We start from the raw sequence: 48,060 nt of genomic DNA on the forward strand, positions 1-48,060 counted from the left end.
GATTGGCTCCGCCTTCAACCGTAATGGCCCCGCTACTAACACATCCATTGGCATCCTTAACAAATAGGAGGTAGGTGCCGCCAGACAAATTCCCATAGACCGTTTTTCCATCCGTAAAATCAGAGTCATTGTTAGAGTTTAATGCGGTGCTGTAAGGTGCGGTTCCTCCATTAATATTCACCGATATAGTTCCGTCCATACCTCCAACGCAAACTTCGGGAGTGGTGGTCAGTTCCATTTCCAGAACGGGAGGCTCTACAATGTTGAATTCTATCAACTCAAAGCAACCATTGCTATCCTGAACAATTACCCTATAATCGCCAGGGGCAAGTTCATCAAAGGTATTATTATCATCAAACTGATTTAAATTGGGGGAAATGGCGTATTGATAAATACCCGTTCCTCCCTCCACATCAAGGACAATGCTACCATTATCCTCTCCGGCACACTGAACGTCCATAATAGTTGGAATGACCATTAGCGCTTCAGGTTCCGAAATCCTTATTTCTTCCGACGTTTCCTGACAGTCCTCACTAAGGACACTTACATAATAAGTTCCCTGTGGAAGATTGTCGAACAGTCCTGTTGCCTGGTATGGTCGTATTTCATTGATCAATCCAGAATCCGAGAATAAACCATATTGATAATTGCCCAGCCCACCATCTGCCTTGGCAACGATCAAGGCTGAACTTTCTCCACTACAGTTTATTACAGCAGCGGATGTATCCACAGTAAGCGACAGAGTTTCTATTGGATTAATAGTTATCTCATTGGAAATAATAGAAGTACAATTAAAACGATCCCGTACATAATATTGGTACTTCCCATCAACAACATTTTGAAATACCTGTGTGTTGGAACCATTGAGTTCATTCATGGCGTTAAAGACAATTCCATCCGTGCTCCATGTATAAGGGCCGGTACCTCCGCTTGCCGTTAGTTCCAATTCAGCTCCATTGCCACAACTTAAAGTAGCAGTAGTCAACAACATACCATTAGTTTCCTCGGGTTCTACGATTTCTATAATGGATGACTCAAACGTACAGCCCATAGCGTCCAATACAGTAATGCTATAATAACCTGCTCCTAAATTTATAAAGCTAGGTGACGTTTGAGTGGCGGTACTTTGCACCAAAGCAGTACCTGCGGCATCCTTATAGGTATTTAATTTATACCTGTAGTTGGAAGTTACGTTTCTAGGGTTTAAACTAAAGGACAATGAAGCATCCTTATCCCCAGAACACACTAAGCCGGTTATGGTTGTAGTTCCTGAAATAGGGTCTGGCAATAATAGTTCAAATACGTTCACAAACGGATTTGAACAACCTAAGGCGTCTTCCACCGTTACGGTATATTGACCAGCTGTCAATCCTTGGAAAAGATTGGAATTAACACTGTATGCCGTAGTGGACACTCCTGTTGCATTGTTGACAATAGTAATGTTGTAGGGTGCCAATCCTCCAGTGGGCTTAATACTTGCTGAGCCTTGATCATTACTGCAACCAACATCTTCCAAACCAATTGGGTCCAGATCCAAGGCTGCCTGTGGGGTAGCTATAGTAAATATTCTATTTTGACTACAATTAGGGATATCATCCTGTACCACCTCAACTCTATAGTTCCCCGCTGGTACATTGATAGCTGGGGTAGGTCCAAAGTCTGGAGAAGTACCATTTACAACAGCCGCACCATCATCTGCTATATCTACCGTACCTTTAGTCTCATATATATAGTAAGTGAAACCGCCGGAATAATTGGCATCGCTCATGGTAAGTCTAATTTGGCCATCACCACCAAAGCAGACCACATCGGTTAATTTTTCAACGGTAACGCTAAAAGTATTCGGTTCTTTTACGATATGGGTTACCGTAATTTCACAACCTGTCACCACATTTTCTACTAAAATAGTATGTGTCCCAGCCTGTAGATCAGGAAATAGGTTTGATGCTTGTGGAGTACCCGCTGGCAATAGGGTAAACATATAATCACCAGGGTTGGTTGCATAACTGGATAAACTTCCAGTAACATCTATACTAATGTCTTCACCTGCATTGGCGCAACTTATAGGGTCCAGTACATTTATCGCAGCTGAAACCAGCTTATCGTAAGGGGGAACGTTCACCGTTACTTCCGCATTACAGCCTTTATCATCAAAAACCCTTACAATAACATCCCCACCTGCATAATCCGTAAAGGTATAAGTAGCTCCCGTACCATTTTGAAGCATGTTGCCAGTAGCAACATCCTCAAACTCAAATCGCACAAAATTGTTGGTGCCACCAGTAATGCTGGCCATATTGATTACTATACTTGCATTATTGGTGGTATTATTGCTGGTACAGCCAAATGGATTTACCAATGGTGGATCAAAGGTAATACTGTTTGGTTCACCTACTACAATAGTGCTCCTAGTGGTAACACAACCGTTAGGCGCTGTAGCGGTTATTTCATAAATATCGGCCGGAAGATTTTCAAAGGTACGGGTCAATGGATTATAGCTACCGTTATTAGGCGCTAAACTATATGTTAACGGATTGTTCCCATTATTAACTTCTGATATAACTATAGTACCATCTGCCGCATTATTACAACTCACATCCGTTGGGGTTGCAGTAAAACTGGGCTGAACAGCAGGAGGTACCTCCACAGTAAATACCCTAGAACATTCGGGGCTAGAAGTATCGTTATCAAATACAGTAATGGTATAGGTATCTGCTACATTTACCAATTCTGTTACGGGTGAAGTGAATGCCTGTCTAGCGACAACGGTACCCGATGTATTGGTTATTTGATAATCATAATTGCCGGAACCGGTGGTTGCTTTAATTAATATTTCTGCTTCCTCACCAACACCACACCCTAGACTTTTTTCCAAAGTAGCTGTAGCTTGCAACGATGGATAAACATCCACAAGAGCTGAAGCGATACAACCATTACCATCTTTAATAAATACCGAGTAATTGCCTGCCGTAACATTTTTAAATACACCAGCATTATCCAAATAGGTAGTACCGCCATCAATGGAATATAATATGGTAGCAGAACTACTGGATGCGCTAATGGTTAATGTTGGAGTTGTACTACAATTATCCACAACTGTAGAAAATGTAGGGTTTGCCGGTAGGGTCATTGTTATGGAGCCCAATGGATAAGCACAACCATATTGATCAGTAATCTCTACATAATAATCACCGGAAGGTGAGTTGGCAGGTATTTCTACTGGGTTATCCGTTGTACCTGTAACAATTTCATTTGCCGAATCATCTGTAACTCTAAAGGTATAGGTGCCACCGCCACCGTTGATACCGTTTATAGCTATTAGGCCTGGGTTGGCACATGACATATCCTCTAGCTTATTCAAGGTTGCCGTAATAGGATCCAACTCCTCCAAAATAAGGTTTTCCGAGGCAGAGATACATGTATCTGTAACACCGTTTACTTCTGTTACAACAATATAATATTCGTCTGCCGGTAAATTATCTATAATGATTTCCGAATCATAGTCAATAATTTCTCCAGCAAGACCAGAATTAATTCCATTATCACTGGAACGAACAATAGTGCCGCTTAAATTATACAATTCCCACCGCATGTCATCCTCGGTAGGTGCCTGGTTGTCCGTTAGCGTATAAATTAATTTACCATTGTCCATTGAAGAACATGAAGGTTTGTAAGAAACTGTTATATCAATTGGATTAGGTTTTAAGGTTGCTACGTTTTTATCACTTTGCCTAATACATCCGTTATCATCCCTTACGTAGAACACATAAGTCCTTCCCGGTATTAATCCGGTGAACACTTCCGGATCCGCCAATCCTTTAGCTGCTGTCCAACCGTTTTCCGGCGCCAAAGCATTAAAGTTTGCAGGGTCATCGGTATAGGTATATTGATATGGGGCCGAACCTAAATTACCTTGAACCGAAACTTCCAGTTCATTACAGTTTTTAATTACCGTAGAAACGGTGATGTTCAGGTCATCCAGTGGGTAACTTATAATATATTTGGATAAATCTACCCTACATAAGGTATTGCCCGAACCATCTACCGTTCTTATTGATGGTTCAACCGCATTACCAGAAGTTAGGGTATAAGTAGGTGTATCAAAAGTATCCGAGGTTTGCCAAGATGCACCACCATCATGGCTAAATTCCAAGGTTCCGTTTAACGTTAAAGGGTAATTAACAAATCTAAATCCAGTTGCCGGATTACAATCACCGGATAATAAAGATTCCAAATCGGCCGTAAGTTCATCAGGATTTGCTATAGTGATTGGTGTGGTTTCCACCGTACATCCTGAAGCATCCGTAACATTAATGGTATAGTTTCCGGCCGCCAAATTATAGAAAGTTTTGGTAGTATTTGTAACCTTGGCAGTGGTTTCACTGGAAGCGCCTGCATTGTCCAAATCTATAATTTCATAAGTGTAGGGGGCAATTCCGGAGGTAACCGAAATAGCTATGTTCCCAGGCCCATCATGACAATTTGGATCTGTCGGGGTTGCCGTATACGTTAAAGGTGTAGGAGGATTAACGGTAACCGTTTCCATATAAACACAATGAGGGTCCAATGCACCATTATCCCAAACATAAACATCGTAGGTACCGGCATCAGCCGTGGCTACCGTTAATGCATTGCTTCCACTAAAATCTGTTGCTGTAACACCTGTTCCGGTAGGTACAAAGGCATATGCCAAATTGCCATCGCCGCCAGTTGCATTAACTGTGATACTGCCATCTGCACAAGAACTAACATTTACTACATCTACAGTTGCAGTTAAATTGGGTTGTATGTCAATGGTTTTTACGGTAGACACACAGCCATAAACATCTGTTACCTCTACATCATAACTTCCATTGGATAACCCAGAAAAAGTATACTTGGAAGATGTAGTTGGAGTAGGGGATATCCAAGCACCACTATTCAATCTAAACTTATAATCACCATTTCCTGAGGTAACTGAAACGGTTATGGCTGCATTATTTAAACCGTCATAACAAGCTGTTGGGTCAAGATCAAAATCTATATCTTGGTAGCGATCTACTGTTAGAGATGTAGCAGTAACCACCTCGCAACCTTTTGCATCTTTCACACGAACAAAATAATCACCTTCCGTAACATTTGTAAAACTAGGATTGGTCTGATATGCCCTGACAATCACACTACCTGCTTCTTCCAACTGATAGGTATAGCCTGGAGAGCCACCTGTGGCCGAAGCTTTTAAAGTTGCTCCGGTATTAATACAAGTATAATCTACGGTCTGGCTTAAAGAAGGAACAATTGATGATGGTTCATTTAATGTTGCATCAAAACTTGATGTACAACTTGTATCGCCAACCTTTCTGACCAAAACGTTATAGGTACCATCGGCCAGGGTTGCAGTAGTCGTAACAGGAGAAATTAAGGAGGTTGTCCAATTTACCCCACTATCCACAGAATATTCAAAACCTGTTAAGCTATCATAATTTGACACTTCAAAACGGATTGCACCATCACTACCGGCATTACAACTTGGATCTACAGTCCCCAATAGGTTTGCTTTAAATTCCTTGTTGTCTTCTAAAACTACTATTATGTCTGTTGTTTTTTCACATAACTCCGGTGTTTGGAAGGCTTGTATATCATCTATTACAAGATCGTTACCATAATCGCTGTTTAGGTTACTGCGCAGAACAATATCTACAGTAGTATTCACTCCCGGGTTAAAAGTAACCAATCGATTGTGCCAATCATCTGCACTGGTATTTTTAGGAATTTCTGCAGTGGCAATACTATTGATTACCGTTCCGGAAATATCTACCAATTCTATTAGTATTTCCGGATTATTTCCACTACCACTTGGTGTCAACAAATTGAATGCCCATAACGATATGGTTATATCACGGTTTGGTAAAACCTCAACCCCTCGTCTTGCCCAAAGAATGCCTTTGTCTCCTGCGGTGGTACTAACATCTATAGCTAAAAATCTTCCATCGACAAGTCCACTATGATCATTTGGGTTTCTTGATATTATTGGATTGGTAATGAAATTGGTAACCGTATATTCCCCGTTCACAAGAATGCCGGCAGGACCAAGGTTACAGCTTGTTGTACTTCCATCTTGAGGTTCATAACAATAACCTGGTCCAATTTCACCGATCTGCGTACTTGTACCAGCTCCGAAATTTTCTTCAAAAAGAGTACTTTGGCCCGGCAACAAAGAGCCCGCATAGCCCACTGTAATTGTTTGTGTACCATTGGATACACCAGTAAATACATTATTGTCCGCAGGTGTATTATCGGTACCGTTTAATTTATAGGTATATGTAAAGTCCGTAGTATTGGATGTATTTATAGTTATTGTCCCAGTCCCATCACAAGTATAATCCACGGCGCTTGTAAAACTTGGATCAGCGGTTGCTGCTGGTACGGATAAATTCATATTATATGAACAGCCCAACGCATCCTTTACGACCAATTGATAGTCTCCAGGGGCAAGATTCATGTTGTCCACACCACTAAAATTACTACCACCATCAAAACTAAAGGTATACGGTAGCTGTCCTCCATTTGGATTCAATATTTTAACCAAAGCACCTGCAGGATTACAAGAAGCATTTTCCTCTATAGTGGCAGATGCGGTTAACCTAAAGGGTTGGTCTATTTCATATTCCAAGGTCTCAATACAGCCTATACCGCCATTGTTACTGGAATCCATAACGGTTATGGTATATAACCCGGCCGAAAGGTTATAAAATGAATTTCCAGTTTGGTAAGTGGTACCACCATCCAAACTATAGCGGTAAGGAGCAGTACCTCCAGTAACGGTAACGTTGAGCGTTGAGGTTGAAGAATCTGCACACACAATTTCAGAATGTGAAGCCGACAAGGATGGTGTCCCTAAATCTTCAATTTTAACTACATTGGAAATAGCATAGCATCCATTACCATCAAAAACAATAAACTCGTATTCACCTGCTTCACTACTGGTACGAAATAAAAAACTTGTAGTAGATTGAAGTGCTGAGGAAGGTACATCGGACGTATTTGTATAATAGTCTGCCCCATTTTTACTCCAAATAGCCATTTTGTAATCTGGACTAGGACTTCCTCCACTTGGTGTTAATGTAGCCATACCTGAAGTACAACTTATATTTTGTGAAGTAACACCGGTTAATTTCAATTCAGGGGTTTCGCCAACCGTTATTTGTTGTGAATCATAACATCCATCCTGGGTACGGGTAACTACTATATAATCCTCGGGATTTATGTTTGAGAAGGTATGGGTGTTATCATTAACACTAGGAATGGAACTCACTAAAGAGCCCAGTCCACCATTACTGCCATCGTCCAAACGGAGTTCATAAGAGTAATTCGGCAAGGCATTTAGGACTTGGACCCCAATGGTTCCCAAATCATTACAGTCTGCCGGGGTGGTACTAAGGTTAACGCTGAAGTCACGTTCCTGAATACCAATATCTTCTGTTTCAAAAATACAACTGCCTTCTATTGGGGTATTGTCACTTGGGTCCAACTGTGTAATTTGCACCTTATAGGTACCACTTGTTGCAATGTTAAAGTTGGGACCATTGTTATCCGAAAAAGGAATAATAATGTTATCTGTAGCGCTATCCACCAATTGAAATCCATAACCGGAAGCTACATTGGTCATTCTAATGTTTCCAGGGGTAGTACAAAGAATATCGGAAGCATTATAGTTCAGATCTATATTGTTTTTAAAGACATTGAAATAGAAGCGGCTAAAACAACCGTATTGGTAATTGATGACCACTCTATATTCCCCGCTTTCCGTAAGAGTAAAATTATCTTGCTCCACCAATGTATTCCAGGTACATGTACCATTCTTGTTGGCGCAATCGTCACCGGTATCATCACAGCTGGTTTCGTCCAATTTCTGCCAAACAATACTTTCGGCATCGGTTATACCCAATTGGATAAGTGCCTCATCATTAGCCCCACATAAAAAAATCTTAGGTAGTATACTACCATCAATAGAGCAGGTAACGATTTCCCCCTGCATATCATTATCGGGGTTGTTATCGGCATTTACTTGATTAAAATAATTTACGATAGGATTGGTCTGTGTAGAGCCAAATCGTTCTACAATAATCCTTTCATCCCTATCGGGACAGCTGCCTCCGGAAGACTTCTCCACTATATATTCTCCAACAAGCGTTACCCGAAGAGTGCTCGGATCATTGTCAGGATCATTATCGTTCAATACGGTGTCGCCCGAATCAACCTGCCCATTCTTGTTATTGTCCAATACCCAGTTATAGGCGGAAAATCCTTGACCGGCCCGTAAAACTACATTCTCTCCACATAGTTGTACAGTCCTTGCCTCGCTACAATTGGCCAGGGCATTAAATATAGAATTACTGGCAACTTCTTGGGTACTTGGACAGCCGGAAATGGAAATGGAGCCGTTCTCGTCTGTAAAAACCTGTGTATTTGTTGCTCCCTGATAGGTTGAATAAGCACTGTTTTCCAGTAAGGAAGAACAAGCATCAAGATACTCTGAACAGTTTGAATCGGTAGTGAAGCCAATTCTAATACTATATTCGGGATCACCAACTTCAACCAAATTATTAGGTATGCTAAAGTTTAGAATATTACCTATGGCATCATGGGTATAGGTTACTCCGGGAGCATCCGATATATCTACATTGTCGAAAGTGACATTTTTAGGCAAAACATCCCTAATGGTATAGTTTACCGCATTATCATCACCTGTATTTTGAAATCTAAGCACATATTCCAGGGATTCCCCTAGAGCTATTTCTTGTCCATTGATGTCCGTTCCGCCCAAATTCTCAGTGGTATTACCCAAAAGAATTTCAGGGGCCACAGTTTTTATATAGGAAGCAGCGTCAACCGTGCCATCTATTGGGTCAACAACTGGGGTTCCCGTCCCATATTCTCCACCATCACCACCATCGGCATTTTGGTCCCTATAATATTCATTGGCATCACTACAACCATCACCATCACTATCCAAATCTAAATTATCAGGGAATCCGTCATTGTCATTATCACTACATGATTGAACGGAGACTATATTAATTTGTATGTCATCTATAAAATTCCCAACAGATAAATTGCCGTTAGCCGTAGAAACCGCCTCAAATACAAACACGGTATTGGTCTGATTATTGGGTACGGTATAGCTGCCCGAATAGTAGCCCCATGCAGTAGTACCATCACTCATAGTTTGTTGTACGGCGGCAGTTGCAAGGTCTGCTCCGATCCTTACCTGCATAACATCAACCCCTGCACGCCCCCTATGCCTTATGGACCAATTCATTACGGTACCTGGAGTTAAACATAGGTTTTGGTACAAGGCAGAATTTTGGGTAGCATTGAGTTCTACAAATTGTTTGCCGTCAAATGCAGGAACACCAAGGAACCCACTGGACCAAATTTCTATTCGCCCATCAGTTGAGGTGGTAGACCAGCCTTCAACACTATTTTCATTAAGTTGTCTATAGGAAGAGTTTGGAATTACGGGATTTTCAAAACTATCGTTCAGGATGGGTTCAAAACAAATCGTGGTAGCACATTCAACTTCATCGTAAATACCATCATTGTCATCATCCAAATCGGTAATATCCCTTACCCCATCCTTGTCAAAATCATTATGAACTGTTATACGTGCAGAGGGGATATCCTCTGTAATATTATTATCTATTTGGTCCTGAGTATTTGTTGCCGTATTGACCAGGTTTATCAAGGGTTCTATTCCAACAATTTCATCCGCTCTAACCTGTATTTCAAGAACAGCAGTTGCTCCTCCGTTAAGAGTACCAATGTCCCAGGTATTTCCGGCCCATGTTCCTGTAGTGGTATAACTTGATTCAAATGTAAGCCCTGAAGGTATATTGTCCGTGATTTTCAGATTGGTTAAGGGATTGGAACTATTATTCTTAACTTTAATAGAAAAGGTTGCAGTCTCGCCCTCCAATATTTCGGCCTTGTCCACTGTTTTGGACAAAGCAACATCTTCCTCACAATAGAATGCTGTAATGGGCTGGGAATCATAGGTACAGGGCCCTTTTGTTCCCCTGCAATAATAATCTCCAGCTTTGGACGGCCTAAAAGTGGACTCATTGGCACCAACTACCAGAACACCATCCTCGAACCACTGATAAGCGTCAAAATTCCCGGTAGCTTCTAGAATATCCGCATTGGGCAAACATCCATCACCCCCAACAATTTCCAAGGTTACAACCGGAACAGTATCAAAACCTGAAAAATAACCGGCAACACCTCTAGCACCATTATATCCAAAAAATCCGATCGCCATGGGCCCCGTAGATTGAACACTTACATCACCATTTAGATTAGGTATAAAAAAGGTCTTCCAATCCGATGATCCCGCAACCGGAACCGAAGGAGGCAAAGTAACGGTACCATTGCTATCACTGACTACTATATTTGAATCCGGTGTATTTACAGCTGCAACAATGGTTACCCCTCCGGTGACCAGTGATCCTGCCATATTTCGGATATCCGGAATATTATCCATCACGTCCGGTAACAAACAGTTAACAGGAGCCACGAAGTTAAGACCTTGGGTGTAAACCGCACTGGCACCAGCCAAACATTGATAGGCATAGGCATCCTTGGAGGTTTTCACCAACATGTTGGCACCAACGGTGTTAGAGGAATAGTAGCTGCTCGGTATCTCAAAATATTCTCCATTATTTATAGTGGCAACAGGAGTAGCAGAACCATTGACAAAAATTTGCGTATTATCGGCCGTACCTATTATAATGGGAAATTCCGTTGAGCCATTCGCATTTCCGTTACCCCTTACAAATACATATTCCTTGCCCAATCGGTTTTCCGGTACGGGCTGATCAATACCGGCATCACGGTTGGATGAATTTTCTTCCCTGCCAAAATTCATTGAACCATTACTGATTACAATGTCCTTATCGGAAACTATTGAAGCTCCGATCCATCCATCACGATGGGCTGCTGTTGGTGCGGTACCAATATAAGTTTCAAAAACAAAAGATTCATTTTTGTCCAGGGTAATTTGGTAGGTATCTGCAGTAATCCCGGCCCTATTATTGCCAACCCGAAACTCGCAACCTGGATCATATCCAAAAAGATTTACGATAGTATTGTCCTCGGTTGCCATGATTCCCAAGGTATTTGATTTCGACACTTCGGACCCTAGGTTGGGAACCCCGCCCCACTTAAATCTTGTTCCCATTGCAACCCTTCCTTTGGAAGTCAGGGATGTTGCCTGTGAAGTGGAATAGCCACGATAATTCACATAAAATTTGTTCCCACTGGGAGATTCAAACCTGAGTCCACTATTGGTCAGGACCACACCAGTGTTTGAATTATCTACCAATGTAATATTGTTGTCCCCGTTTGATAAAGTATAAACCGCCGAATTTGTATTGGAAATAGAAAATGTAGCAATAGGTGTTGTATTGGTACCTCTATAGGCATTTACTGTAAATGCGGTTGGTTCCGGTGTAGAAAGGTAAACCGCCTGTTGCTGAACTGCCTGGTTATTTTTGCCTTGTTTTAAGGGAGGTAGATAATGAAGATCACTTAACTGACCTTTTACGGATATTATAAAGCCAAAGAAAAAAATGAATAAAAGTAAATTTCTGGTCATTCGGTGTGCTATTATTTTGGTTCTGACAATTTATACCTGAAATCAAAACAACAACAACACTATATATAAGCCAACAAAATGTTGTGAAACCGCTTGAATATGTTGGAAACATTGGTTATTATGTACATTTGGATTCTCCTAAATAAAGGATTTAAATGGCTTGCTTTTTCTGAAATTTTTATGGATTTTGAGATACTTGGAAAAGTTAAAATGGAGCTGTTTTGACATTTAGTACAGCCATTTTATTTTTTGGAAATTAAATAAAAATACAAGTATAGTGGGAGTTAACCGGATTTTACCTCTCGACTATTTTATTTTCAATTGCTTAATCGTATAAACATTTAAAATTTGTATGGAAATACCTATTGTTGCCAACCAGACTTGATAGGATATAGGAAAACTTAAAGAAAATTCTTTCTCTTCCTTTGTATTGTAATAAATGGAATGTTGTGGTTTACACTGAAAACCAAAATAAATGGATGATTCCAATGGTGTGGCCCCATGCTTGGGAGCCATGTCATAACCATTGCGTTCTGTGATACCGACGATAATTAATGTCGTACCTATAAAGCAATGATCCTAATTTAGCATATTATATTGTTCGGTTTAGAAGCCTTGGAATAGCATCTATATCGGCTGTTTACTACCTAACAAATTTTCATAAAATAGTATTAGCGGAAGGTCCGGAGACCTATCCGCTAATTACTATATATCAATGTTAGGACTTAATTATTTTCTCATAGGCCATCTGGTACAGATCTGTTAATTCCTTATCCGGATTCTTCAGACGAATCTTTTCCAAAAAGGCCAATAATTCTTCTCTTTTGTTGTGTTTGTGGGCATCAAAAAGGATATCCTCTATAGTATTGCTCATAATCTAGTTTTCTATTTCTTGAATTACTTTTAATGTTTTTAACATGGAATCGGGGGTAACTGAAATGGTATCTATACCTTCCTCTATCAGGAATTTCGAGAAATCTGGAAAATCCGATGGTCCCTGACCACAAATTCCCACTTTGGTTTTGTGTTTTTTGGCCGAGGATATCAAGGTTTTGATCATACTTTTTACAGCGCAATTGCGCTCGTCGTACAAATGGGCCACCAAGCTGGAATCCCTATCCAAGCCAAGAACCAATTGGGTAAGATCATTGGATCCGATGGAAAAACCATCTATCATTGGCGCAAACTCATCGGCCAAAATTACATTGGAAGGCAATTCTGCCATCAAATAAATTTCAAGACCCCTTTCACCTCTCTTAAGTCCGTTTTCCTCCATAATCTTCAATACTTTGACCAATTCTTGGGGAGTCCTACAAAATGGAATCATTATGGTTATGTTTTCCAGACCAAATTCATCCCTTACTTTTTTTAGGGCTTTACATTCCAGTACAAAAGCCTCCCTAAAAGTCTCGGAATAATAGCGTGAAGCTCCCCTCCAACCGATCATTGGGTTTTCTTCCCGGGGTTCAAAATAACTACCCCCCAATAGGTTGAAATACTCATTGGTCTTGAAATCGGATAATCTGGTAATCACTCTATTAGGATAAAACGCAGCCCCGATCTTGCCGATGCCCTGTGCCAATTTATTGATGAAAAAGGCTTCCTCGGATTCATATCCTTTGATCAATTCAGCTATGGACGCGGAAAGGGCCGGATCGTTCAAGGTCTTGTGCTTCAACAAAGCTAAGGGGTGCACCTTTATATAATTGTTTATGATAAATTCTTCCCTGGCCAATCCAACTCCGGCATTTGGAATTTTCCTATACTGAAAGGCCAGTTCCGGCGAACCAATATTCATCAGGACCGGGGTCTTGGTCTTTGGAAATTCTGTATATGCCGTTTCGTGGAGCTTGTATTTTATTTTCCCTTGGTACACCTTTCCTACATTACCTTCTGCACAGGACACGGTAATGTCCTGTCCATTTTCAAGTAGGGTAGTGGCATTGGCTGCACCCACTATGGCAGGGACACCAATTTCGCGCGCCACAATAGCGGCATGGCAGGTTCTACCTCCTTTTTCGGTAATAATGGCCGAGGCCTTTTTCATTAGTGGCTCCCAATCCGGATCGGTCATTTCGGTAACCAGCACATCGCCCTCCTTAAAATCTATTTCATCGGCACTGCCATCCCTTCCATCCAAGGTAAAAATTCTGTATACCTTGCCATTTCCTATCTTATCTCCCACGGCAACCCCTTCCAGAAGAAGTTTTTCCGCCAGTTGATCCTCGTCTTCAATTTCATATTCCTTTATACTCTCTGTCTGTTCCTGGGAATGGATGGTCTCTGGACGGGCCTGAACAATATACAATTCATTGGAAAGTCCATCAATGGCCCATTCTATATCCATTGGGCACCAGGAGCCTCTTACAGAACTGTAATAATTTTCAATTTTTTGTACCCATTGGGCAAGTTGTATTATTTGTGGATCCTTTAAACAAAAGGAATCTTGGATCTTTTGATCTACGGGAACCTGTTTTACCGTTTCAAACGGTTTGTTCCCATACACCATTTTATGTGTTTTCTTGCCTAATTTTTTATCGATAATGGCATTAAACCCTTGTTCCAATGTAGGTTTGAACACTATAAACTCATCCGGAGAAATCTCCCCGCCCACAACGAGTTCGCCCAACCCATATGCGCCGTTGATCAGTACCACATCTTTAAAGCCACTTTCCGTATCCAATGAAAACGCAACTCCGGAAGAACCCAGATCGGAACGAACCATTTTTTGCACACAAACCGATAGTTTAATGGTAAAATGATCAAAATTCCTGGAAGAGCGATAAGAAATGGCCCTATCCGTGTATAAGGAGGCAAAACAGCTTCTAATGGCCGTCAACAACATTTCCCCTCCGCGAATATTCAAATAAGTGGATTGCTGTCCTGCAAAGGAAGCGTCCGGCAGATCCTCGGCCGTTGCGGAAGAACGTACCGCAACATCTGTGGCGTCCTGACTATATTCTTCTGATAGGACATAATAGAATTCCAGTATTGCCTTTTCCACGGATACGGGAAATTTTCCGTTGGAAATCAATTTCCGAATATTGGAACCTGTTTTACGCAGTTGAATAATGTCGGTCGTGTCCAATCCCTCCAAGGCAGCACTAATCTTTTCCTTTAGATTGTTCTCGTCAATAAATGCATCATACGCATCTACCGTAACGGCAAAACCATTAGGAACTTTAATGTTTTGGGCAGTAAGGTTTTGGATCATTTCACCTAGGGAAGCGTTCTTGCCCCCAACTCTTGGTAAATCGTCCATTCCAACTTCACTTAATTTTTGGATGTACTCTTTTTTGTTTTTCATAGCACTAGGCTGGTTAGTGATTTTACGCAATCGTTTTCGTAGATTGCAAAAAAAAATTATTACACTACAAAATTTCATCAATTATTGCATGTGCACAACCAATATTAATTCAATTTATAATACTTTTTGTGCTTACATGCACTATTCTAGTGTATTATTGAAATTTTAGTACTAATACATGTTGTTAATGTAAGCGTTTTTTGACTTTAGCACTTATGGATACTCCAACAGAATAATCAGGATTCAGAACTTGTTGAATTGGTCATGAAATGCACCTAAAAAATCAATGATTATATCAAAAGTGGTATTGAGTTCTTTCTGGCTAAAACAACATTTTTTGGAAAGTATCTTTAAGCACTAAATATAATCGTCACTATATGACCTTTTTAATTTGAAAGAGATTAAGAATGCCTAAGCCAAGGAACCGCGTTTGGGGAATTTCAATCTGCCAGATCCTCAAATTATAGCAGCGAAGGCCACAAACAATTTCGATTAGACAGAAAAAGACAAAGTTCATTATTCGCTGAATATCTCAGTAATACAACTTAGAGAAGCATATGTGGGGTAGAGGCAAAGAAGTTGTGTTTTGCCAAAGGGAGAAAATATGGACATTAAAAGCCACTCAATTTTGTACTCCAAATAAAGAATGACGACATAAAAAAAAAGGCCGTCCTAAAATAACTTGGGACGGCCTTTGTTTTTAATTAAAGTCTGATCTTTTCAACTATTTCACACACTAAAGACTCACTTTTAATAGAATTTCATGTGTACCATTATTGGTATTGTTCAAGGATGAATTTAATGCGGCTTCATAGGCATACCCGATATGGAGACTATCTGTTGGGCTAAAAAGAACAAAGCCGGCAAAACCCTCATCCAACCTATAGGACGGACCGAACTCAAAGATATTGTTAAATTTAAGCGCCAAGGTTAAATCAACAGATAGTGGAGCACTTTCTATATGGCGGATCATCGTGGAAGGCTTAAAAAGCAGATTTCTAGCAATTTCAAAATCATAGGCCCCCATAAGGTACATATGCATTTTGTTCCTTCCCAATTTGGCCGTACCTTCATCTTCCTCCAATCGTTTTGGTTTTAGGATTTTGGGGGCGGAAAAGGCTAGCGAAAGTTTTCTACTCTTTACATAAATACCCGCACCCACATTGGGGGTAATTCCTCCGTCTATATCCATCAATGAAGGGTCCGAACCAATACCGAAGGTCGTAAGTCCATCTGTATTGGCATTATAAGAATTCCCGGATGCCTTTATTCCTAAGTAAATATTGGTGTAATCGTTCCATCTTACCAAATACGAGAAATCCACGGCAATAGAAGTCTGGGTCTCAATAAAGGTCTTGTCGTTGACAACACTGGCCCCTAATCCTACTTTCTTCCCCAAATGGGTACTAGCTATAAAACTTTGTGTCTCTGGTGCACCTTCGACTCCTGCCCATTGGCTTCTCACATTTGCCATAAATTCCGTTCTGTGCTCGGCACCGGCAAAGGCCGGATTCACTATGTTCATAGTATACCTATAAAAGGTATAATTTGGATCCTGTTGTGCGGTCATATTTCCTAGAACAAAAAAGAGGGCCAGAAAGGTATATATTTTGTTAAATCTCAGTTTCATTTTGTTTTTTAAAAAATTCATATTTAATTAATAGTTAATGAATAACCATCCATCTTTTGGAGCCTTTCCGTTTTTAAGGTCTATGGTAAAGTAATAGGACCCTGGAGGTAATTTTTCTGAACGGGATTTTGACCTTCCATCCCAATCGTTTTTATATCCTATTGCCTTGAACACTTCATGCCCATAGCGGTTATAAACAGTAACTATTGAATTTGGATAGTTGTTAATATCTTTTACGATCCAAGTATCATTAATATTGTCTCCATTTGGCGTGAAGGCCTGGGCAGCCTCAATTGGCCGCTCCCTTCCAATATTGGAATCCCTATCGTTTAAATCTTCATTGGCGCCTATTCCGTCTCCATCCGCATCAATGCTTTCGGTAGGATCGGTAGGGAATGCGTCCTCATCATTAGGAACTCCATCATTATCGCGGTCATTATCATTGGCATCGTTGATACCATCGCCATCGGTATCTATTCCGTTATCCGGAATTCCATCCCCATTTACATCAACATCCTCATCGTCCATTAGTCCATCACCATCATCATCACTGTCAGCATTATCTCCCGTACCATCACCATCGGTATCGGTATCCTCAGCCTCATCCAATGGGAAAGCGTCGTTTACATCTGGCGTTCCATCATTATCATCGTCCAAGTCGTCCACATCAGGAGTGCCATCGCCATCTGTATCCAATTGGTCACTGTTAGTTTCTTCAGTATCCGGAATACCATCACCATCGTCATCCGTATCGGCATTATCGCCTGTTCCGTCACCATCGGTATCGGTATCCTCGTTTTCATCCAATGGGAAGGCATCTTCCGTATCAGGAGTTCCGTCATTATCATCATCGGTGTCCGCATTATTACCTGTACCATCACCATCGGTATCGGTATCCTCGCTTTCATCCAATGGAAAGGCATCTTCCGCATCAGGAGTTCCGTCATTGTCATCATCGGTGTCCGCATTGTTCCCCGTACCATCACCATCGGTATCCGTATCCTCAGTCTCATCCAATGGAAAGGCATCTTCCGTATCTGGCGTTCCGTCATTATCATCATCGGTATCCTCATTATTGCCAGTTCCGTCACCATCGGTGTCGGTATCTTCGTCCTCATTCAATGGAAAGGCATCTTCCGTATCAGGAGTTCCGTCATTGTCATCATCGGTATCGGCATTATTACCAGTTCCATCACCATCGGTGTCGGTATCCTCATTTTCATCCAATGGGAAAGCGTCCTCTGTATCCAGCGTTCCGTCACCATCGTCATCGGTATCCGCATTGTTTCCGGTTCCGTCACCATCGGTATCGGTATCCTCATCCTCATCCAATGGGAAGGCATCTTCCGTATCGGGAGTCCCGTCATTGTCATCATCAGTATCACAAACATCTCCTTCTCCATCCGTATCATTATCGGCTTGATCAGTATTGGCGATTAATGGACAGTTATCCACATCGTCCAATATTCCATCCAAATCAGTATCACAATATTTACCACTGTCGGTAATGGTCCAACCATAGTCTGTTACCAAACTACTTTTGGCCGACTCACCGGCACAATATTGACTAGATCCTGCATCAAAAACAATAGTAGTTGGAATCTGAGTTTCACCTGAATCTAAGGTGCTCCAACCATTCAATAGTTTGTCATAGTTATCAATAGATAAACCTGCATCGGTAAACATATCATCCATCCGCGTCATACTACTGATATCCCAAGACCCTAAATCTTGGTCAAAAGAGGTGGCTGATCTAAACATCCCGGACATATGGGTTACATTGCCAACATTCCAAGCACTTAAGTCGCTGTTGAAAGCAGTTGCGCCGGCAAACATATCGCTCATTAAGGTTACATTACCTACATTCCAAGCGCTTATATCACCATCAAAGGCAGTGGCACCCTCGAACATAAATTCCATATTGGTCACATTGCCAACAGACCATGTATTTAGATCGCTATCAAAAGCTGAAGCTCCCGTAAACATTGCCTCCATAGTAATAACATTGGCTACATTCCAAGAGCCAATATTTTGATTGAATGCAGTAGCATTGGCAAACATACCTGCCATTAGCATTACATTGTCTACATTCCATGAACTAATATCTTGGTTAAAGGAAGTAGCTTGATAAAAAACTCCTACCATGTTGTTTACATTATCCACATTCCAAGAACCAATATCCTGATTGAATAAAGTGGCTCTCTCAAACATATAACTCAAATCTGTTACGGCAGATAGATTAGGTACATCTATTGCATAGCCCATTAGATTTGCACATCCTGAGAATGCCTTTTTCATAGATTCCCATTCAATGGCGCCCCATTGACGTATACCTACTATTTTTTCCTTGTCGTTATCGTGGCTATTATTAAAATAGATTGTTGGGAAATCACCTTTAATCTGTACAACGTAGGTTCCTGCAGAACCATAATCATGGGTAACAGTGCCAGTAAGATTAAACTCGTCAAAAATACCGTCTCCATTCCAATCTACATCATAGTTATATCCGGTACCTTTAGTAGGTATAGTTATTGAAGTGCTATTAGAAGCCCCATCATTATCGGTTTTCCAAATGGTTACAAAAGCATCATCATGTAAACCGTCATTGTTTACATCTTTATTTATTACGGTTACAACAGCGGTTTCTGAATTAGAATTACCATTGCTATCTGTAACGGTTAGTGTTACTGTATTTTCGCCTGTATCACTAGCAGTGAAATTTTGCTTGTCAAGGGTCATTGTATCAATACCGCAGTTATCGGTTGAGTTATTATTGATTTCTGCAGGGGTGATAGTTGCCTCGCCATTGTGATCTAGGGTAACAGTAATATTTTGGGTCACAGCAACAGGGTCAAAGGTATCTTCCACGGTAATAATTTGCGAATCGCTTACTTCATTTCCTTCTGCATCGGTGGCTGTCCAAACAATTGTATTCTCGCCTAGACCCAGCGTTGAACCGGCTAAGGAATTACTTCCCGTTTGGTACTCTTGAACATATTCATGAGCTCCAAAACTTATTAGGATATCATCCCATGAGGCTGCATTACCACCTGAGAAAACTACTCTATTAGATCCTGTAGTATCCGTAGAATTGAAATTGAATGAATACGAAACATCTGTAACCAAATTGGTCATTGTTACGTTCATAGTAGCACCATCATCTATAATTTCAAATCGAACTGGATCAGTGTAAAAGGCATTCCCTGGTCGGGGTTGCAAATCGTACCCAGTTGAGGTACCTGTTTGTCCATCATTAAAATTATGGATACGTAGATTTAAACCTTGTGGCTCTGCATTGAACTGTCCTGAGGGCTGTTCACCGGTACTCCTTGTTCCTATAAAAGCTATGGCCTCACCACTACCACTGGTAAAACTCAGCGTAGCCGAAACATGTAAAGGATTCGCTAGGGTAGGGGTAAATTCTACTACAGTCCTAAGGGTACCCCGACTACTGGTATCACTTTTATAAGCTCCGTCAACCACAGAACCTGTATTGGTACCTAGTTCAAAATTGTTGGCGTCCCAGCTACCCGAGTTAAAATCTTCCGAAACCAAATTAGGGTTTGGAGCTAATGCCTGAAGGGAATACGTTAACGAAGCCAAGCTACCACTGTTATCGGTGGCGGTGCTAGGGTCAAATTCAGTGCCATCTACGGTATATACACAATTGGTTTCACCGGTAGACCTGGTTGCATCACCGGTAAGTACTAGACTAGGGTCTATTTCATCAACATCTGTTACTTCAATGTCTATATTAATTTCAGCATCACCATTATTATCAGTAGCAATTACAGTAACCACATATATGTTATCGGCATCTGTATCTTGAGGATCTTCATAATCCGGGGCAGTTGCAAAGGTAAGTTCACCTGTTGCTGTATCAAGGTCGAAGTAATCATTATCACCAAGTTTTGGAAGGCTATAGGTAATACCAGAATCACTGGATCCACCATCGCCGTCGCTGGCATTAATATCAGTTACTATTGCTGTGCTATTTTCTTCAAACTGAACAGAATTTTGAATGGCATACTTGTGTACCTTATTCCCGTTATAACCTAAAACAAACACAAAATTCCCAGTACTATCGAAAACAATATCCATTGGTTGCCCATCTTGCGACCCAACCTTTAATTCCTGGTCATCACCGGTATATACAGCAGTATCAATATCGAAGGCTGCACTCAACTCATATTCTACTATCGCATCATCAGCATTTCCCAGTGAACTATCTCCGTTGCCGATAATGTACATTTTAGTTCCGTCGGCATTAAAGCTCATTCCTTGAGGATTAGAATGCTCTCCGCCAATATTGAAAGACTTATTTGCATAAACAGAGGTAGAAACATCATAGGCAATACTCAAATTATAATCAAAAACACTTTTAGTGGCTAAATCCAATACGAACATTTTGGTTCCAACGTCATTAAAACTAATGGCTTTGGAAAAACCGACTGTTGGCAAAAGATTAAAATCTGCACCACTTGTATGCGAAGAAGTTGAAACATCAAATGCGCTAGCTAAATCATATTCTACTACAAGGTCACTACTAGCTCCTGTAACAAACATTTTTGTACCACTTTGGTTGAAAACTACTTCGGCTGGATTGGCTTCTTCGTTACCAACATAAAATTCAGTAGAGAATACAGCGGTAGATGGGTTATAAGGCGTGGATAGGACATATTCATGAACCGTATCACTATTTCTACCAACCACATACATCTTGCTACCATCATTATTAAAGGCAATTCCATAGCCATTGGTTTCTTTAGCACCAAAATCATAGCTTTCACTTGTTAAATACGTTGCTGAAGAAACATCATAAGCATTTGACGGACTTGTAAATACCGGAAGATTATCTCCTTCGTCAGTTAAGATTACGGCTACTGTTTGATTATCTAGGGAATCATAAGTGTCATCTGAACCAGCATCGTTTACAGCGATGGTAATCGTAGCGGAATCATTTCCATTATCGGTATCATCAACTCCAGTTATTGTAATGGTTTGTGGAACATTCCAGTTTGCAGAAGTAAAGGTCAGTTGTGATGATGAGACTGTAGCCTCGGCGATAGCATCACTTGAAATATCGAATACGACTTCACTTACTGGCTCACTTCCAAGGACTATGGTAAAGGTCCCTGTTCCAGCATTCTCCGCAACGGTCAATGTCGTTTCACTTAGATTGTACCCTGAGGTATCGTCATTGGTTGCCGTTATATCCACAGTCTGATCGTCCAATGCGTCAAAGACATTGTCAGAACTATCATCATCCACAGAAATGGTAATGCTGGTAGTGTCATCACCATCGATATCGTCATTTACACCTGTTACAGTCACTGTCTGTGGCGTGTTCCAATTTTCGGTGGTGAAAGTCAAGGAAGCCTTATCTACTGTAGCCTCATCAGTATCATCACTGGTAATGTCCAAGACCACATCGCTTGTAGGTTCTGCATCCAATACCACGGTAAAAGTTCCCGTACCTCCATCTTCATCGATCGTCAACGTGGTCTTGTTCAAGGTAAAGCCAGCATCAACACTGGCATAGGTCATATACTGTGCATCAGTGGCATCCATAGCGACCCAATAGTTAGTTCCATCATCATTTAGATTGATAACCGTATCTTCTTTGGTAAATGTTTCGTCGGAAGAAAGGATTAAGGCTGGAATTCCTGAAGGAAAACTAATAGCTGCCTTTGGAATAGCTACATAGATAGTACCTACAACACCTGTTTCCTGTATTTTCCAAACGCGATCCGTTCTATTATTGGAACCATCGTCAAAATTGGAAGCAAACGAATTTAATGTTGCATCATTATGGGCCATAATTATAAAATTACCATCGCCCAAACTGTTACGACTACCATCACTATTGGCAGCTGTAAAATCTTGAATTGTAGCTAATATTGGACCCGCTGCATCATTCGCAGACCTTGATATTTTTTGATTTAAACCTGATGCATCATCACGACCAATACCAAAAATATCAGAAGTGTAGCCCACATTGTTCGTGGCGCTCCAAATTGCAGTACCATCTGAGGCCACATAATCCGTAGCTATTGCCTGGTCTAATGTGATACCATATTTTAGGGCCAAGTACGAGTGTACTTGATACGATTCATTCACGGACAACTCCCGATTAAATACCACTAATTCCGAAAGGCGGATATCCGAAAATAGGCCATTGGTCTCCCCGAGTACCATGTTAGCAGATGTAAACGTATATGCATCCCCATTTACTTGGCTTCCACCCTCCTTAAGAAATACATGAGATCCTGCATTTGCGCGCGAAACCATGCGCATGGTGGTCTCTCCGGCGATTGCCAAATTACCCAAGCTCCCAGCAGTACCGCATTGAGTAACCGCTATTTTCCCTGGGTCTCCACCAGCATTTTCTTGGTACCAGGCAAAACCATCGCCACAACCATCTGTGGCAATAATCGCAGATTTTGCCGGTACTGTGGGCATCTGCATGATACCAAATATGGTAAAAGCATTATCCCCATTAAGGCCAAGGTCATTATCGAAATTCATAATATCATCAGTACCGTCAAAATCGATACTAGTATTGAAGTTGGTAGCGTTTTCTGAAATCATAGGTTGTTTGCTCCCTGCAGCCTGCACCGCATTGTTGTCGTTGGGCGAATGGTCTGTCCATTCGCTCGCATTGGAACTTCCCACGAGGCCTTGGTCCGCCCTTAACCAAAGATTCAAATCTGCAAAAACTCCTCCTGGTGCTTCTTGAAACTTTGCCAAGGTAAATACCGTACCCTTCGCCGGGGGATTAGGAGTCGTTAATTCACCGTCGGCATTTAAAGATCCTACAATTTCCACATTTGAACTGAAATCTCCGTCCGTAGTGGCAATCACCGACCAAGATTCATCATACCCATCAAACTTAACACTAACGCTTTGCGCAAAGTTAGTGGCATCTATTTTCCATTCCCGTGCCAAACGTAGGTTAAAACCTGAAGCGGCATCTATTTCTGTGTTTTGTGCAGTTATGGCAGCCCCATTATGGGCTACCATTGCAAATTGTTTGTCATTACTGTGGTTCGTAGTACGACCTAAATCACCATTCACAGAAGTAAAATCTGCCTCTAGGGCAATTGTGAGTAATGCATCTTGGTTGACGGATTTTGACACCTTTTGATTTAAGCCACTATTATCGTCTCTACCGATACCAATTATGTTGTTTGTATATCCCGTATTTCCGGATGCATCCCAAATTACCGTGGCATCAGAAGCCAAATAATCCGTAGGGGTAGTCTGGTCCAATGTAATACCGTATTTTAATGCCAGATAGGATTCAATTTGTTGACGTTCCGTACCTGTAGGTAAAGCGCCACCGCCGTAAATAATGACCTCGGTAATATTTCCTTGAAAAGTGGAGGTGTTTGTAAGATGTCCCTTTCCCAACGCTGTTGTAGTTGCTCCATCATTGGCATTGGCATACGTAAAATTGCTAAATTGAGTCCCATCTACGCGGGAAAATGAACCATTGGCAACCCCGTGATTCAAGTCTGCGACCAAAATATGTGGCGCATCAGTTGATGCAGTCACTGAATGTGAGGTATTTTCTACTCCATCACCGGATATCCCTGTTGGCCCAACTTGGGTGTCGTAGAAATTATTATCGTTACCCAGTAAATTGTGGGCTGGTTCACCATCTAAATCATAAACGATATAAATTTGCTTGGGATCTAGCACATCTGGATTGATGTTTTGCATATTCTCCAAATGCCCATTATTAACGTTTACAAAATCTGCCGCAGGATTAAAGTTTATTCCATTGGAGAGGAATTGTGGACCCTGACCGGTTACAGCCTCGTTCATATCATAGCCTCCGCCAGACTGGTCTCCCCAAGTTGAAATTACTTGGCCATCTAACGTGGTATTAGTTCCTGTATCGGCTTTTAGCCACAGTGAAATGTTAGATGACACTCCTCCAGGGGATTGGGCATTTAGGAAGAATGTGCCACTTAGCAATAGTGTTAATAATGTAATTTTAAATAAACTGAACTTTGTGGGGGTTTTGGTAATTGCATTCATTGAATGGTAGATTGATATTTTAGAATTATGCGAATATCAAAATACCTGTAAGACAATTCGTATAAATGTTGTGAGATTCAAAATTATGTAGGTGAAATGAAGATTTAAGAAGTAAAGGTTAAATGAAGGGGTGTTATCAGTAACCAGATATCGAAATATTTTATTCCTGCCTTGTGAAGAACTATAGTTTTGGCATCGTCCAACGGGATCTGGTATACACCTTACCATGCCTATATAAATTTTCCATCACCTGTTGTGGTGCCCATAATTAGGAACTTAAAATAATTTTCGATAACATAGACAGAGCTGTCCTACTGAAAGTTTGGACGTCTTCATTGGCAGCATCAAATCTGAATAAGAAATACCTTACATATAAGTTGCTAAATTTTGAAATTTGCGAGTCCTCGGGAGATAACGAAGTAAGGGGGGTAAAAGTAAAAGGGAAGTCCGGTTTGGTTTGGGACGATATGAACGACTAGAAGGGACAAGGGAATAGGGCTGGTCTTATATATGGCATAAATACCAACCCAGAAAACTACCTATTTGCAAAAATTGTAGAAATCATTGGTCGTTATTTGAGGGAGGAAATGTTTTATAAAAAATTAAAAAAAGTTCATGAATAGTGCTAATTGCCATCCACATATAAAACACCCAACAGTATATCATCTCTAAAGTAGTATACTGTTGGGTGTTTTATGAATTTGCAACTCCGTATGTGACACTTTAATAAAATTCATGAACAAGACCACTGGCGCTACCAATAGCTAAAGTATGCTACCGACATCAAACGTTAGGAGAAATCTTTAAACGTTATAAAGCGCCTCCATCAATTCGTTTTTTTTGTTTCTGCTCAAAGGCACTTGTCTTCCATCCACTTCAATATTTTTACTATTGAACTTTTCAACTTTTTCCAGATTCACGATATAGGATTTGTGTATCCTTAAGAATTTATCCTCTGGCAATTGTTTTTCAAAAGATTTCATGGTAGAAAGAATAACGATATTGCCTTCATTCGTCACCAATTTAATATAGTCGCCAAGAGCTTCTACCCATTTTATGTCATTTAAAACAACTTTGCGCTTTTTTAGGTTGCTTTTTACGAAGATATACTCTTCTTCCGCGCTCACGTTTTGGTTTTGCTCATGTCTGGTTACAGCTCTTTTTATGGAAGCTTCAAAACGGGCCGAGGAAATGGGCTTATAAAGGTAATCCGTTACATCATAATCGAACGCCTTAAGGGCATAATCGGGTTTACCCGTAATCAAAATTACTTGTGGTGGATTTTCCAAGGATTCCAAAAGATCAAAACCGTTAATGATGGGCATTTCCACATCGAGAAAAATAAGGTCGATATCATTATTTTTGATCCCGTTATTGGCTTCAATGGCATTGCTGTATTGGGCTACCAATGCCAGGTTCGGATGCTTGTTTACTAGTTGGGCTACGGCCATGCGCTGCATAGACGAATCGTCTACAATAATGCTTCTTAATTTCATAATGTGTGTCTCGTGCGTTAAATCATGATGAAAATACTTAAATGGACTTCCAATGCCTCAAAAATGATGTGAACGCCGTTTTATATGTTGTGTAAATGGTGATATTTGTGGTCTAGACATTTGGTTAGACATTCTCCAAATAAACCGGTCAGTTCAGAATTTGGGGATTAATGGTGAATAAACCTTTGGGCTCAAATTAACCATCTATGTATTGGGGAACACAGATTATTGTCGCCATTAAACAGTTGTAGTAGGGTAGAAGGGGCCCGGAGGTATACCAGAATACCAACGAAGACACACAGCAAGCCTTATGAATATGTCACGGCCAAATGTTGGGCTTAGATAAGGTTCTGGTAAACAGATCATGGCCATTACCACTGTATTAAAATAGTATTTCAAAACATTATTGTAAATTTAAATAACAATTTTAGTCGAATGAATTACTATAAAATACTATTAACATGTATGTTACCGGTGTTAGTGCTTTCTCAAGAAAGAACCCAAATTTCATTTCGTAGTCTTACCGTTTCGCAAGGGCTTTCACAAAATAGCGTGGTAAGTATTGCTCAAGATTCCATTGGCTTTATATGGTTTAATACTGAAGATGGACTTAATAAATACGATGGTCGGGAGTTTACATATTACGATGTCCTCTCTGATGATGCAAAGCGGGAAGTGAAGTACATAACCGGGGAATTATTTGTAGATAGATCAGGAACATTATGGGTTGTAGGAAACTCCGGTAAATTAAACCGTTACCAATCAGAAACCGATAGCTTCCATGAAGTTTCAAAGTTTGAGCAGGTAATCACTATAGCCCAAGATACTGACCATAACTACTACATTGGCACTTATGGCAAAGGACTTTTCAAAATTGATTATCAAACCAAGGATACTCTTCAAATTTTAAAACCAAAAGACCATCATTTTGCTGTTTGTAGTTTTGTGGAAACCGATAACAAGACCATACTTGCAACCACCGATGACGGTATCATTGAGATTAAAGACGGTGAGTATGAGTTTATAGAACTCGCTTCTGAAACTATATTTAGCCGATTCGCAAAGTCTAAAACCGGTACTGTATATCTCGGGAGTTATGAAAAAGGGCTTTACATCAAAACTCAAAATAGTACTGGTTTTAAATCGTTTACTGGCTTTGAGAATTATCCTATGCCCGGAAATTTAATTATTAAGGACCTGTTGGTAGATAAACGGGACTGGTTATGGGTTACCACTGAAAGACATGGTGTTTTTTTAGTGGATTTCAATTTAAAAACCGTTCAAAATTTCACCTACAAAAAGAACGATCCATATGCCATCTGTTCCAACTCTATGTTTTTTTTGTACGAAGATAATGCAGGAACCATTTGGATGGGGACTGACGGAAATGGTGTGTGCTACTATGATGCGTATTTGACAAAGTTTAATATGTTGACCGATGACCAGGTACCACAAAACGTCAATGTAGAAGTAATAAGAGCCATAACAACAGATGCCAACAACACTATATGGGTTGGCACAGAGGGCAAAGGGTTAACCAGGATAAATCCGCGTAATAAGGATGTTTTCACCTATACAACATCTAATTCCGATCTTTTGGGAGATAGGATAGTGAGTTTGTTTTATGACGAAGGAAGTTTGTGGATAGGGCATCTAAACCATGGACTTCAAATGATGGATGCCAATGGCAAAATGACCTCTTTTGAAGAAACGGTACCATTCGCCGTTCTGGAAATTTTCAAGGACGCTTCCGGGAATATGTGGCTCTGTACCAACCAAGGCCTGATACAGTTTGATAAAAACCAAGGTATTGTAAAACAATTTACCTCTAAAAACTCAGGTTTAGCTTCTAATTATTATATCAGTACCATTGAGCAGGATATTAATACTATTGTGCAGGGTGATGCAAACACCCTTTGGATAGGAACGGAATTCGATGGCTTATACCGGCTTGATATTAAAGAAAACAAATTTTCGGCGGTTAGCGGCATAACCGACAGAATACTTTCTTTGCACTATGATAATTCCAAACTTTGGATCGGTACAAACGGTAAGGGCTTAAAATTATATGATACAAAAGAGGGCACCATAACCACCTATACCAAAAAAGAGGGACTACCTAATGATATTATATATGGCATCTTGCCTGACGCTGATAGAAATTTGTGGTTGAGTTCCAACAAAGGAATTACCAAGCTTAAAATTAAAAACGATACCGTTGCAGATATTAAAAACTACGGCAATTACTTTGGGTTGCAGTCTTACGAATTCAATGCAGGAGCCTATCATAAAGATACAAATGGCATACTGTATTTTGGGGGAATAAATGGGCTCAACTGGTTTAATCCAGAACAAGTCAAAACAAACCCCGTTCGCCCTAAAACAGCCTTGACCAAACTGGAAGTTTACAATAAAGAAATTCCCATTACAAAAGACTTGGAGCTTTCACATAACCAAAATACCCTGTCCTTTACTTTTTCTTCGCTACAGTTCTCAGAACCGGAGCTAAACCAATATAAATATCGCCTAGTCAATAACGACGACAACTGGATTACCTCTGGATACAACAACGTAGCGCATTATACCAACCTTCCTCCAAGCGACTACGAATTTCAAGTCATTTCCAGCAATTATGATGGTGTGTGGAATAACACACCCACAACCTACCGTTTTACCATTTTAAAACCTTGGTATAGCACCCATCTGGCCTATGTTATCTATAGCTTATTGGTTTTAATTAGCGTTTACGCTTTTTTCCGGTACCTATCATGGCGATTGCAAATGAAATCACAATTAGAGTTTGAGCATAAGGAAGCTGAACGATTAAAAAAACTGGATGAATTTAAAAATCGATTATTTACCAACATTTCCCATGAATTCAGAACACCCTTAACCCTTATATCGGACCCTATTGAAAATCAACTTTCAAAATCATATATAAAGAAAGAGGACAAGGAAGAATTAACCTTGGTAAAGCGAAATGCCGGAAGATTACTCAATTTGGTAAATCAAATATTGGACCTGTCAAAATTGGAAACGGGTAATTTAAAACTTTCTGTAGCTCAGGACAACTTGGAATTGGTACTAAAACAACTCGTTTCTACCTTCAACTTCAAGGCGCAAAAAAAACAAATCGATTTCACCTACAACATAGGAGAAACCAATGACGTATGGTTTGATAAAGATGTTATTGAAAAGCTGGTGTTAAACCTACTTTCCAACGCCATGAAATATGTACCCGAGCAAGGCTTTGTGCGCTTTGAATCAATGATTCAAAAGGATCATATTGTCATTAGTGTTGCCAATAACGGTGTGCATTATTCAAAAGAAGACCTTCAGAAGTTATTTAAAAGATACTACCAAGCCGATAAAAATAATGATGGTACAGGTATTGGCTTGGCTTTGGTTAAAGAACTCGCCATATTATCCCATGGTAACATCGTAGCACATATGTTGAATGCGGACGAAATTCAGTTTACGGTGACCTTGCCTATTGAGCGCTCTTATTTTAAATCGACAGAAATAGCAGCAAGCACTACCCAAATAGCAGAAAATAGCGAGGATGGGATTACGGAAGATCAACCCTTAACACCCCAAAAAGAGCTATCAAAAAATAAGCCCATACTATTATTGGTGGAAGATGATGATGATATTAGAGGTTATGTAAAATCCTTCTTACAACAAAGCTATAAGATTATTGAAGCTGTGAATGGTAAGCAAGGTATTGAAAAAGCCCTTGAAATCATTCCTGATTTAATTATTAGCGATGTGATGATGCCTATAGAAGATGGGATCAACCTTTGCAACATCTTGAAACAAGACGAAAGAACAAGTCATGTTCCAATAATTCTATTAACCGCCAAAAGTGAGAATGAACATGAAATAGAAGGCCTAAAAGTGGGAGCTGATGCCTATGTGACAAAACCATTCAATAAGGGCAAGTTGATGGCACAAATTGAAAACCTTTTAAAAATACGGGCACAATTACAAAATCGTTATAGTAAAGATTTCAAATTAAAAGACCTTGCGGTGACGAGCGTAGAACAGCAATTTTTAGAAAAGCTCTATGCCGTATTAAACGAATTTATTTCCGAAAGCGATTTTACAGCCGAACAACTCAGCAAGAAGCTTTTTATGAGCCGCATGCAACTGCACAGAAAATTGAAGGCCTTAACAGGTTTATCCACTACAGAATTTATGACCAAAGAACGACTAAAATTAGCATTGCCGCTTCTTAAGGTTTCAGATACAAACATTTCAGAAATTGGTTATGAGGTAGGTTTTAATTCGCCTTCCTATTTTAGCAAATGCTTTAAAAAACACTACAATACAACGCCAGAGGCGTATCGCTCAGCTCAGTAAAAAAGCTTGTTCGGGGTACTTGTTACATAAATTAAAGACTTTGTTACATACCTGTAAGCAATACTATAAGTCCCAACATATTTTTGTCCATATAAGTTTTATTCCACTGTAGAAATTCTTTTTCAGAAAAGACAATAGTGGTTTACGAAAACTTTCACCAATGACTAAAAGTGACAAAAAAAAAGGCAGCAACCAGCACATTTATTTAAATATAGACCACCTAAAAAAAGGGGAGTATATCTTCAACTTTATGTTGGAAAATAAGATATGCAAATCTGTAAAAATTAAAAAAATGAATGATCTATAATGCTACGGACACTATGAAAAAACATCATCATTTAGGCATATTACTAGTGCTACTATCAATGCTAAACTTGAACGCTCAAAACTTAAACGACAACTTTGCCCATGAAGCCATTAACGATCAGGCAAGCAAGTGGGGAGCCGTAAAGGGCTCTGCTGTTATTGGGGAACTGGATGGAAAAAAGGTATTAATGGTTGACCGGTACACCGTAGTGAAGCCTGTTGTTAATGGTAAGGAAACTAATTATCTAGGTGATCAATTTACCATTGAATTTGATGCTTTTTTTGATAAAGTTCCATCGTCAACCAGACAATATTATATCATCAACCTTTGGGAAGGAACTGGTGTTCATGGCGAAAATAAAAAACATACCGATCCATATATGATTTTTCGCCATGGTATAAATGTCACCGGATCTGTCGTCAACAAAAAAAGAATAAAGGAATTAGAAGTACTGGAGCAGGTCTGGCGCCATATTAAGATAGACTATGCTAAAAATACACTCAAAATATTTATTGATGACCAACTGGTGCATCAACAACCAAACTTATTTTATAAACCAAAAATGGTGTCGTTAAGTGCCAGAAATGCTAATGGCCCCAATGGCATTACCAATTTTACTTTAATAGGTGAGACTGAAAAAAATCTTACTAGGACTCCAGAAATTTGTATGACAGAAGATTTAATTATACCAACTACTTTTCAAGTCAACGCTTTAGTATCATCCAAAGATCTTCTATGGGAAAATGGTAAAACCTTGAAGGTGTCTTTCCTAGACAAACCATCCAATATTGTGAAAACAAATATTATTAACTATGCCAAAGCATGGGAAACATATGCAAATATAAAATTCGAGTTTATAGATGGCTCAGATGGTGATATTCGTATCGGGCTTCAAAAAGGAGGGTCATGGTCTAAAGTTGGTACAGATGCATTGAATTATCCCGAAGATGAACAAACAATGAATTTTGGATGGTTTACCGACACTACTAGTACCGCTAGTTTTAGGCGTACCACTATTCATGAATTTGGACATGCCATTGGTCTAAAACATGAACACCAAAATCCAACGGGAGGTATTTGTTGGGATTGGGAAGCTGTATACGATTACTATGAAGAGGAAAATGACTGGAGTGAACAGAGAACCAAAGCTAATCTAGAAATGTTGTCCAACAACAGCGTAGGGAATGCAACAGCGTACGATAGTAAGTCTATCATGCATTATCCCATACCCGATTCCATCACGAGCTGTGAATATTCGGTAGCGTGGAACAGTCAACTCTCAGAAATGGATAAAAACCTTATTTCCAATTTTTACCCTTTTCGTAAACCAAGACACACTATAGGCCCCAATATTTATAATTATAACTGGACAGCAGAATGGGATAGCGTAGAATTTTTGAACCAGGGAGGTCAAACTTATTTACTTCTCTTAAAATCGAGCACTGGCGATGTACATATACACAAAATGAGAGGTGATGGCTCGGTAGGGGAAAGAATATTTGATAAAAAGTATAGCTCTGGATGGACATCCGCCAAGTTTTTTGAAGTCAACAATAGAAACTATTTATTTCTGCTAAAACAAAGTACTGGTGATGTACACATACATCAAATAAATACAGACGGTACGGTTGGTCAAAGAATTTTCGACAAAAAATGGACTTCAGGTTGGAGTGAAACCCAATTTTATACAGTTGGGAATAAAACATACCTATTCTTATATAAATACCAGACAGGAGATGTACATGTAAATAGAATAAATTCAAATGGTACGGTAGGTGACTTAATATTTAATAAGAAATGGACGCCAGAGTGGACAACTGCTTCCCATTTCAAAACCAATAACAAAAGTTATATGTTCCTTATTAAGAAAAGAACTGGAGATGTCCACATTAACGAAATAAATACCGATGGAACAATTGGCCAAAAAGTTTTTGATGAAAAATGGACCCAAGGATGGACAACGGCGGAATTTTACAGGACCAACGCGCAGACTTATTTATTTCTATTAAAAATAGAAAACGGAGATGCAAAGCAGTTTTTTATTACAGACAACGGTCAAAGAGGAGAAATCATTTTCGATAATAATGCTAAATGGACTTCGGGCTGGAGCCACGCAAAATTTTATTCGGTGGGGCAAGATAACTATATGTTTTTACTAAAAGAAGAAAATGGAACGGCACATACACACATTATTTATTCAAATTAATTATCTCAACAAGAACAATAAATGCAATGAAAACTAAACGTACGCTTATAATGATAACTTGTTTTTTAATAGGAATACATGCTAATGCACAGTTCTTTAAAAAGCTAAAGAAGAAAGCTGAAAATGCTGCAGAAAGAACCATTCTCAACAGAACGGACAAAGAAGTTACCAAAACCACAAATAAGACCATAGATTCTATTACAAAAGGAGGTAATAGTAAGAAGGATAATACCAAAACTATTGGTGAAACTGAAAAAAATACACCTTCCAAAAAAACCACCCAAAAAGAAAAACAGGCTCAGGAAAGTAATATAATGAGCATTTTCGGTGGAAGCTTGGAAGGTATCCCGGATACGTATGAGTTTCAGTATGTCATGGATATGTCCTTAACCACCAAAAAGGATAAGATGGAGATGAAATACTATATACAACCCGATGCTACCTACTTTGGGAATGCCATTGCCGACGAAAGAGCCAATAGCATTATTGTATACGATATGGAAAACCAAGCGATGGTCACTTTTATGGACAATGGTACGCAAAAAATGGCGATGAAAATGCGGATGCCGTTTGATGCCGATGCCCAAAAGGAAATGGCTAAAAGCAACACAAACCAAGAAGACGTAAAAATTACCACTTTAGCCAATAAGACTATTTTAGGGTTTAACTGCAGTGGATACCAAATTGAACAGGAAGAGGGCATCAGTAAATTTTATATCACCAATGAAGCGCCTGTAAGTTTTGTAGGGGTGTTTTCCAGTGTGGAGCAAATGCCAAAAACGGGTTACAATGCCACTATTCCATTCGATGAAAAATCGATGATTATGGAAATGGAATATATCTCCCACAACCGTAAGCGCGATAATATGCACATGATTTGCACAAAATTGGAAAAAAATCCTATCACAATCAACAAAGCCGATTATTAAGGAGAAATGTAAACCGTTAAACACGCGCATTATGAAAACAACATATCTGCTACTAATCCTTTGCTGGTTTGTATTGCCATCGACACTCTCTGCCCAAATTGGGGGAAGCGTCTTTGAAATAACCAAAAAAGCACGGCAAGAGGCCAAAGGCGAAGCGGATGATGCCGCTGAGAAAGCAAAAGAAGAGTATGCGATTGAAAATATTAATAAGGGGCTAGAGGCATTAGGGCAAAGCCTAAGCGAATCTAGCGAAATGCCAATGGAGATTCGATGTATCAATCTGATGGGTGATCATGCGTTGAATATGTATTTAGTTCAACACAAAATTAAATCGGCAAATAGTTGTAATGCTAAAAAACAACTATTAGAGATGCAGGCATTACAGGTGCTCTCGGCGGGCACTCGAATTTATTGTCCAGAAGAACTTTATAGTGATGTAGTTTATTATGGTACCTCAATTTTAGAATTGTACTTCTCATTGAAATCACAAGATTATATTCCTGGTACACGCGAGTTGGAAGATTCACTAGATAATATCAAAGAAGCGAGTTTAGTCTTTGGAAACCCATATTCTTTAAGTTTAAACATCTTTCTAACATTGGATAAAGATTATAAATCATACGATAAAGAAGGGTTGGACTTAGATGCCCTCTTGTTAGATCTATTGGATTATGAATCTATACCTGAATCGGATGTGGAATGGCAAAATAAAAAAAAAAGATCTCTTTACAGATCTCATGAATTATATAACCTATTTTGATTCCCCCATTTTTATGTTAAAAAGATCCAATCAAATTAATTTCATAATCGAGAATCTCCCGTGCAAATAAAAATCAAAAATCATGAAAATAAAAAAACCAAAACTGAGCTATTTCATCCGATCCATGCACCGCTGATGAAAAAGCAAGGCTCAATGCGGAAAATGATCATAGAATAAGGGATTTGAACGAAGACCTAGAAAGTACCTGGAACCGTTGCGAAGAAGTATATGGTCAAGATTAAAATTGAGTAAGTGCCTTAAAAATAAACTTCAAATAATCATTAGTTGTAAAAAAGAAAATATATGAAGACTATAAAGTACAAAATATTGCTAATAGTACTCGCACTATTAAGTAATTCCTGCAAAGAAGAAACAAAAAAAATAGGGAATGAAATTCAGAATACAACCCAAATCATAAAAAATGCGAAAAAAGTAGCCAATGAGGCTAATGGGATGCAGGAGAATATAAAGTTACTACGCAATAAGGAACCGCTTACTAAAGAACAATTTGAATCTTGGTTGCCAAAGACATTAGCCAATATGCCGCTTACATCGTCTATGATCAATATGATTCCCGGAATGGGGTCTTGTGGAGGAACCTATCATGTGGGGAACAAAAGAATACGTGTCATGGTCATTGATGGTGCTGGTGAAAAAGGAGCTGGGGGCGTTGGCCCGTATCGAATGTCGAGCAAAATGGATTACGACACCGAAGATACTTGGGGATCTACTAAAACGGTGCTTATTGATGGTGTGAAAGCAAAAAAGAGCTACTTAAAATCGAGTAATTCGTACGACCTCTCTATGTTTTATGCCGAACGGTTTGCTGTAGACATAAAAACAAATGAAATAGATGAAGCTACATTGGAAAAGATTATCCAAGAACTAAATCTAAATGAACTAAAAAACTTAGGAAAACAATGAAACACTACAGAATACTATTCATCATAGTGGTTTTTATCGGTTGTAACGGTTCGTCAACTTCCAAAATGAAGACTGCAAAGGTTGTGGCCGAAACAATGAAAAACACAAGTTCTTTATCTATTAAGGAAGATAAAGACGTAAATGAAAATATAGAAACCACCAATAACCAAGACGATTGGTATTGGAAAAATACCCTTATGAGCAGTAACAACGTTTTTGCAAATTGGGAACATGGGCCAGTTGATTTGGTTATGGTGTATCGTTATAAAAACAATGAAAGCAAGCCCTTAACCTTAAAAGTGGGGCATATTGATGGCCAAGGTAAGATTGTCATAAACTTGCCAGAAACCATACAGACCGAGACAAAATTAGGGAACCTGCAAAACTTGGTATTTTATGATATTCAGGATATATCCAAATTTATCTATACCATACCAGATGCAGGTTATTTTGGAAAAACAAGCATAGCAGTTGAAAAAGGGGGGAATACCATTGGGACTTTAACCTTGGGGAACTCGGTACGTGTCACCTACAACCTTACCAACCAAAGTACCTTGACTATGGGGGATGAAGGCTATCTAATCTCATGGGCTTATTTAGATGAAGCTGCCAGTATGAAAGGGACCGAAAAAACAGAAAATAAGGTGCGCAGAGACGGCACAAACACCATAGAAGCACAAAATACCGTGGTTTATGACCTCGATTTTAAACCTGGTTGGAATTTTGTGAAAACAGAAATTATTGGTAAATATGACCTTGAACACGAACGTGGATTAAATGCTTCCTGGTTTAAAAAGCACGAACATAGGGTAGTTTCAAAAATACCCGAAGATGCTGCCTATTTTTTTAGAAAACTATCTAACTAATAACAACTATAAAGCATACTAAAAAAGCTAAAACATACAATAGTCATTTTTTGAATAGGCATACTTAGTACTTCTTGCGGAAAAGAAACAAAAAAATATAATTAAATTAACCGTTAAAATTTGAAATATGAAAAGTATTGGTAGACCTTTAATTTTATTGATTATTTCAATAGGTGTTTTTATTGGTTGCAAAAATGATAAGAATACGAAATCAGTAATTATTAATCAAGAGAATGAGGCTAAGGTAAAACCAACCAACGTTATAAACATTGTTACACAAGCCATGGAATTTCAAATGGTGGATACCATTCCGTCTGGATGGAATACCTTTAAGTATAAAAACCTCTCAGACGAAATTCATTTTGTTGTCTTTGAAAAATATCCTGAGGGTATCACAATAGACAGTACGAGAGCACAAGTATTTCCTGTATTTGACAAAGGAATGGACTTGATAAATGAAGGAAAAAATAAAGAAGGCTTTTCCGCTTTTAATTCATTGCCTGCTTGGTTTTTCAATGTTGAATTTACGGGTGGTATAGGTTTGGTTTCTCCTAAAGAAACTGCGGTGTCCACTATAAAATTGGATCCTGGCAGGTATTTGATTGAATGCTATGTTAAAATGAAAAACGGTAAGTTTCATTCTGTTATGGGCATGTATAAAGAAATTATTGTTTCCAATACACCTAATGACCTGTTAGAACCAGAGGCGACTGTAGGTGTAAGTATTTCTAGTGAAAATGGTATCGAGTTTAAACCAGGCATAACATCGGGAAAACAAATATTTAAAATAGCATTTAAAGATCAAAAAGTACATGAGCATTTTTTAGGTCATGATGTACATGTGGTAAAACTTGACGAATCGGCAGATTTAGCCACTTTGAATAATTGGATGAATTGGTCTGCACCTACAGGTTTATTAGGTCACGGGGTGGATGGTGTCACTTTTCTTGGTGGAACTCAAGAAGCACCCGCAGGCGATACAACCTATTTTACTGCTAATTTAAAGCCTGGAAACTATGCATTAATAGCGGAAGTGCCAGACCCATTGTCTAAAGGAATGTTAAAAACGTTTTCTGTGCCTTCAAATTAATACTGTTTAACTGAGGGGTTATATTCTTTTTAGACACTAGTATGTTGATGGCAATGTTGAAATTATTATCGAATTTAGAGTCAATAAGGGATAGGTTGCATTAACCAAACTGCGAAAGAATGATTCAACACACTTCAATGGTTAATCCCAAAAGGTAATTCTGGCCAGGAATGGAAACTCAACCCTACAGATCAAGACAATATATTTTTTTTTAGAAAGGCGTGATTTTTTTGCTAGAGTTAGGTATATTTAGTTAAAGATGCTGTATCGTATAAATTCTTTCAATTTAAATAATCGCTGCAGCATTTAATTGAATGAAATTTTTATCAAAGTAATGATCTACATGTTCATTTATAATGAACAGTACTTCTCCAAAATAAAATCGTAATGTTGGTCGACACACAACAAGCCAGATGAATATGTCCTGGCCATATGTTGGATTTAGATAAGGTGTCGAAAAACCGTTGAAAGTAAAACTAATCCTAATGAAGAAATTTATGAAAGTTCAAAGTAAAAGGATCTTATGTATATCCAAAAACTTGATCTTCCAAGTATCTACTTTGTTACTGTTCCTGATTAGCAATACCTCATATGCACAGGTATACACCACCACAGAGGGCAATGCCAATTTCAAGGCAAAAATGCCCCTTAATTCCTATATGGGCAAGTCGGACCAATTACAGGGTAGCATCAATTTCGAAACTGGAAAAGTTGCATTTAAGCTGCCTGTAAAATCCATAAAGACAGATAAGGATAAACGTGATGAACATATGTACGAGCTGCTTCAAATAGAAAAAAATCCCAATGTAGTTTTTGATGGGAAACTTATAGATGATTTTAACTTTGATAAAAGGGGTAATCAGACAGTACGGGTAAAGGGCGATTTCACCCTAGCCGGAACTACTAGACAAATAACCGTTCCTTTAGATTTAGTACTTGTTTCAGAAGGTGCAATTCAATTAAAAGCTTCTTGGTCATTGTTAATTACCGAATATGGTTTAGAGCGCCCAAGTATAGCGTTTATACAAGTTAATGACAAACATGACTTGAGTGTGGCTGCGGTGCTCAAAGAAAAATAAATCAAAAAAAAGATCCATATCCTCGCCAACAATTCCACAAATTTAATGAAAACATGATTAATATCTACCGATTCAAATGTTTGCTGTCCTAGATGACCGATATTAAACCCTTGGTTATGGTTTTCCACCTCTGGACTCCTCAGAAAATTTCGTATAAATGCCAATCCCCGCAGAAATACTAGAAAAGATAGGAACTTAAAATCTAGAAAAAATCAACATTAAAGTCAAAATATAATGTGAAAAATAAAGCTGATACAGATTAAGTATCATAATTAAACAGACCAACATTACTGTATCTTCTCTTTTGATTTTAAATACATTGACAATTCAATAACACATAAGCGGTAGGGCTAAACTTTTGTTAATAACGCCTAATCTTATTATTTTTTGATAATTTTGCATTAGATGAAAAAAGTCTTCCATAAGGTATTGGCGGTTTCCATGGCATTTGTAGTTATGTTTACTACAATGTCGTTTACCATGGATATGCATTATTGTGGAGCCTCTTTGGTTGATCTTTCCTTCTATAGCAGTGCCGATAGCTGTGGCATGGAAAAAGAACAGCCCGTACAAGATTGCGAAACTAAAATTACTTCAAAATCTTGCTGTACCGAACATCAATTGGTCAAGGAAGCAAATCAGGACCTTAAGATTTCGTTTGATAAACTTACTTTTGAGCAGCAGACTTTTGTTGCTACTTTCCTTTACTCGTATATTAATCTTTTTGAGGGCTTTGATGAAAACATCCAATCTTTCAAGGATTATTCGCCGCCCTTTCTGAAACGGGACGTGCAGGTTTTGTACGAGTTATATTTAATTTGATTTTTAGACAGTTCCCGATAACCATCGGGATATAGCCCAACGGTATTTCCGTTATGGGCAACTTTTGTTGCGTTCAATATTCTGTACGCCCATCAAAACACAAATGTATAACTGTCTAATTACCAAAATCCATGCTGAACAAAGGCATAAAATTTCTAATAGAAAACAAACTCGTTGCAGTTCTAATGCTTACCCTTTTTGTAGGCTGGGGCATTGTGAACGCACCTTTTAATTGGGATACAGGTTTTTTACCTACAGATCCGGTGGCCGTGGATGCCATTCCAGATATAGGTGAAAATCAGCAAATAGTTTTTACCAAGTGGGAAGGACGTTCCCCACAGGATATAGAGGATCAAATTACTTATCCTCTTACTTCCTCACTTTTAGGTATCCCTGGTGTAAAGACTATCCGTAGCTCCTCCATGTTCGGTTTTTCCAGTATCTACATCATTTTTGAAGAAGATATTGAATTCTATTGGTCACGCAGTCGGATCCTGGAAAAACTAAATTCCTTACCCAGCGGACTGTTGCCCGACAATGTAAATCCAGCCCTAGGTCCCGATGCTACTGGTTTAGGCCAGATCTTTTGGTATACGCTGGAAGGTCGCGATAAAGATGGTAATGTTACAGGCGGATGGGATCTTCAGGAATTGCGAAGTATTCAGGACTATTATGTAAAGTATGCACTTTCTTCTGCTGCAGGAGTTTCAGAAGTCGCCTCCATTGGTGGATATGTTAAGGAATATCAGGTAGATGTAAATCCTGAAATCATGAGGCAGTACAATATAAGCTTGAGCGATATTGTAAAAGCCGTTAAAAAATCCAATCAGGATATAGGTGCCCAAACCTTGGAGATTAATCAAGCCGAATACTTGGTACGTGGCCTAGGCTATGTTGAGTCTATTGAGGATATTGAAAACGCCGTAGTAAGTTCTGAAAATTTTACCTCCCTTCGTATTAAGGATTTGGGGAAGGTACATATGGGACCGGCACCTCGTCGTGGAATATTGGACAAGGAAGGTGCGGAAGTAGTAGGTGGGGTAGTAGTAGCAAGGTATGGCTCAAACCCTCTAGAGGTCATTAACAATGTTAAAAAGCAAATCGAGGAATTGGCTGCAGGATTACCCTCCAAGCAATTGGAGGATGGTAGGACTTCCCAAGTGACCATTGTACCTTTCTACGATAGAACGGAATTGATACATGAAACCTTGGGGACACTTAATGAAGCTTTGACCTTGGAAATTCTCATTACTATCCTGGTCATAATTGTAATGATATTCAATTTACGGGCTTCCATTCTAATCTCCGGTTTATTGCCAGTAGCCGTATTAATGGTTTTTGTTACCATGAAGCTTTTTAATGTAGATGCCAATATTGTTGCCCTATCAGGTATTGCAATAGCAATCGGGACCATGGTGGATGTGGGGGTGATTCTCGCCGAGAATATGATAAGACATTTGGAAGATGAGAAATTGCGCCATAGCGAAAATGGAACCACCTTTTCCATCAACGAAATTATTTATAATGCCACTTCAGAAGTTTCTGGTGCCATTTTAACTGCTGTACTTACCACTATTATTAGTTTTATACCCGTCTTTACCATGATAGGTGCGGAAGGGAAACTTTTCCGGCCCCTGGCTTTCACCAAAACCATGGCGCTTACGGCCTCGCTGATTATAGCACTTTTTTTAATTCCCCCTTTTGCGGCAGTACTCTTTAAGAAAACCAACCTCAAGAGAAATTCCAAATATGTTCTTAATGTTGTCCTAGTTGCACTTGGGTCCACAGCAATTTTTTACGGATATTGGCTGGGACTTATTCTTATAGTTTTTGCTGCCACTGCGTTTTTAGGTATTCAAGGGAAAATTTCGCCTAAAAGGGCAAATTTGATCAATATTATTATATCGGTTGTTGCCATTGTACTCCTTCTTGCCGTTTATTGGAGACCCCTTGGCTTTGATCGAAGCATAATCATGAACCTTATTTTTGTTAGTATTATCTGCTTTGGTTTATTGGGGACTTTCACAATTTTCAGAAACTACTATTCCCGTATACTTCAATGGGCCTTGGCCAATAAATTGCTCTTCCTGATAATTCCTACAACGGTTTTGACCTTGGGATTTATTATCATGAAAAATACGGGCAAGGAATTTATGCCCGCCCTGAACGAAGGGTCATTTTTATTAATGCCTACATCTCTTCCACATGCAGGTGTAGAAGAGAATAAACGTGTACTACAGCAGTTGGACATGGCCGTAGCCAGCATTCCGGAAATTGAAACCGTAGTAGGTAAATCCGGACGCACGGAGTCGGCCTTGGATCCCGCACCGCTTTCCATGTACGAAAATGTAATTCAGTACAAATCGGAGTACATGCGTAATTCGGCCGGGGAGCGACAGCGATATCAAGTAAACGAAGATGGCCTGTTTGTACTAAAAAATGGCAATTTTATTATTAATCCCAATAATGAATTGGACGATGACATACATTATGAAGAGTCCCAACTGCAAACAACGGTGACAAGAGGTGACCTTGTTCCTGACAACAATGGCGAATATTATAGAAACTGGCGACCTAAAATAAATTCGCCAGACGATATCTGGAATGAAATAGTTAGGGTAACAAAACTTCCAGGTGTTACTTCTGCTCCTAAATTGCAACCCATAGAAACACGTTTGGTGATGTTGCAAACGGGTATGCGTGCACCTATGGGAATTAAGGTGAAGGGTCAAGATTTACGGGAAATAGAAGCCTTTGGTCTGGAGTTGGAAAAAATCCTTAAACAGGTGGATGGCGTAAAAGAACAGGCCGTATTTGCAGACCGTATCGTTGGTAAGCCCTATTTATTAATAGATATCGATCGCGATCAACTTGCGCGCTATGGCATATCTATTATGGACGTACAGGAAATTCTGCAGGTAGCAGTTGGTGGAATGCCCTTGACACAGACCGTGGAAGGCAGGGAAAGGTACTCTATAAGGGTACGTTATCCACGGGAATTACGGGAAAATCCATCAGATCTTGAAAATATTTATGTCCCGGTGGAAAAGGGGAGTCCTGTGCCTTTGGGCCAATTGGTAAATATTAGATACGAACAGGGGCCACAGGTCATTAAAAGTGAAGATACCTTCCTGGTTGGGTATGTTTTGTTCGATAAACTTGATGGCTTTGCAGAAGTAAACGTTGTGGAGAATGCACAGGCCATAATCAAGGGAAAAATAGATAGTGGTGAACTAGTGGTGCCCAAGGGAATTAATTATCAATTTACAGGAACCTACGAAAACCAATTGCGAGCGGAAAAAACGCTATCCATAGTAGTTCCGTTGGCATTAATAATCATCTTTTTGATACTGTATTTTCAGTTTAGATCCGTAGCAACCTCCCTAATGGTATTTACGGGAATTACGGTTGCTTTTGCTGGCGGATTCATCATGATATGGCTTTACGGTCAAGACTGGTTTTTAAACTTTAGTTTTTTCGGAGAAAATCTAAGGGATTTGTTCAATATGAAAACCATCAATTTAAGTGTGGCTGTATGGGTAGGATTTATTGCTCTCTTTGGTATAGCTACAGATGATGGGGTAGTCATGGCCACATATCTTACTCAAACTTTTGACCGTGAAAATCCAACGGATAAAAAAGGAATTCGATTAGCGGCATTGGAGGCGGCAGAGAAACGTATTAGACCCTGTTTAATGACAACGGTCACTACTATCCTTGCCCTCTTGCCCGTAATGACCTCTACAGGAAAAGGCAGTGATATTATGATACCCATGGCAATCCCCATTTTCGGTGGAATGGTCATAGATATCACCTCCTATTTTATTGTGCCGGTATTGTACAGCTGGAAAAAGGAATTTCAATTAAAACGAGCAAGCAAATGAAAAATATAACATTCATCATCTGTCTTTTAATGGTTTCCACTTGGGCGAAAGCACAGGATCTTCAATCCTATATTAAGGAGGCCCAGGTAAATAATCCACAGATACAGGCCTTTGATCTGAAATACAGCATTGCCCAAGAGAAGGTGAACGAGGTAAATACCCTTCCCAACACCACGGTGAGCGCAGGCTATTTCGTAAGTGAACCAGAAACACGAACAGGAGCACAACGCGCACGGTTTTCGGTATCACAGATGTTGCCCTGGTTTGGAACCATAACGGCGCGGCAAAATTATGCTGTGTCCATGTCCAATGTGGATTATATTGAAATAGCTATAGCCAAACGCAAATTGGCGCTTGCTGTAGCCCAATCTTATTACCAATTGTATGCCATTGAGGCTAAGCAAAAGGTACTGGACCAGAACATACAATTACTGAAGACCTATGAGCGATTGGCATTGACTTCAGTTGAAGTAGGTAAGGCCTCGGCCGTTGATGTTTTGAAATTACAAATACGGCAAAATGAAATGCGTCAACAAAGGGCAATTTTGGATCAGGATTATTTGGCCGAAAAAACTAATTTCAACAATCTTTTAAATAGAAAGGAGACCATGTCTATTGATGTTGTTCCTGAAATGACCCTTCCCTTGGAAGACCCTATTTACTTGGGGAATGGATTGGAACTTAATCCTGAAATCCTGAAGTATGATGAAATGTTTGAATCCATAGTTCAATCAGAATTGCTCAATAAAAAGGATGGGGCTCCCAATATTGGTTTTGGACTGGATTACATTCCCATTCAGGAAAGACCGGACATGAGTTTTGACGACAATGGGAAAGATATTGTGATGCCTATGCTTACTTTCTCGATCCCTATTTTCAACAATCGTATTAAATCTGTTTCCAAACAAAACGAAATGCGCCTAAAAGAAACCGAATTGCAAAAAAACGAGCGATTTAATCTGCTTCAATCAGCATTGGCCAAGGCAGAGTCTGGTCGTAATGAAGCGCGTATAAAATATAATACCCAACGGATCAATCTAAAACAGGCCAAGAATGCGGAAGAAATCCTAATGAAAAATTATGAGACGGGTACCATTGATTTTAATGATGTACTGGACATTCAGGAATTGCAACTGAAATTCCAGATAAACGAAATAGAGGCCGTTAAAGCCTATTTTGGGCAAATGGCCCTAATAAACTATCTAACGAATCAATAAAAATTTTATATCAATCAATTGATTATCAATTACTAAATTAATTTTAATACAGAAACTTTTAAAACCAAAACCTATGAAAAGAAATGTAAATATTACCCTAACAATTGCAGCGATTTCAATAATATCCCTTTCTTCCTGTAAGGACGAAAACAAAAAAGAATCGACCGCACCAATAAGTAATGAAATAAACCAAGAGACTGCAACTGCCCAGGGTAATACAGAGAATATTGCGCAGGATGAAAAAGCAATTGCTGTGGTAAATGGATATTTATCGCTCAAGGATGCACTGGTAGCAGATGATACGGACGCAGCAGTCAATACAAGCAAAAAGTTGCTTGTCGCATTGGAAAATTTTGATATCACCGCCTATTCCGATACGGAGCAATCAGAATTACAGGACATCATTGAAGAGGCCATGGAACATGCAGAACAAATTGCAGAAAGCCCTATAGATCTTCAACGCGAGCATTTCAAAGTTTTGAGCAAGGACGTTACGGAAATGGTAGCCATCACTGGAACCAATACAAAATTGTACGAGCAGTTCTGTCCAATGTACGATAAGGGTACGGCTTGGCTGAGTACCAGTAAAGAGATTAAGAATCCATATTATGGTAGTAAAATGTTGGCTTGTGGAAAAGTACAGAAAGAGATAAACTAGATGAAAGTAGGAAAAATATATTGATTCTTTCACCGGCCAATTCGGCACATGGGATTAATTCTGTATTTAGTAGATTCTGATTTGGTATCCATTCCCATACAAAAAAGGAGAATTTAATTATTAATCTTAAAATCTAAAACAATGGAAAATAAAGACAAAAATGGTAAGAACCAATACACAAAATTTGTTTTAATGTTGGCCGCATCATTTGTAGCCATGTACATTACAATGTATTTAAACTCCTACCAAATGGATCATGTATATTTTAGTCTTACACGGTTCTATATGAGTTGTTTGGGCATTTCTGCAATGGCGATAATTATGTTTGTTGCAATGCGCAGTATGTACAGGAATAATAAGAAAAACATAGCCATTGTACTGGGGAGCATAGTGCTTTTTACCACTGCACTGACTTTGGTAAGAGCACAAGCCCCTATAATAGGAGATGTACTTTGGATGAAAGCGATGATACCTCATCACTCGATAGCAATTTTGACCAGTGAGCGGGCCGACATTAAAGATCCAGAGGTCAAAAAATTGGCAGAAGATATTATTAAAGCCCAAAAAAAAGAGATTGAAGAAATGAAGGCAATGATAAACAGATTGGAAAACAATAAATAATACCCTGAAATAAATATCATGAATAAGAACGTTTTATACATTGGAATAGCCGTGATTGCTGGTTTATTTGCCGGTTACCTCATTTTTGGAGGATCAACAAAAACATCCACTACAAATACAGTGAATTCCAATATTTCGGAAGACCACAATCACTCAGGAGAATCCGTGGCCCAAATGTGGACCTGTTCCATGCACCCACAGATTCTGCAACCGGAACCAGGGGACTGTCCTATTTGTGGTATGGATCTGATAACTGCGGAAACAAGTGCTGATGGACTTGCCTTGAACGAAATAAAAATGACCAAGAATGCTATGGCCTTGGCCAACGTTCAAACGATAAAAGTCGGCACTACTACTTCTGATAGCGAAAATATTATTTCCATATCAGGAAAAATAAAAATGAACGAGGAATCCAATGCCATTCAGGCCAGTTATTTTGATGGTAGGATAGAACGTCTTAATATCGACTATGTTGGACAAGAGGTGAAAAAAGGTCAACTGTTGGCTACCATATATGCGCCCAATCTTGTTACAGCGCAGCAGGAATTGATTACTGCTGCATCCTTAAAGGAAACACAGCAAGAATTATATAAAGCTGTACGCAATAAGTTGCAACTTTGGAAGCTTACGGAAAGGCAAATCAATAGCATTGAGGATACAGGAAAAGTACTTGAAAACTTCCCAATTTATGCAACCGTTTCGGGTACGGTTTCTGAGAAACTGGCTTCGGAAGGAGACTATGTTAAACAAGGGCTGCCTATTTTAAAGGTAAGTAACTTAAATTCGGTTTGGGCCGAATTCGACGTTTACGAGAATCAAATAGCACAATTCAAGGTAGGTCAAAAAATTAAAATAATTTCCAATGCCTATCCCAACAAAGTGTTTGATGCAAGTGTTTCCTTTATAGACCCTGTTCTAAATACAAGAACCAGAACGGTTGCCATTCGCGCCGTATTGCAGAATGATGACCGATTGTTCAAACCTGGAATGTTCGTATCTGGGAAAATTGAAAGTTTCACAACCAGTCCATCTGGGCAATTAAGCATTCCTGCTACTGCCGTTATGTGGACAGGGGAACGTTCATTGGTATATATTAAGACCAATCCCAACGAACCTGTATTTAAAATGAGGGAAATTACCCTTGGCAATAGAAATGGAGATGCTTTCACGGTTGTTTCCGGGTTGGAAAATGGCGATGAAATCGTAACCAACGGAACCTTTACAGTAGATGCAGCTGCACAGTTACAAGGTAAAAAATCCATGATGAACAAGGACAAGATGACAACTGAGCCAGAAGCGCCTGTTATGAAAATAACATTGCCCCAAGCATTTCAGATAAGTTTTAAGGATGCAATTGATCATTATATTGATATGAAGAATGCCTTTGTTGAAGGTAATTCCGAGCAAGTTTCTGCTTTAGCGAAATCGACTTCCCAAAAACTAAAATCGATAACTAAAGATGGATTGGGCAAAATGGAAAAAGCTCACCTAACGAAGAGTATTGAAATGCTGGATGCCATTGGGGATAATCCCGACTTGGAGAACCAACGTTCCCTCTTCGTTATATTAAATGAAAATTTTGTGCCTTTGGCCAAAAATACAAAAGGGTTATCAGAGAAGTTATATGTACAAAAGTGTCCAATGGCCGATAACAATAAGGGGGCATTTTGGCTTAGCAATCAAAAGGAAATTCGGAATCCGTACTATGGAGAGCAAATGATGAGCTGTGGAAGTATAATAGATTCGGTCCAGTAAAGTTGGCGTACACTTTTGAATAATCTACTGTCACCTATAAAAACAAAGCCCCGTAAACATTAATCAACGGGGTGTTTCAACGGAGAAAGAGACATTCACATCAATGGATTCACTGCGTGCATCCCATAAGGCAATCCCGGGCAAGCATGGAAACCATAACAAGCTCGCGCTTGTTGGTCTTTTGTTTCCTTCCAACAAATGGATTCACTGCGTGCATCCCAATTAGGCAATCCCTGGCAAGCATACAAACCATAACAAGCTCGCGCTTGTTGGTCTTTTGTTTCCTTCCAATAAATGGATTCACTGCGTGCATCCCAATTAGACCATCCCGGGCAAGCATGGAAACCATAACAAGCTGGCGCTTGTTGGTTTTTTGTTTCCTTCCTATAAATGGATTCACTGCGTGCATCCCAATTAGGCAATCCCGGGCAAGCATACAAACCATAACAAGCTGGCGCTTGTTGGT

At 39.4% G+C, this 48,060-nt stretch carries 21 protein-coding genes (1 of these 21 running past the window's edge); 14 read left to right on the forward strand and 7 right to left on the reverse strand.

What is annotated here, in order from left to right; all coding sequences use genetic code 11:
- The 6 genes from MWU82_RS04315 to MWU82_RS04340 all read right to left on the reverse strand — a co-directional run.
- Positions 1–11,635: the 5' portion of a T9SS type B sorting domain-containing protein gene (locus tag MWU82_RS04315; protein WP_247095350.1), read on the reverse strand. The gene continues 719 nt to the left of window position 1, outside the view; the window shows 11,635 of its 12,354 coding nt (coding positions 1–11,635); its start codon is at positions 11,633–11,635; the stop codon falls past the left edge of the window.
- Positions 11,636–12,353: 718 nt separating this feature from the next.
- Positions 12,354–12,509 (reverse strand): hypothetical protein, encoded by a 156-nt coding sequence (locus MWU82_RS04320; protein WP_215949858.1) that lies wholly within the window; start codon positions 12,507–12,509, stop codon positions 12,354–12,356.
- Between the two features lie 3 nt (positions 12,510–12,512).
- Entirely contained in the window at positions 12,513–14,942 is a 2,430-nt protein-coding gene (gene ppsA, locus MWU82_RS04325) for a phosphoenolpyruvate synthase (RefSeq protein ID WP_247095351.1), read from the reverse strand.
- A gap of 736 nt (positions 14,943–15,678) precedes the next feature.
- Complete coding sequence (locus MWU82_RS04330) at positions 15,679–16,572, reverse strand: type IX secretion system membrane protein PorP/SprF (RefSeq protein ID WP_247095354.1); 894 nt, start codon at positions 16,570–16,572, stop codon at positions 15,679–15,681.
- Positions 16,573–16,599: 27 nt separating this feature from the next.
- The gene (locus MWU82_RS04335; RefSeq protein ID WP_247095356.1) at positions 16,600–24,618 is read right to left on the reverse strand and encodes a BspA family leucine-rich repeat surface protein; all 8,019 of its coding nucleotides are present in this window, start codon (positions 24,616–24,618) and stop codon (positions 16,600–16,602) included.
- Positions 24,619–25,421: 803 nt separating this feature from the next.
- Entirely contained in the window at positions 25,422–26,114 is a 693-nt protein-coding gene (locus MWU82_RS04340; protein WP_215949853.1) for a LytTR family DNA-binding domain-containing protein, read from the reverse strand.
- A 465-nt stretch (positions 26,115–26,579) separates the two neighbouring features.
- Here MWU82_RS04340 and MWU82_RS04345 point away from each other — a divergent pair, with 465 nt between their 5' ends.
- The 14 genes from MWU82_RS04345 to MWU82_RS04410 all read left to right on the forward strand — a co-directional run bounded on the left by MWU82_RS04345 (position 26,580) and on the right by MWU82_RS04410 (position 47,594).
- On the forward strand, positions 26,580–30,476 hold the full coding sequence (locus MWU82_RS04345) for a response regulator (RefSeq protein ID WP_247095358.1): 3,897 nt from the start codon (positions 26,580–26,582) through the stop codon (positions 30,474–30,476).
- Positions 30,477–30,772: 296 nt separating this feature from the next.
- Positions 30,773–32,989 carry a M12 family metallopeptidase gene (locus MWU82_RS04350; protein WP_247095359.1) on the forward strand — a complete coding sequence of 739 codons (2,217 nt, stop codon included), beginning with the start codon at positions 30,773–30,775 and terminating at the stop codon, positions 32,987–32,989.
- Between the two features lie 26 nt (positions 32,990–33,015).
- Positions 33,016–33,918: a DUF4412 domain-containing protein gene (locus tag MWU82_RS04355; RefSeq protein ID WP_247095360.1), complete on the forward strand. Its 903-nt coding sequence runs from the start codon at positions 33,016–33,018 to the stop codon at positions 33,916–33,918.
- A gap of 31 nt (positions 33,919–33,949) precedes the next feature.
- Entirely contained in the window at positions 33,950–34,678 is a 729-nt protein-coding gene (locus MWU82_RS04360) for a hypothetical protein (protein WP_247095361.1), read from the forward strand.
- 303 nt (positions 34,679–34,981) lie between these two features.
- A complete protein-coding gene (locus MWU82_RS04365; protein WP_215949848.1) occupies positions 34,982–35,602 on the forward strand; it encodes a hypothetical protein in 621 nt (206 codons plus the stop codon).
- Entirely contained in the window at positions 35,599–36,468 is an 870-nt protein-coding gene (locus MWU82_RS04370) for a hypothetical protein (RefSeq protein ID WP_247095362.1), read from the forward strand. The genes MWU82_RS04365 and MWU82_RS04370 overlap by 4 nt, the downstream gene beginning before the upstream one ends.
- 127 nt (positions 36,469–36,595) lie before the next feature.
- On the forward strand, positions 36,596–37,558 hold the full coding sequence (locus MWU82_RS04375) for a hypothetical protein (protein WP_247095363.1): 963 nt from the start codon (positions 36,596–36,598) through the stop codon (positions 37,556–37,558).
- Positions 37,559–38,043: 485 nt separating this feature from the next.
- Positions 38,044–38,637: a YceI family protein gene (locus tag MWU82_RS04380; RefSeq protein ID WP_247095364.1), complete on the forward strand. Its 594-nt coding sequence runs from the start codon at positions 38,044–38,046 to the stop codon at positions 38,635–38,637.
- Between the two features lie 405 nt (positions 38,638–39,042).
- Complete coding sequence (locus tag MWU82_RS04385; RefSeq protein WP_247095366.1) at positions 39,043–39,459, forward strand: hypothetical protein; 417 nt, start codon at positions 39,043–39,045, stop codon at positions 39,457–39,459.
- 131 nt (positions 39,460–39,590) lie between these two features.
- A complete protein-coding gene (locus MWU82_RS04390; protein ID WP_247095367.1) occupies positions 39,591–43,343 on the forward strand; it encodes an efflux RND transporter permease subunit in 3,753 nt (1,250 codons plus the stop codon).
- The gene (locus tag MWU82_RS04395; RefSeq protein WP_247095368.1) at positions 43,340–44,560 is read left to right on the forward strand and encodes a TolC family protein; all 1,221 of its coding nucleotides are present in this window, start codon (positions 43,340–43,342) and stop codon (positions 44,558–44,560) included. Before MWU82_RS04390 ends, MWU82_RS04395 begins: the two co-directional genes overlap by 4 nt.
- A gap of 73 nt (positions 44,561–44,633) precedes the next feature.
- Positions 44,634–45,218, forward strand: a complete 585-nt coding sequence (locus tag MWU82_RS04400) for a DUF3347 domain-containing protein (protein ID WP_215949843.1) — start codon at positions 44,634–44,636, stop codon at positions 45,216–45,218.
- Between the two features lie 141 nt (positions 45,219–45,359).
- On the forward strand, positions 45,360–45,839 hold the full coding sequence (locus tag MWU82_RS04405) for a DUF305 domain-containing protein (protein ID WP_215949842.1): 480 nt from the start codon (positions 45,360–45,362) through the stop codon (positions 45,837–45,839).
- A gap of 18 nt (positions 45,840–45,857) precedes the next feature.
- Entirely contained in the window at positions 45,858–47,594 is a 1,737-nt protein-coding gene (locus MWU82_RS04410) for an efflux RND transporter periplasmic adaptor subunit (protein ID WP_247095369.1), read from the forward strand.
- A 109-nt stretch (positions 47,595–47,703) separates the two neighbouring features.
- Here MWU82_RS04410 and MWU82_RS04415 read toward each other — a convergent pair.
- The coding region (locus tag MWU82_RS04415; RefSeq protein WP_247095370.1) for a hypothetical protein at positions 47,704–48,060 on the reverse strand (357 nt) is incomplete at its 5' end.

The sequence above is a fragment of the Arenibacter sp. S6351L genome, assembly GCF_023016025.1.
In the GTDB taxonomy this organism is placed as follows: Bacteria; Bacteroidota; Bacteroidia; order Flavobacteriales; family Flavobacteriaceae; genus Arenibacter; species Arenibacter algicola_B.

Bases quoted from the DNA above. Each gene is read 5' to 3' on its own strand.
- MWU82_RS04410 (WP_247095369.1), top strand. From the start codon at position 45,858: ATGAATAAGAACGTTTTATACATTGGAATAGCCGTGATTGCTGGTTTA.
- MWU82_RS04395 (WP_247095368.1), top strand. From the start codon at position 43,340: ATGAAAAATATAACATTCATCATCTGTCTTTTAATGGTTTCCACTTGG.
- MWU82_RS04385 (WP_247095366.1), top strand. From the start codon at position 39,043: ATGAAAAAAGTCTTCCATAAGGTATTGGCGGTTTCCATGGCATTTGTA.
- MWU82_RS04350 (WP_247095359.1), top strand. From the start codon at position 30,773: ATGATCTATAATGCTACGGACACTATGAAAAAACATCATCATTTAGGC.
- MWU82_RS04400 (WP_215949843.1), top strand. From the start codon at position 44,634: ATGAAAAGAAATGTAAATATTACCCTAACAATTGCAGCGATTTCAATA.
- MWU82_RS04355 (WP_247095360.1), top strand. From the start codon at position 33,016: ATGAAAACTAAACGTACGCTTATAATGATAACTTGTTTTTTAATAGGA.
- MWU82_RS04375 (WP_247095363.1), top strand. From the start codon at position 36,596: ATGAAAAGTATTGGTAGACCTTTAATTTTATTGATTATTTCAATAGGT.
- MWU82_RS04390 (WP_247095367.1), top strand. From the start codon at position 39,591: ATGCTGAACAAAGGCATAAAATTTCTAATAGAAAACAAACTCGTTGCA.
- ppsA (WP_247095351.1), bottom strand. From the start codon at position 14,942: ATGAAAAACAAAAAAGAGTACATCCAAAAATTAAGTGAAGTTGGAATG.
- MWU82_RS04345 (WP_247095358.1), top strand. From the start codon at position 26,580: ATGTTACCGGTGTTAGTGCTTTCTCAAGAAAGAACCCAAATTTCATTT.
- MWU82_RS04405 (WP_215949842.1), top strand. From the start codon at position 45,360: ATGGAAAATAAAGACAAAAATGGTAAGAACCAATACACAAAATTTGTT.
- MWU82_RS04340 (WP_215949853.1), bottom strand. From the start codon at position 26,114: ATGAAATTAAGAAGCATTATTGTAGACGATTCGTCTATGCAGCGCATG.
- MWU82_RS04320 (WP_215949858.1), bottom strand. From the start codon at position 12,509: ATGAGCAATACTATAGAGGATATCCTTTTTGATGCCCACAAACACAAC.
- MWU82_RS04380 (WP_247095364.1), top strand. From the start codon at position 38,044: ATGAAGAAATTTATGAAAGTTCAAAGTAAAAGGATCTTATGTATATCC.
- MWU82_RS04370 (WP_247095362.1), top strand. From the start codon at position 35,599: ATGAAACACTACAGAATACTATTCATCATAGTGGTTTTTATCGGTTGT.
- MWU82_RS04365 (WP_215949848.1), top strand. From the start codon at position 34,982: ATGAAGACTATAAAGTACAAAATATTGCTAATAGTACTCGCACTATTA.
- MWU82_RS04360 (WP_247095361.1), top strand. From the start codon at position 33,950: ATGAAAACAACATATCTGCTACTAATCCTTTGCTGGTTTGTATTGCCA.
- MWU82_RS04335 (WP_247095356.1), bottom strand. From the start codon at position 24,618: ATGAATGCAATTACCAAAACCCCCACAAAGTTCAGTTTATTTAAAATT.
- MWU82_RS04330 (WP_247095354.1), bottom strand. From the start codon at position 16,572: ATGAAACTGAGATTTAACAAAATATATACCTTTCTGGCCCTCTTTTTT.